Genomic DNA, 56,064 nt, shown 5'->3' on the forward strand with positions numbered 1-56,064 from the left:
CCAGGCCCTGGCGGCCTTCGCTCATGAGAATGGCTATTGGTTGCCGGACTATGTGCTGTTTCGCACCCTCGGCGAGGAGCGCCAGGCGGTCTGGTGGCAGTGGCCGGTCACGCTGCGGGATCGCAAATCCCAGGCCCTGAACCAGGCCCATACCCGGCTGGCGCCGCAGATCCAGGGGATTGTCTTCGAGCAGTTCCTGTTTTTCAGCCAATGGCAAGGGTTACGGGCCTACGCGGCGGCGCGGGGCATCAAGCTGTTTGGCGATATGCCCATCTTCGTCGCCCAGGACAGCGCCGAGGTCTGGGCGCATCCCCAGGACTTCGACCTCAATCCCGATGGCAGTCCCCGGGTCGTCGCCGGGGTCCCGCCAGACTATTTCTCCGCCACGGGTCAACGTTGGGGTAATCCCCTCTATCGTTGGGAGCGGATGGAGGCCGAGGGTTTCCGCTTCTGGCTGGACCGGGTCCGTACCCAGTTGCGCCTCTTTGACATGATCCGTATCGACCACTTTCGTGGCTTCGAGGCCTATTGGGAGATACCCGCCGAGGAGGATCACGCTATCCATGGGCGGTGGGTGAAGGCCCTGGGCGACGAACTCTTCGAACGCTTGCATCAGCGTTTTGGCAAGCTCCCCTTCATCGCCGAGGACTTGGGCTTCATTACCCCGGAGGTCGAGAATCTGCGCCGCAAGTATCGCTATCCCGGCATGAAGATCCTCCAGTTTGCCTTTTCAGGGGGCGCGGACAATCCCTATTTACCCTTCCACCATGATCGCGATTGCGTGGTCTATAGCGGTACCCACGACAACGATACGAGTCTGGGCTGGTACCTGGCCCTGACCGCCGAGGACAGTGCCCGGGTGGATGAGTTTCTGGGTTACCCCACCGAGCCCATGCCCTGGCCCCTGATCCGCGCTGCGCTCGCCTCGCGGGCCTATTTGGCCATCCTGCCCATGCAGGACCTCCTGGCCCTGGATGGCGACCATCGTATGAATGTCCCTGGCACCGCCGAGGGCAACTGGACCTGGCGCTTCTCCTGGGACTTGATTCCCACGGACCTGAGCGACAGGGTGCGGCGGATGGTCGGGATCTACGGGCGGTGAGGCCCTCCTATTTAACCCTCATTCCTGGCTCGGCCCCGGCATCCGGGGCGAGCAGGAAGATGTCCTGGCCGCCGGGCCCGGCGGCCAGGACCATGCCCTCCGAGACCCCAAAACGCATTTTGCGTGGCGCCAGGTTGGCGACCATGACCGTAAGGCGCCCCTCCAGGTCCTTGGGATCGTAGGCGGAGCGGATGCCGGCGAAGACGGCGCGGGTCTCGCCGCCCAGGTCGAGCAGAAGGCGGATCAGCTTGTCGGAGCCCGCCACTAGGCTGGCCTCCCGGATCAGGGCAATGCGCAGATCGACCTTGGCGAAGTCTGGGAACGCGATGGGATCGGCGATGGGGTCGCGGCTCAGGTGACCTTCGGTGTGGATCTCATGGGGCTTGGTCTTCTTGACATCCCGAGCGGCCAGATCCTCCTTGCTGGCATTTAGCATGGCCTCGATCTGCTTGGGATCGATCCGGGTCATGAGGGGCGTGAACTCGCCAATCTCATGGCCGAGCAGGGGTTGGGCCAGGTCCGACCAGGTCGGGGCCGGGATGCGCAGGAAGGCTGCTGCGGCCGCGGCAGTGCCGGGCAGGACCGGGCTCAGGTAGCCCATGAGCACCCGGAAGAGGTTGAGCCCCAGGGAGCAGATGGCCTGGAGCTCGCCCTCCCGGTCCGGGGCCTTGGCCACCACCCAGGGGGCCTTTTCGTCGATCCATTGGTTGGCGCGGTCGGCGAGGGCCATGATCTCGCGGGTGGCGCGGCTGAACTCGCGGCGCTCGTAGGCCTCGGCGATGGATGATCCGGCGGCGATGAAGTCGGCGAACAGGCCCGGTTCCATCAGGCTGGCCGTCAGCCGGCCCGCGAAGCGCTTGGTAATGAAGCTGGCGCAGCGGCTGCCGATGTTCACCACCTTTCCCACCAGATCCGCGTTCACCCGCAGGGTAAAGTCCTCCAGGTTGAGGTCGATATCCTCGACGTTGGGGCCCAACTTGGCGGCAAAGTAATAACGCAGGTACTCGGGGTTGAGGTGGTCGAGGTAGGTGCGGGCGCGGATGAAGGTCCCGCGGGACTTGGACATCTTTTGGCCGTCGACGGTGAGGAAGCCGTGGGCCAGGACCGCCGTGGGGGGGCGGAAGCCGGCGCCATGCAGCATGGCGGGCCAGAAGAGGGCGTGGAAATAGACTATGTCCTTGCCGATGAAGTTGTAGAGCTCGGCGGTCGAGTCCGCCCGCCAGAAGTGGTCGAAATCCAGGCCCGGGGTGCGGTCGCAAAGGTTCTTAAAGCTGGCCATGTAGCCGATGGGGGCATCCAGCCAGACATAAAAGAATTTGCCCGGGTGATCGGGGATCTCGAAGCCAAAGTAGGGGGCGTCGCGGGAGATGTCCCATTCCTGGAGCCCGGTATCGAACCACTCGTCCAGTTTGTTGGCGATCTCCTTTTGCAGGGCGCCGCCCCGGGTCCAGTCCCGGAGCATGGCCTCGAAATCACCGAGGCGGAAAAAGTAATGATCGGATTCGCGCTGCTCGGGCTTGGCACCGGAGATGGCGGAGGTGGGATTCCTGAGGTCCGCCGGGGAATAGCTGGCGCCACAGGCCTCGCAGTTGTCGCCGTACTGGTCCGCCGCCCCGCACTTGGGGCATTCGCCCTTGATGAAGCGGTCCGGCAGGAACATCCGTTCCACTGGGTCGTAGGCCTGGGTGATAGTCCGCCTGGCGATGTGACCCTGGTCCCGGTTGCGCTCGTAGATGAGGTTGGCAAAGTGGTGATTTTCCGGGGAGTGGGTGGAGTGGTAGTTGTCGAAGCCGATACGGAAGGCGGCGAAATCCGCCTGGTGCTCCAGGGCGACCCGGGCGATGAGTTCTTCCGGGGCTATGTCCTCCTGGCGGGCCCGGAGCATGATGGGGGTGCCGTGGGCGTCGTCGGCGCAGACGTAGTAGCAACGGTGACCGCGCATCTTCTGAAACCGCGCCCAGATGTCCGTCTGGATGTATTCCACCAGGTGGCCGATATGGATGGGGCCATTGGCGTAGGGGAGGGCGCTGGTGACCAGGATGTTTCTGTTGTCGTTCATGCTGCGGTTACTTTGGCTGCTGGGGGGTGGGCCGCGGGTGTCTCGTCGCCAGCGGGCGAGGCGGGACGAGGAGCGCATTATGGGGCATGAGGGGCCATTTCGGGCGCGCCCCGGGCTTGAAATTCAGATGGCAAAGACCAAATTGGCCCCAACGCACAGCCTTACTCAGCCGCTTGGCGATTCATTCCACCCTAACCCTTACATCGATCCCGAAACCCGGCCTGAAATCCGGGTCCAGCCCCGCGGGGCGTCGGGAGCGGGCCCCCCTAACGGAGTACTCCATGTCAGAAGTCACGAAAGCATCCATCGAAGCCGCCATCAAGACCTACATCGAGCCCAGCCTGGGCCGTGACCTGATCGGTGCCGCTTGCGTCAAGGGGATCGAGATCGAGGGTGGCAATGTCAAGGTCGGCGTCCTCCTCGGCTTTCCGGCCAAGGGTGTGGTCGAGGTGATCGCCGCCGCCCTGCGGGAACGGATCGCGGCGGTCCCGGGCGTCACCTCCGCCGAGGTGGCGGTAACCTGGAAGGTCGTCGCCCACTCCGTCCAGAAGTCCCTCAAGCCCATCGATAACGTCAAGAACATCATCGCCGTCGCCTCCGGCAAGGGTGGTGTGGGCAAATCCACCACCGCCGTCAACCTGGCCCTGGCCCTGTCCGCCGAGGGCGCCCGGGTCGGTATCCTGGACGCCGATATCTATGGCCCCTCCCAGCCGCGCATGCTCGGCATCTCCGGCCGGCCCGAGTCCAATGATGGTAACAGCCTGGAGCCCATGAACGCCTATCACCTCCAGGCCATGTCCATTGGTTTCCTCATCGACGAGGAGACCCCCATGATCTGGCGTGGCCCCATGGTGACCCAGGCCTTGGAGCAGTTGCTCAACGATACCAACTGGGCGGACCTCGATTATCTGGTCATAGATCTGCCGCCGGGCACCGGCGACACCCAGTTGACCCTGGCCCAGAAGGTGCCCGTCTCCGGCGCCGTCATCGTCACCACACCTCAGGATATTGCCCTGCTGGATGCCCGCAAGGGCCTCAAGATGTTCCAGAAGGTGGAGGTGCCAGTACTGGGCATCGTCGAGAACATGAGCACCCACATCTGCTCCCAGTGTGGTCACGAGGAGCACATCTTCGGGTCCGGTGGTGGCCAATCCATGGCCGACCAATATGGCATCGATCTCCTCGGCTCCCTGCCGCTGGACATCGCCATCCGCGTTGAGACTGATAGCGGTAAGCCCACGGTTGTGGCCCAGCCCGAGTCTCGTATCACCGAGATTTACCGCGAGATCGCCCGCAAGACGGCAGCCAAGCTGTCCCTCCAGGCCAAGGATTACGCCGCCAAGTTCCCGCGCATCGTGATCCAGAACAATTGATCGGTTCGGAATGGTCCCGGCGATCGAGATAGAGGCCTATTGCGACGCCCTACTGGGGTCGCGGGACTTTGATGACTACTGTCCCAATGGGCTTCAGGTCGAGGGCACCCGGCCCATTCGTCGCCTGGTCTCCGGCGTGACGGCCAGCCTGGCCCTGATCGAGGCGGCCAGCGCGGCGGAGGCGGATGCCATCCTGGTCCATCATGGCTGGTTCTGGAAGGGGGAGGCCCCCTGCCTGACCGGCCTCAGGGGCCGCCGGGCGCGGGCCCTGATGGCGTCGGGGGCCAGTCTCCTTGCCTATCACCTGCCCCTGGATGCCCATGGGGAGTTGGGTAATAACCGCCAGTTGGCCCGGTTGCTGGGTATCGCGGCCCCGGAGCCTACCGGGGCTGGCCGTGGTCTGGTATGGCGCGGCCAACTGGCCCGGCCTTTGTCGGGAGATGCCTTTGCCGAGCAGGTGGCGGTCGCTCTCGGGCGGCCGCCTTTGCATATCCCGGTACGGAACCGCCCCCTGGCATCAATTGCCTGGTGCAGCGGTGCCGCCCAGGGCTTTATCGAGGAGGCGGCGGCCCTGGGCATCGATGCCTACCTCAGCGGCGAGATCTCCGAGCAGACTACCCACCTAGCCAGGGAACTGGGCATCGATTATTTCGCCGCCGGTCATCACGCCACGGAGCGCCTGGGGGTCCAGGCCTTGGGCGCGCACCTGGCGGCTTACTTCGGCCTTGAGCACCATTTTCTGGACATCGACAACCCGGCCTGAGGGGGCCGGGACTCGGCCCCTACCCCAAAATTACCTATTACCATCCCAAGGCATACCTTGACCCATTGGGGACGATGGGTGAGAATTCCCCGTCGGTTTTCGTTGCTTCGACGGAGTGGGATTTTTGCCTTCTCGAACGGGTGCCGTTTCCATCGCGGAGGCGAACCCGCCGAGTCAACCGGGGGTTGTAATAAAAGATGAGCGCACAAGGCGTTGACAAGAACCGGCGGCGCGTATTAATCGCCGCTACTAGCGTGGTTGGGGCCGTGGGCGCTGGCTTTGTAGCCGTCCCCTTCCTCAGCTACTGGAATCCCAGCGCCAAGGCCCGCGCGGCCGGCGCTCCCGTCGAGGCGGATATTGGCAAGCTCGAGCCGGGTGCCCTGCTGCGCGTCAAGTGGCGCGGCAAGCCCGTCTGGATCGTCAGCCGTACCGAACCCATGCTGGCCAGCCTGCCCGAGCTCAATGCGTCCCTGACGGACCCGAACTCGACCGTACCCCAGCAGCCCCTCTACTGTCAGAACGAACACCGCTCCATCAAGCCCCAGTATCTCGTAGCCATCGGCATCTGCACCCACCTGGGGTGCTCACCGACCTACCGACCCGACGTCGCCCCCGATGATTTAGGTCCCAAATGGCTGGGCGGGTTTTTCTGCGCCTGCCACGGTTCCCGCTTCGACTTGGCTGGCCGGGTCTTCAAGGGTTCGCCAGCCCCTACCAATCTGGTCATTCCCAAGCATAAATTCGTGTCCGATTCCGTCATAGTGGTGGGTGAAGACGGAGGAGCCGCCTGATGAGCACTGAAACCACATCCCCGGGCTTCCTCGGCTGGGTTGACAAGCGCTTTCCCCTGACCAAGGTCTGGAACGAGCATCTTGCCCAGTACTATGCCCCCAAGAATTTCAATTTCTGGTATTTCTTTGGCTCCCTGGCCATGCTGGTGCTGGTCATCCAGCTTCTGACCGGGATCTGGCTGGCCATGAACTACAAGCCCTCGGCGACGGAGGCCTTCGCCTCCGTCGAGTACATCATGCGCGATGTCAACTGGGGCTGGCTGATCCGCTACATCCACTCCACCGGGGCCTCGGCCTTTTTCATCGTCGTTTATCTCCACATGTTCCGGGCCCTGATGTACGGCTCTTACCGTAAGCCCCGCGAGCTGCTCTGGATCCTCGGCATCGTTATCTATCTGGCCATGATGGCCACGGCCTTCTTTGGCTACCTGCTGCCCTGGGGCCAGATGTCCTATTGGGGTGCCCAGGTCATCGTCAACCTCTTCGCCGCCGTCCCCAGCGTGGGCGAGGACCTCTCGGTGTGGGTGCGGGGTGATTACGTTATCTCCGATACCACCCTCAACCGCTTCTTTGCTTTCCACTTCGTGGTGCCCTTCCTGCTGGCGGCCCTGGTCTTCATCCACATCGTGGCCCTGCACAAGGTGGGCTCCAACAACCCCGATGGCATTGAGATCAAAGAGAAAAAGGACGCGAACGGCATCCCCCTGGATGGCATTCCCTTCCACCCCTACTACACGGTCAAGGATATTGCCGGCATAGCCGTTTTTCTCGCTTTCTTCTCGGTTATCGTCTTCTTTATCCCGGACTTTTTCGGCCTCTTCCTGGAAGGTCCGAACTTCCAGCCGGCCAACCCCCTGCAGACCCCGGCGCATATCGCCCCGGTCTGGTATTTCACCCCCTTCTACGCCATGTTGCGGGCCGTGCCGCCCATGTTTGGTTCCCAGTTCCCTGGCGTCGTGGTCATGTTTGGGGCCATCATCATCATGTTCTTCCTGCCCTGGCTGGATCGCAGCCCCGTCAAGTCCATCCGCTACAAGGGCATCATCTCCAAGGTCGCCCTAGGCATCTTTGCCGTCAGTTTCGTTGTCCTGGCTTATCTGGGCATGCAGCCCTCGACGCCAATCGCGACCTTCATGGCACAGGTATTCACGGTCCTGTACTTCCTGTTTTTCCTCTTGATGCCGATTTACTCCAAGCTGGACAAAACCTTGCCGGTTCCGGAGAGGGTGACGAAATGAGAAAGCTGATTCTTGCCTCCGTCCTGTTTCTGGCCCCCCTCTTGGCGTCGGCGTCAAGCGAAGGTGTTGCTCTGCAGGCTGCCAACATCGACCTCCATGACAAAGCGTCCCTGCAACGCGGAGCCGGGCACTTCGTCAATTACTGCATGGGCTGTCACTCGCTGCAATACATGCGTTACAACCGCATGGCCGAGGATTTGGATATTGACGACACCACCCTGCGTCAGAATCTGATCTTCACCGGCGCCAAGCCCGGCGATCTCATGATCTCGTCCATGAGTCCGGAGAACGCCGCCAAGTGGTTGGATATCGCGGTGCCCGATCTGACCCTGGTCACCCGCTGGCGGTCCCCGGACTGGGTTTACAGCTATCTCAAGAGCTTCTATGCCGATCCGACCCGCCCCTATGGTGTCAATAACCTGGTGTTCCCGCAGGTCGGCATGCCGAATGTCCTGGCGGGCCTCCAGGGGGTCCAGCAGCCGAAGTTCGAGGATCACAAGAGCGCCGACGGCCAGGTCGTCCAGAGGGTCGTAGGGATCGAACATGCGGTAGGCGGCACCCTGTCGCCAGAGGAGTTCGACACCTTTGCCCGCGATCTGACGGCCTTCCTGGCCTATGCCGGCGAACCCATGAAGCTGGAGCGCCAGAAGTTGGGTATCTACGTCCTCATCTTCCTCGCCCTCTTCTTCGTCGTGGCCTACGCCCTGAAGAAGGAGTATTGGAAAGACGTCCACTGACCCGGGTACCGGGCCGGCGCTCCCAGGCGCGGGCCCCGGACCCTGAAGGGATGACCAGCCCCGCGCTCGCGGGGCTTTTTGCCGATGGACCCGGTGCTAATCCGCGACCGCCAATCCGGAATCTCGGCTATAATCAGCCCCTGTAAAAAATCGGGGCTCCGCGCGAGGGGCTTTCCTTCGTTGGAGCAAAGGACAAATATCCGTGGGTACGAACCGAAGATCCGTGATGACTCTCTTCTCAGACCCCGCTTGCCCCTTCTGCCATCGTGTCCGTATTGTCCTTGCCGAAAAGGGCATCGCGGTGGAAGTCGTTGACGTGGACGCCCAGCATCTCCCCGAGGAGGTGATGGACTTCAACCCCTACGGCACGGTGCCCACCCTTGTCGATCGCGAACTGCGGCTATGGGAATCGCGCATTATCATGGAATACCTGGATGAGCGCTTTCCTCACCCACCGCTCATGCCGGTGGACCCCATTGCCCGCGCCAATGCCCGCCTCTTTATGTACCGGGTCGATCAGGATTGGTACCAACTCATGGGCCGCATCCTCAAGGGCACCCAGGATGCGGACATCGCCCAGGCCCGCAAGGAACTGCGCGAGAGTCTCATCGTCACCTCCCCGGTCTTTGGCGCCAAGCCCTACTTCATGAGCGACGAATTTTCCCTGGTTGATTGCTGTATCGCGCCCTTGCTCTGGCGGCTGCCGATTCTGGGGGTGGAGATCCCGCCCAATGCGACGGCTATCCACCAGTACATTAAGCGCATCTTCGAACTGCCATCCTTCCGCCACAGTCTCACCGAGATCGAGCGGGAGATGCCCCACGAGCCCCCGCGCCGCTGATCCCCTCGCGAGCCGGTCCCCGCCATGACACCTAATCGTCCCTATCTGATCCGGGCCCTGTATGAGTGGATCCTGGACAACGACATGACGCCGCATCTGCTGGTGGATACCAGCCGCTCCCCCACCGTGGTGCCATCCCAGTTCGTCCAGGATGGCAAGATCGTCCTCAACGTCAGCCCCGGTGCCGTGCGCGAGCTGGTGTTAGGTAACGATCAGATCGTCTTCAACGCCCGCTTCTCGGGCCGTCCCATGGATGTCCTGGTCCCGGTCGAGGCCGTCATGGGGATCTATGCCCGCGAAAACGGTCATGGCATGCTCTTCCCCGAGGAGGAAGGGGACGCTAACCCCCCATCCCCGCCCGACAAGGGCCCCTCCGCCCCCCTGAAACCCAAGCGTGGCAAACCTACACTCCGGGTCGTCAAGTAGGCGCGGATTCAGGCCTCCCAAGTCCGCGCCGGCAGCCCGAAGCTGATCTCCTCCAGGTACAGGCCCACCAGGGTCAGATAGCCGCCCTGGCGCCCCGAGCCTTCCTCGCTGAACTCGAAACGATAGGTGCGCCGCAGCCGCAGGCCATCGGTAGTCCAGCGCAACCGCAAGCGACGCAGGGCTACCGTCTGGTCGAGAAACTGGAATTCGCGTTCCTCGCACGCCGCGCGGCAGATGCCGAGGGCTAGCTCCCGTGCCCGCAGGCTATCGAGCCAGTACCAGCCGATGAGTAGCAGGACGAAAATGGCCAGGAGGCTTTCCATAGAGGGGGGCTCGGGGCGAACCAGGGTTCGTCTTGGTGGGGCTTATTTGGCAAGGAAGTCGGCGTGGTGGACCCTGGGCGATGCCTTTATGTTCCGAGGATAACATAGGACCCCTTCAGTCGCGGTGGCGATGCCAAGGGGACGGCTTGGCGTCGAGCCTCCGGCCTGACGGATGCCTGGTCGGGGGGCCCGGCCGATTCGGGTCTGATAAACCCTCCGCTGTTTCCCGGTCCTTGGCTATCTCGGGTCCGCCCGGCAGAGGCGAGGGTGCTATCATTATTGGCGGTGTAACCTCCGGCATGATGGCTAAGACTTCATGACGTAGTTTGCCAGTCGGCATTATCCGCGGCGGGGCCCCTTGGGCCGCCAGGATTTGCCACCCACCCGCGGTCAGTCGCCCGGCGTTGCGACGGATTTTGCTTTCCCCTGTCCTTTGCCGGGTCGCCATGCCCGGAATGCTGTAGGACCACCCTAATGAATCTAATCAACGGCCTTCATTTCAGAAACCTCCGCGGGGATATCTACGGTGGCATTACCGCCGGCGTGGTGGCCCTGCCCCTGGCCCTGGCCATGGGCGTCGCCTCCGGCGCCGGACCCATCGCGGGTATGTATGGCGCCATCTTCGTGGGCTTCTTCGCCGCCCTGTTTGGCGGCACGCCCGCTCAGGTCTCGGGCCCCACGGGCCCCATGACGGTGGTCATGGCGGCGATCTTCACCCAATACACGGCGATGTTTCCAGACGATCCGGCGCGGGGCGCGGCCCTGGCCTTTACCGTGGTCATGCTGGGCGGGTTATTCCAGATTCTGTTTGGCTTCCTCAGGATCGGCAAATTCATTGAGTTGGTGCCTCACCCGGTCGTTTCGGGCTTTATGAGCGGCATCGGGGTCATTATCATCCTCTTGCAACTGCCGCCCCTGCTGGGCTACCCCACCCAGGCCGGCCCCCTGGCCTCGGCGGAGGTCTTGCCGCTGGCCTTCGACCATATCGTTTTCGACGCCGTCATCCTGGGCGCTACCTCCCTGGCCATTGTCCTGTTTCTGCCGAAGAAGATTGGACGCCTCATCCCCTCTCCCCTGGTGGCCCTCATCGTCGGGACCCTGGTTTACATGCTGTTCCTGCGTGGTGGCAATGCCTCGATTCTTGGTCAGATTCCCACCGGTTTGCCGGAGCCCCGGATGCCGACTTTCGAGTTCACCCTCTTGCCCATGATGCTCCAGTCCGCCCTGACCCTGGCGGCATTGGGGGCCATCGACTCCCTGCTGACCTCTCTGGTGGCGGACAACATCACCCGCACTTATCACAAGTCGGACCGGGAACTCATCGGCCAGGGCATCGGCAATACCATCGCGGGATTGTTCGGCGGCCTACCCGGCGCGGGTGCCACCATGCGGACCGTGGTCAATGTCAAGTCGGGCGGTCAGACTCCCCTCTCCGGCGCCTTGCATTCGGTCGTCCTGCTGGCCATCGCCCTGGGCGCTGGCGCCCTGGCGAGTAACATCCCCAATGCCGTGCTGGCGGGCATTCTCATCAAGGTCGGCATCGACATTATCGACTGGGACTATCTCAAGCACCTGCGCCATGCCCCCAAGGCTGGCGTGACCATGATGCTGGTGGTGCTGGTGATGACCGTTTTCGTCGATCTCATCATTGCCGTGGCCACGGGTATGGTCATGGCCAGCATGGTCTTCATGAAGCGCCATTCGGATCTGCAACTCCAGAGCATCAAGACCATCCGTGAGGTGGACGAGGACATCCCCTTGTCGCCGGAGGAGGCGGAAATTTTCCGGGCGGCCCAGGGCCGTATCCTCCTCGTCCATCTGGGTGGGCCCATGAGCTTTGGCGCCGCCAAGGGCATGGCGCGGCTCCTGGCCCAGTTCGACGAGTACGACAGCCTCATCCTAGAGTTGACCGACATGCCCCAGATCGACTTTACCGCCTCGCGCGCCCTCTTCGATATGGTGACGGACGCCAAGTCCATGGGGCGCGAGGTCTTTCTGGTCGGCACCCGCAAACCCGTCCAGGAGATGTTGACCAGGCAGGGCATCATCGCCGAGGTGCCCGCGGGCCATCGGGTCGAGAGGCGTCTGGTCGCCCTCCAGGAGGCCCAGCGCTTGTTGCGGGCGAAGCAGGCCTAGACCTGGGCATGAGTATCGAAGCCGAAATTGCCTCCTCCCTGACGACCAATATCACCAGCGTCCAGCCGATTCTGGACCGCTACGGGCTGTGGGCCCTGTTCGTCAGTTGCTTGGTGGAGGGCTTTGGTATTCCGCTCCCGGGCGAGACCCTGCTGATTGCCTGCGCCCTGAGTGCCGCGTCTGGCAACCTGGATCTCGCCAGCGTGCTCACGGTGGCCTGGGTGGGAACCCAACTGGGGGACATCATTGGCTTCCTCATTGGGGGGTGGGGCCTCAAGCGGTTGCTCAGGTCGGGGGCGGTTCAGGATCAGAAATTACGCAAGGCGGAGGCCCTCTTTTCCCGCTGGGGCATTGGCCTCCTCATGGTCGGCCGTTTCCTGGATGGTATTCGCCAAACCAGTAACATGGCCGCCGGTGTCCTGGAGATGCCCTGGTGGCGTTTTCTGCTCGGCACCCTGGTTGGCACTAGCCTGTGGGTGGGCACCTTCGGTCTGGGCGCCTATCTGCTGGAAGAGGATTTCCATGCCATTGTCGCCTTCCTGGAGCCCCTCGGGCCCTATGGACTGGCGATAACCGCCATCCTCCTGCTTGGCCTGATCTTCTATCTGATCAGGCGTGGGCGGCCGCAAGGGGCGGGGAAGTCATGAGACCTTGCGCCCCGCGCGGGGGAAACGACTTTTAGCTTGACGCCCGGAATTCCGCTTACTAAGATGCCCTCTTATAATGGCTACGTAGCTCAGCTGGTTAGAGCGCAGCACTCATAATGCTGATGTCGCTAGTTCGAATCTAGCCGTAGCCACCAAAACACGAGACAAATAAGCCCCTTAATAGGGGCTTTTTTATATCTGTCCTCAAGGCATCGCCTGGTCTTCCCCTCATCAAAATCAGGGCCTTATCCCCTGGCTCACTCAAAACCCCCTGCGCGGGCGCCGAGCCAGGAATCCAGGGCCTCATCATCTGGAGTGCCTGCCGTGGTTCGATCGAATCCCAGACTTGTCACTTGGCTTACCGGAGCGTTTGGGCTCTGGTCCATGGTAGGCCAGGCCAGCGCCACGGTTTTCTGCGTCAACAGCGCGGTCACCTTGCAAAACGAACTCCTCGGGGCCGCCGCTAACGGTCAGGACGACGAGATCCGGATCGTTCAGGGGGTCTATTCCGGCAACTTCGTCTATTCCAGTGGCGAGGCCAAGGCGATAGCGCTGCTGGGCGGCTACACGGAAGGCTGCGCCAGCCGTGCCCTTGACCCGACCAATACCATCCTGGACGGCCAAGGGACCGGCAGGGTGCTGGCGCTGTTGGCGCCGGATGTGGCGGCGGAGTTCACCCTCGAGGGCCTTACCCTGATGAATGGCAAAGCCACTGCCGCGTCGGTCGATAATGGCGGTGGCCTACTGGCGAATGCCGGTACGGAGGGTCTGGTCACCGTCCGGCAGAGTCAGATTCTTAATAATACCGGAGCGGATGGGGGTGGCGCTTATCTGCGGGCGGGCATCCTCTCGCTCACCGGCAACCGCATTCATGATAACGAATCCCGCCAGGGTCATTATGGCGGCGGTGGCGCTATTGTTTTTGGCAGCGCGGATCTTAGCCATAACCGTATTCAGGGCAATAGCTCCACCCTTTGCGGTGGCGGCGTCCTGCTTTTTGCCAGCCATGCCATCTTGACCGAGAACCTCATTGAGGATAATTCCAGTTCGCGGGGTGGGGGCGTTTGCGCCTATAACCATTTCTCTATCACCCGACTGAACCACAACCGTATTAATAATAATCGTGCGAGCGAAGGTGGAGGCATTGCCCTTTATGCCCCCGATGGCGGTGCCGCCCTGCTGGTGGCCAACCAACTCCAGGGCAACAGCGCCGCCTCCCAGGGAGGCGGTGTTTGGGTTAGGGGCAGGCATCTTGACGTCACTTTTATTAACAACCGCTTGTTGGGAAATAGCGCCCCTGAAGGTGGGGGGCTTTACGGAAGGATGGCCGATGCCGGGACGATGCTCATTAACAATACCCTGAGTGATAATGAGTCACAGGCTGGCGGTGGGCTAAGTCTTTATCTCGAAGGACCGGAGACCGCGACAAGGGCCCAACTTTATAACAATCTCTTCTGGCATAACCAGGCGCAGGCTAACCACGGCGAGGATTTCAGGATCTTTAATAGCACGGCCTCGCAAGTCACCCTGTTAGCCAACAACTTTAATTGGACACCCACGACGGGATTCTGGGTCAATTCGCCGGTTTATATTGACGCGAGCAATCTGAATACCCTGGACCCGCAATTTGTTGATGCCGTGAGTGGGGACCTGCGCCTGCGGGCTGTTTCGCCCCTGATCGATGCCGGCTATCCCGTAACGCCCAATCTCCCCGCATTTGACCTCGGTGGCAAGCCCCGGGTGATGGCTGGTGGGGTCAATGTCGGAGCCTACGAGTCAGAGGGAAATGACCCGAGCCCCATCTTGACCCTGATACAGACGGGCAGCGGCAGTGGTCGTGTGACGAGCGACCCCGAGGGTATTGACTGCGTCGAGGGTAAGGGGGATTGCACCCAGGCTTACCCGATGGGCCAGGTGGTGACCCTCACCGCAACCCCGGCCGCTTCCTCTCGCTTCGAGGGATGGTCCGGGGCCTGTACGGGGGCCGATCCCACTTGTGAAGTCACCCTGGGGGCGATCCAGGGCGTCGGGGCCACCTTCTCGTCAACCCAACCCCTGTTGGACACTAGCCGGTCCGGTACGGGTAGTGACACCCTGACACCCCCGGAACCCCTGGTGGTGTTCTCGGACAGCTTTGAGAGCACCGATTTCACCGGACGCTGGGTCCAGGATGGTCAGCATGACTGGTTTGTTTCCCCTCGGCGAGCCACGGCCGGTAGCCGCTCGGCGGGGATTGATGGCCCCACTCGGGATGCGCAACTGACCTCTATCGAGATCAACCCTCAAGATGCCAGCATCGCCACCCTTAAATTCGATTGGTTCATCGCCAGCAGCCTGGACTCGGGCGAATACCTGGCCTTCGATGTCTCTATCAATGGGGGCGGCACCTGGACCGAAATGGCGAGATTGAGCGGAAGCAGCAGTGCCAGTCCTACCGGGAACCTTTGGCATGGGGCCCAGATCGGACTGACGGGCCTGGTGGCCAGCGACAGATTGCGCCTGCGGTTTCGTGGGAACCTCTCAGCCTGGGACGAGGACGCGAATGTCGATAACCTCAGTGTGACCGTCCAGTAGCGCTTGTGAAGGGGTATAGTCCGGCGTGGTTTGGCCACCCACCTTGGTACGGATCGCAACGTAGCTAATGAACAACAGAAGTCGGATTTCCCCCCTAACCCTCTCGGCCATGATGTTGCTGGTGTTGTCCGGCCTGGTGCCTCTTCCCGACAGCCTCCCCACCGCGGAAGCGGCCCAGAAAAGACCGCGCGTGGGCCTGGTGCTGGGCGGGGGTGGTGCGCGCGGCCTGTCGCATGTCGGGGTATTGAAGGTGCTGGAGGAGTTGCGGGTGCCGATCGACTGCATCGCGGGCACCAGCATGGGCTCCATCATCGGGGGTCTCTATGCCTCGGGCATGACCCCCGAGAAGATGGACGAGACCTTGGGCGGGATCAATTGGCCCCAGGTGTTTACCGATGGCCCCCCGCGCGCCGATCTACCCTTCCGCGCCAAGCAGGAACAGCGGGTCTTGCTGACGAACAAGGGGGTGGGCATCAAGGATGGCAGGCTGCAGTTGCCCCTGGGTTTGTTGCAGGGTCAAAACCTCTCGCTGCTGTTGGAGGAGCTGACCCTGCCCGCGGCCGATGTCCGGGATTTCGATGATCTCAAGGTGCCTTACCGGGCCGTCGCCACCGATCTGGCCACCGGCAAGGCCGTGGTGCTGGACTCGGGTGGATTATCCCGGGCCATGCGCGCCAGCATGTCCATCCCAAGTGCCCTGGTGCCGGTCCAAATGGATGGCAAGTTGCTGGCCGATGGTGGCATGGCGGATAACGTGCCGGTGGACGTGGCGCGCAAACTGTGCAAACCCGATGTCATCATCGCGGTGGATGTGGGCGCGCCTCTGGTCGCAACCCAGGACCTGACCTCGGTGCTGTCGATCACCGAGCAACTCGCGGGCTTTTTGACCGTCCGCAATACCGAGGTCCAACTCGCTACCCTGGGACCCCGGGATATTCTGATCAAACCGGATCTCAAGGATATTTCCAGTATCGATTTTGAAAAATTCGCGGAGGCGGTCGCGGTGGGTTATGCCGCGGCCAAGGCCCAGTTGACTCCTCTGAGCCGGCTCTCCCTGGCGCCCGAGGCCTTTGAGGCCTTTCTGGCCGCCCGGCCGGACCTGCCTGAGAAGAATCATCCCGTCATCGACTTCATTCGTATCGAGAACGAGACCCGCTTGTCGGACCAGGTCATCGAACAGCAAATCGGTCTCAAGCCGGGAGACCACCTCGACCCGGAACAGCTCAATCGTGATCTCAATGTGATCTATGGCATGGGCGACTTTCAGGAGGTCGACTATTCCTTGGTCAGGGAAAACGGCAAGACCGGCCTGGTGGTCGAGACCAAAAAGAAATATATCGGTGACAATAGAGCCAATTGCAAAATTGCCGGTAGCGGTGGGGCCGAAGAGAGAGAAGGGGCGAGAACGGCTGTTTCTTGCCCCTTGCAGGGTCCGTCAGGTCATATTCCACTATATCAGCATGGTGTTATTCGATTTCCAGGCCATCGGGAGACCCCGCCGAAGGGCGTTTGCCACTTCGTCGGGAGGCGTGGCGGCTAATTGAGCAGGCGCAAGAGCTGCTCGGCGGCAATCACCAGGATACCGAACATCAAATGGGTGTAGACCTTGGGGCGCCGCACGCGCACATGGCGTCCACCGTGGTTGTCCTTCAACAGGCTGTTGACCCGCTCTGCCTGGCTGCGGGCCTGGTAGCGCTCCGCTTCATGCGGCGCAAATTCGATCTTCTCCCCCCGTCGGGCATTGTGGTCGATCAACGGTACGTGCCCCTCTTGGCGGGACACCGCACGGATGACCCCACTGCAATAGGCAGAGTCGGCCAGATCGTAGCGGTAGGTGACCCGCTCACCGGTCACGCGCATCAGCGGGATCGCCGCTTGGCTGTCATGCAGTGAGGCCGAGGTCAGAATCGCCGTCACCGGGATGTCGCCGTCCGCGGTGTCGATAGGCAATTTGTAGCCAGTCCAGGTCTCCTTGAAGCCCTTACTGTTCTTCTTGCTGCCCACGTCGCAGGCGGTGGGTAGCTGCGCCAGGCTCTCCGCCGCGCTTTGGCCCACCTGCTGCTCAATGACGGTCAGCTCCTTGGGTCGCTGCTCCCCCTGGCGCGGGCGCCCGCGTTTCTTGGCCGACGCGGGCACCGGTTCGGATACGACCGCCGCCGCCTTGGGGACGGGCTTCTCCCGCGCCTCGATCTCGGTCGAATCCCGGGCGATGTGCCCAATGATCTGGTCGCCCAACTGGGCGCGGATCAGCGCCTCGTGGACCCGCGCCGGCAACGCCCAGGCGGTGAATTCCGCAAAGACGCGCGAGAAGCGCGAGGCATCAGGGATGGCGTGACACCGCTCGAAGCCGCAAATCCGCCGCAGCGCCCGATCCACCTTGAGGCGGTCAATCAGGGCCTCAGTGGTCGGCAGGTCCAGCACCGCCTTGGCAACGAAGGCCCGTGCCAAGGCCACCCGATCCTGCGGCGGACGCCCGACGAACCCGCGACTGGAGGGGATGAAGCAATCGATCTCCGTGAACTCCAGTACCCGGATCACCTTCTCCAGCGCCGGACTCAGCGCCAAGCGGTCCTCCTGCCGCAGAAAGGGACACAGTCCGTGCTGAAGGTGGTTCCAGAATTGCGATAGGCGGGACTTCTGACCTTTACACATACTTGAGTCCATTCCTTTCTCACGAAGTATCCTCCGGCGGCGGCCGCAAATACCCCGGCGGATACTCATCGCGCCAGCTCGCCCGCTCCTCCGGGCGATAGATCAGATACCTCTCGATCGCCACGTCCAGCTTCTGCAAGCCATGCCACAGCACCTCCGTCCCCGGGTGGCCATCGCGCGCGCCATACCAGCGCACCCGCTCCTGGGCCTCGGCCAGGGTGGTGGTGGCGACGTTGGTCAGCAACAGCCAGTCCACCCCGTCGACCCCCGGGGGCGGGGCCGCTTCGCGCAGCAACACCGCCCACAGCGCCAGCGGGCTTTCTTTAAGATTCCCGGGCGGTTTGAGCGTCACCGGCCCACAGCGCAGCGCCAGCTCCGCGGTGCGCGCCGCTTGCGCGCCGCGGCGCGGCAGTACCAGGGCGAGGCGCCCCGCCACCTCCAGACCGCCCAGGTGGTCCCACAACGGGGTCAGCCCCTCAGCGCTCATCACCTGGCGCTGCCGGCCGCGGTTGGCCCGCACCAGCAGGCGCGGGCTGGCGGGATCACGCGCCAGGGCGAAGAGTTCGAACAGGTCGGCCTCGCGGTCACCGATACTCACCAGGGTGGTGTGCGGCACCTGGGGGCGATCGCCTGCAGGGGTGCGGTAGGCTGCCAGCCACTTGCCGCTTTCCCGCACCTCGGGTTCCCGGCGGGTCTGATGTTGGTCGGGGTCACGCGCCCAGCACGCGGCGCTCACCACCCCAAGGGCACGCCCTCGGGGGTGAAGGCGTGGCTGTTATGCAGCACCAGGCCGACGGGGCCGCCGTCGGTCTTGTTCCCGATCGGCCCCAGCCCCGCCGTATCGGGATGGCCGGTGTAGTTGAGCGAGGTCGTGTCCTGGGGCACCAGCACCAGGGGCTGGGCGCCCATCCGGGCGATCACCGCCTCCCGGTGGGCGCCGAGTATGACGTGCATGTTGATCCGCGGGTTGCCAAAGAAACGATAGGCCGCGACCGTCCGGGCGCGGTCGGCGCAGCGGCGGGTGAGACTCCGGGACTGGACGTCGCCCCAGAAGTCCGCGGCCAGATGATACAGGCGGTGTTTGAGACGGGCATCCCAGACTTTGAGGCCACCAAATTCTTCCTCGGTCCAGTCGGCCGGCGTACTGGGGCGCTCGGCGGGCAGCCGTGCGGGCCCCTGGCGCAGCCGCTGGCGGGCATCATCCGCCAGGGGCGCACCCACAGGGCCTTCGGTACGCCGTCCCGGCGGCCGGCGCTGTGGCCGATGCATTCCCAGCCGGCGGCGGCGTAGCAGGTGCCGGCATAGTCGGGATGGACGAAGGTCTCCAGCAGCAGGGGCCGCACGCCATAGCGGGCTTCCCAGTCCGCCGGCAAACGGCGGGCCAGCTGGCCCAAGAGATGGGAGGCCAGGTGGGGTACGCGTACCCCAGGCAAGATCAGGAAGCGGGCATTGGCGACGACCCGGGCGAGGTTACCGCGGCGGGTGGCCTCGTTCCAGCCGATCCAGTGGTCGCGATCCTGGAGGGCAAAGCTGGCCGCTTGGCAGGCGGCGGCGCCCAGGTCGCCGTGGGCGGAGCGGAAGAGGTAGCGCAGTTGGGCGCCGCACAGGGGTTTATCGCCCAGGGGTGCTGGACCATGAGTTGGTGGTAGGTGTCGCGTTCCGCGGCGGTGTCCACCACCACGAGGTCGATGGGACCCAGGGCGGCCAGGTCGCCCGTTACTTCAGCCACCGGCAGCGGCGCTGGCGCCACCGTGGCGGGTGCCGGGCGGGGGCCGGCGGGAAAGGGTGTCGCCACGGGCAGCGTCACGGCGCCGCGCCGGTGGAGCTCGGCCAGCGCGCGGCGGGCGCTGCCCAGGCAGCGTTGGCCCTGGGCATTGGTCCAGTTCAGCCAGTCACACACCCGTTCCGCCAGGGCGCGGCGGCTGAGGGCGGCTCCTGACCGACGGTGGCCATGATGCGCTCGCGTAGGGGGGTGTCAAACCATTGGCCACAGACTCTCATGGCCGGGGAGCGTAGCGGCCGGGCGGCGCGGAGTCAAGTGTGTGTAGGGATCAGGCGGGACTTGCAGGTAGTATTCATGTCGGGTATCGAAATGAATCGTTGCTAACCGTTTCATTTTAGCAGCCTTTCGCTGGCGATACCCGCTCTTCCTCCCTCTTTTGCTATCCCTGCGGGACGAAAAATCCCTGCAACGCGCGATTTTGCAATTGGCTTAATAACCTGAATTTCGGTCTATTTCTGGGCGCCAACCTGAAGGGCGACTCGATGTTCAACATCAGCGCCGCCTACACCATGTCACAAATCAATTCCCTGGGCGTGGAATGGCGCACCTTTATGCAAATAGGCAACGACAGTGCCTTTCTGACCGATTTCTACCAACCCCTTGATGCGGGTCAGCAATACTTTCTCGATCCCTACCTGAGCTACAAGCAGTACAACCTCACCCTGGAGAGCGATTTCCAGGAGTTGATTACGGGCCTTCGGGTGCGCGAGTTCCAGTTCGGTCTGGACGTCGGCCGCAATCTTGACCGTTGGGGGCGGGCGGTCATGGGCCTGTATTACAACGGGGGGAACAATGGCCGTCGTCTTGGCATCGTCTCCCCCTATGAGGGCGACTTCAACAACAGCGGTTTTTCCTTGCGTCTGGAGGCGGATACCTTGGACAGTATCAATTTCCCGACCAAGGGCTATATGGCCAATGTGCGCCTGCGTGGCGCCATGACCCTGCTCGGCGCCGACTCGGACTATCAAACCTTGCTCGTGGAGGGGCACAAGCCCTGGACCTGGGGCAAATCCACCCTGATTCCCCGCCTGTACCTGGGCACCACCCTGTCCGGCGATCCCGGTCTCGAAGACCTGTTCCTGCTGGGCGGTTTCCTCAATCTTTCGGGTTATCAACTGGGAGACATTACCGGGCAGAACGTCGCCTTTGGGGAACTCATTTACATGTATCGGCTGGATAGTGCCTCTTCGGCCTTTGCCATCCCGCTCTACGCCGGCGGTTCGCTGGAGGTAGGCACTGTCTGGGAGTCGCTGGACCGTATTGAGGCCGAAGCCATCATCCCCGCGGGCAGCCTGTTCCTGGGTGCCGATACCCCCCTGGGACCCTTCTATCTGGGCGCCGGCTTCTCCAAGGACAGCCATGCGTCCCTGTACTTGATGCTGGGTAAATTCTTCTGATGGTGGACGGCCAGGACCGCAACCCGAGGTAGGGCAGGGGGCCCCGCGGAGACCGGCCCCCCGCGGCGTCCCCAGCCGGCCCGGGCCCTAAGCGAATTCCACCAGCAGGTCCTTGGCATTGACGTTCTCGCCATGGCGGGCGTGGATGGCGTGGATAACGCCCTCCCGCTCGGCGGTGAGCATGGTCTCCATCTTCATGGCCTCGATGGAGATGAGGGGATCGCCCTTGGCTACCTTCTGACCGACATGGATGGCCAGGGTGACGATGGTGCCGGGCATGGGGGCCCCAACGTGCCGGGGGTTGCCTTCCTCGGCCTGGGGCTTGGCCTTGAGGTTGGCGAGACCCGCCTTGGGGACCCGCACCACCCGGGATTGACCGTTCAGTTCGAAGAAGACCTTGGCCACCCCCGCGCCGTCTGGGCTCGCCATGCCCTGTTCAGAGATGATGAGGTTCTTGCCGCGCTCGAGTTCCACGCTGATCTCCTCGCCCCCTTGCAGACCGTAAAAGAAGGCGGGGGTGGGGAGCACGGAGACGTCGCCGTAATGACTGCGGTGGGCCGCGTACTCCTTGAAGACCTTGGGATACATGAGATGGGAGGCTAGATCGGTATCATGGACCTGGCGTCCGGTGGCGGCCTGGGCCTCGGCCCGGGCGGCCTCCAGGTCCACCGCCGGTAGCCAGTCCCCGGCCCGGCCGACGAGAGGCGGCTCGTTCTTCAGGACCTTCCGCTGCAAGGCCGGAGGAAAGCCATCCGGCGGGTACCCCAGCTCGCCCCGCATGAGGGAGATGACCGAGTCCGGGAAGGCGATCTCGCGGGCCGGGTCCGCGACTTCCGCGGGCGTCAGGCCGTTAGCGACCATGAAGAGGGCCAGGTCACCCACCACCTTCGAGGTGGGGGTGACCTTGACGATGTCGCCAAAGAGGCGATTGACGTCCACATAGGCCTGGGAGACCTCGCCCCAGCGGTGATCCAGCCCCATGGCGCGAGCCTGCTCGCGCAGGTTGGTGTACTGGCCGCCGGGCATCTCGTGGCGATAGACGTCGGCGGTGCCGGAGCGGATGTCGGCCTCGAAGGGGGCATAGTAGCGGCGCACCCCCTCCCAGTAGTGGGAGAGTCCCCGCAGGGCGTCCAGGTCCAGGCCCGGGTCCCGGTCGCTACCGGCCAGGGCGGCGGCGATGGCGCCCAGGTTGGGCTGGGAGGTGAGCCCGCTCAGGGCGTCCAGGGCGCCATCGACGGCGTCGCAGCCGGCCTCGACGGCGGCCAGGACCGAGGCGGCGGCGATGCCGCTGGTGTCGTGGGTGTGGAAGTGGATCGGCAGGCCGATCTCCTGCTTGAGGGCCAGCACCAGCTCCCGGGCGGCGCGGGGCTTGCAAACGCCGGCCATGTCCTTGATGCCCAGGATGTGGGCGCCGGCCTTTTCGAGTTGTTTCGCGAGATTCACGTAGTACTTGAGGTTGTACTTGGGCCGCGCCGGATCGAGCAGGTCACCCGTATAGCAGATAGCCGCCTCGCAGAGGGCACCGGTCTCGATGACGGCATCCATGGCCACCCGCATATTGTCCACCCAGTTCAGGGAGTCGAAGACGCGGAAGACATCAACGCCCTCCCGGGCGGCCTGCTGGACGAAGTAGCGCACCACGTTGTCGGCATAATTGGTGTAGCCGACGGCGTTGGAGGCGCGCAGCAGCATCTGGAACAGGATGTTGGGCACGGCGGCGCGCAGGCGGGCCAGGCGTTCCCAGGGGTCCTCCTTCAAGAAGCGCAGGGCGACGTCAAAGGTGGCGCCGCCCCAGCATTCCAGAGAGAAGAGCTCCGGCACCAGGCGTGCGTAGTGGGGGGCGATCTCGGTCAGGTCATGGGTGCGCATGCGCGTGGCGAAGAGGGACTGGTGGGCGTCGCGCATGGAGGTGTCGGTGAGGAGGACGCGCTGTTCATTCCGCATCCAGGTGGCGAAGGCGGTCGCGCCCAACGCCTGGAGCCGGTCCCGGGAGCCGGGGGCCGGGTCCCGGGTGAGATCGCAGGGGGGCTTGAGCGGCGGGGCCATGGGCAGGGCGGGCAGGGCACGGCCCTTCATCTCCGGGTTGCCGTTGACCCGAATATCGCCGAGAAAACGCAGCAGGCGGTTGGCGCGGTCGCGGCGCTTGCGGAACTTGAACAGCTCCGGCGTTTCGTCGATGAAGCGGGTGGTGCACTGCCCCGACAGGAAGAGGGGGTGGTTGATGACGTTTTCCAGGAAGGGCAGGTTGGAGGCCAGCCCCCGCACCCGGAACTCGCGCAGGGCGCGGTCCATGCGCCGCGCCGCCTCCTCAGGGCTATGGCCCCAGGCGGTGACCTTGACCAGGAGGGAATCGTAATAGGGGGTGATGACGGCCCCGGAATAGGCGGTGCCGCCATCGAGGCGGATACCAAAGCCCGCTGGGCTGCGATAGGCGTTGATGCGGCCATAATCCGGGGTGAAGCCGTTCTCCGGGTCCTCGGTGGTGATGCGGCACTGGAGGGCATGGCCATTGAGGCGCACACCCTCCTGTCGGGGCACGTGGGACTCATCGTCGCCCAGGCACGCGCCCTCGGTGATGGCGATCTGCGCCTTGACGATATCCACGCCGGTTACCAGTTCGGTGACGGTGTGTTCGACCTGGATGCGCGGATTGACCTCGATGAAATAGAAGTTGTCGTCGTCCGCGTCCACCAGGAATTCCACGGTGCCGGCGTGACTGTAGTGGGCCGCCCGCGCCAGCCGCAGGGCCGCCTCGCAGAGTTCGACGCGACGCGCCTCGTTCAGATAGGGCGCGGGGGCACGCTCCACGACTTTTTGGTTCCGGCGCTGCACCGAACAGTCGCGCTCGAAGAGATGGACGAGTTGGCCCTGGGTGTCGCCCAGGATCTGGACCTCCACATGCCGCGCCCGCCGCACCAGCTTTTCCAGATAGACCTCGTCGTTACCGAAGGCCGCCAGGGCCTCGCGCCGGGCGATGTCCATGGCCGGGCCCAGGTCGGCCGCGGTGGGTATGACGCGCATACCGCGCCCGCCGCCGCCCCAACTGGCCTTGAGCATCAGGGGATAGCCAACGGTTGCCGCCAGGGCCAGTGCCCCCTCCAGATCCCGGGGCAGGGCGCCCGTCGCCGGCACCACGGGCACCCCGGCCCGTGCCGCCAGCTCCCGCGCCGAGACCTTATTGCCCAGCAACCGCATGACCTCGGGTCTGGGGCCGATGAAGGCGATACCAGCGGTGGCGCAGGCCTCGGCGAAATCGGGATTCTCGGAGAGGAAGCCATAACCGGGGTGGATGGCATCGACTTGGTTCTCGCGGGCGATGCGGATGATGTCGGCGATATCCAGGTAGGCCGCGATGGGTTTCTGGCCGGCGCCCACCAAATAGGCCTCGTCGGCCTTGAAGCGGTGCAGGGCAAAGCGATCTTCGTTGGAAAAAATGGCGACGGTACGGATACCCATCTCGCTGGCCGCGCGCAGGACGCGGATGGCGATTTCACTGCGGTTGGCGACAAGCAGACGGCGAATCTTTTTCATGGCTTTGGGGTCTAACTAGGTGGAAAGATGAGGAGGCCGGAATGATGGCTTAACTGTGCCATGGTTGTCCGCCTGGCGCCATGGATTTTGGCGGAGATTCTCGCAGCATTTTGCTCGTCTATTGCGCTTTTCGGGCTATTAACGCACAATCATATGGTCTGTCAACCCCTCATTTGTACCCTAGCACCATGGTAAACCCGATACCCTCCCGTTGGCACAAGCCATTGCTTCATCTTGCCCTTTTCATCGCAAGCATTTACCTCTATGCCTTGCTCATGGAGGTGTGGGGCGGGTTTAGTGCCCATCTGCTGTATTTGCAGTGGCCGGAGTTCATCCTTGTCCTCTACTTCTACGGTTTGGTCTACAGCCTGCTCAAGCCTTCCGCTTGGCGCCCTTGGCTGGCGGGCGTGCCTATTTTCCTCGTCTATCTGGTGCATGACATCTTTTATCTGGTTTACGGCAAGGTCTTTCGCTTTATCAATGTGGCGGAGGTGCCCGAGCTCCTCCAGATACTGCCGCCGGCTTATGCCGTCCTGCTGGTGATAGGCTTTCTTACCCCATTTGCCTTCATCCTGGCGCGCATCGATTACCATCGGCCCGGGCGCATCCTGCTGGCGCTCTTGCCGCTGGTGATGGTCGTGACCCTCATCAAGGCGACGCCGGCCGCTTTTGCCACGGGATTTAAATCCGTGGCCCACGAGATCGTCAAGTATTCCGATGGTAAGAGTGTGGAGAGCAACGGCCGGCTGGCCATGTTGCTGTTCCGGGAGGCGGAGCGGGAAGGGACGCTGGCCATGATCGAGCCCTATCTGAATCGTCCAGGTTTTGACAAGGCCTTCGCGGGGGAGGTGGAGGGTATTCGGCCTTACCTCCAGCCACGTAACGTGCATTTGATTGTTCTGGAGAGCTTTCTTGATCCGCGCCTCTTCCGCGACCTCAAGTTATCGGGTGATCCCGTGCATCCGGACTTTGCCGCCCTCTTTGGCGACAAACTGGGCTTGTCAGTTTCGCCCGTGTTTGGCGGCGCGACCTCGCAGGCTGAGTTTGAAGTCTTGTGTGGCGTACCGGCCATGGAGCGGCTGTCCAGCGTCGAGTTCAACACCTTCACGGGGGCCCAGGCCCATTGTCTGCCTGGCCTGCTGGCCGAACTGGGCTATCGCGCCATCGCCAGCAATGCCTATAAACCCAATTTCTTCAACACCCAACCGGCCTATAAGGGTATGGGTTTCGCCGAGCAGCAATTCCCCGTGGAGTTCTTCACCCTGGAACCCACCTACCTCAAGTTCGGAGATCCCGGCGAGGAGGAATATCTTTTTGACGGCGATCTCTTTCCCCAGAACCTGGAGTTAGTGCGTCGGCATCTGGATGAGCATCCCGATCAACCGCTGTTTAACTATTTGCTGACCATTTATGGCCATACGCCGCACAATCTGAATGAGGACAAGCGGCCTATCCTCATTAAATCGGAATCGAACAACCCGGATGATCAGATCGAGCGGGTCGTCAATCAGTTTTACTACCGCACCCAGGCCATTGCCCGTTATGTGAAGGAATTGATCGCTCTCGATCCCAATAGCCTGATCGTCCTGGTATCCGATCACGTGCCCCCTTTGCAGTTTGGGCCCATCACCTATAAGGCCTTAGCCTACATGGATAATCAAGAGGGTAACTATTTCTATAATCGCCTGGTGATTATAGAGCAGGGTAAGCCGGTGACCTACGACCCCATGCGCCACTTCGATCTGCCCAAGATGATCTTGAACAACCTGACCCAGGGTCATTACTGCGCCACCGGCGATTGCGAATATCTCGTCAAGACCAAGCCACCCCTCGATACCTATTTCGACAAATACCTGGCCTTGATGGCCCATGCGTCCGAGTAGATGAGAGCCGCGGGCGCGGAAGGGGAGAACCAGGCTGTCGGCCTCTTTGGGTTGGCCTTGGCCTGCCTGCGGGAGCGGGATCCTGACCAGAAGGTCGAGCTGACGCGGCGAGCCGCGGCGGACTGGGGGGCCGGTCAGCTTGCGCTGGCCGACCCCATGCCACTGGAGGACCTCGATGAACCAGGCCGTCCCGAGCGACCCGAGTTGGTGCCGCCCCGGGCCCTGGCGCAGCGTTCAGCCCAAGCGGGTAAGGGCGGAGGCAAGGGTCGCGCCGCCCTGATCCATGCCGTGGCCCATATCGAATTCAACGCCATCAATCTGGCCTGGGACGCCGTTTACCGATTTCGTGGCCTGCCCCGCGCCTATTACGACGATTGGGTGGGGGTGGCGGACGAGGAGGCCCGGCATTTTGGCCTCATGCGTGACCGCCTGAGGACCTTGGGCCATGACTATGGGGATTTCCCCGCCCATGATGGCCTCTGGTCCATGGCGATGCGCACGGCGGTTGATCCGCTGGCGCGGATGGCCCTGATCCCCCGGGTGCTGGAGGCGCGGGGCCTGGACGTGACCCCGAACATGATCACCCGCTTCCGGGATGCCGGGGATGGCGAGACAGCGGACTGTCTGGCGATCATCCTGCGTGACGAGGTTGGCCATGTGGCGGCGGGGACGCGCTGGTTCCACTTCCTCTGCGCGGAGCGCGGGCTGGAACCCGAGAGCGAGTTTTTTGAACTGCTGGCTTGCTATTTGGGTGGCGGGATGCGGGGTCCCCTCAACTTGGCGGACCGCCGCCGCGCGGGCTTCGCCGAGGGCGAACTGGATCGCTTGCAGGCTCTCTGCCACAAAGCCGTACCCGCCGGGACCTGAGCCTTGCCTTCCTGGGGCGGCCTCACGGCGCCTGGCCTCCTCCGGTTTTTCTCGACCGCGACCCGCGACTTTGCGGCTGACCCTACTCCGGAAGAATGGCCTCCCGCCGCCAGCCCGCCGCCGAGACACTCAAGACCTCGCCCCGCTCGGGATGCCAGTCCGCCAGGACCTGGCGTATCGCGGTGTGGCCGTCGAGGTCGAAGGCGTGTTTCCCGGGTCTGTGGGTATGGCCATGGATCAGGTGCCAGGAGCCATGGCGGCGCAGGGCGGTCTTAACGGCCTCCTGATTCACGTCCATGATGGCCAGGGGCTTGCGGGCGATCGCCTGGCCACTCTTGCGGCGGTAATTGGTCGCCATGGCGCGTCGCTTATCCAGTCGTTTCAACAAAAAGAGCCACCTGACGACGGGGTTGCGTATGAGGCGGCGGAATTTCTGGTAGGCCAGGTCATCGGTGCACAGGAGGTCCCCATGCATCAGCAGGGTCGGGGTCCCCAGCAGATCCACCCGGCTTGGCTCCCGTAACAGACTACAACCGGTCTCCTGGCTAAAGCGCTTGCCGAGCAGAAAATCCCGGTTGCCGGAAATAATGGCGCAGCGGGTGCCGCTCTCGGTGAGGTCGCGCAGGGCCTGGCGGAGGGCGGGGTAGGGCGCTTGATCGTCATCGTCGCCAATCCAGGCATCGAAGAGATCGCCGAGGATGTAGAGTGCCTCGGCCTGCCGCGCCCGCTGGCGCAGAAAGCCAAGGAAGAGTTCGACAGTAGCCGGCTGCTCTGGCGCCAGGTGGAGGTCCGAGATGAACAGGAATTCCGGCGGGGAGGAGGGCATGCGCCTAGTCGCTAATGCTTGATCGCTGCCGCCGGGCGCTCCCCACGGGGCCCGCTTAGGCCACGACCTCGGCTTTCTCGATAACGACATCCTCGACGGGGACATCCTGGTGGCCCTGGCGGTTACCCGTCTTGACCCCCTTGATCTTGTTGACCACCTCCAGGCCCTCGGTCACCTTGCCGAAGACGCAATAGCCCCAGCCATCCTGGCCCGGATAGTCGAGAAAGGCGTTGTCGGCCACGTTGATGAAGAACTGGGAACTGGCGGAGTGCGGGTCCGAGGTGCGCGCCATGGCCAGGGTGCCCGTCTTATTCTTGAGGCCGTTCTTGGCCTCGTTCGGGATGGGGGCGCGGGAACGCTTCTCGGCGAGGCGGCTGTCCATGCCGCCGCCCTGGATCATGAAGCCATTGATAACGCGATGGAAGATAGTCCCGTCGTAATGGCCATCCCGGACGTACTGCTCGAAATTGGCTGCGGTGCCCGGCGCCTTTTCAAAGTCAAGTTCAATGGTGATGTCGCCGTGATTGGTCGTGAGTTTGATCATGCAAGAGTCTCGGAGCGAGGTAAGTGAAATGCCTGCGCGAGTGGCGCGGGCCATGGCGAGTGGCGGTGGGGTGATATCCATCGGGCCGACTTGACGGGTGGGATAGGGCCCGCGACCTGGGTTCAGCCGCCCACGCGGCTGGCCTTTTCGATGATGACGGTCTCCTGGGGTACGTCCTGGGGGAACTGGCCCTTGGCCCCGGTGGGCAGGCCGCCGATGGCGTCAACGACCGCCATGCCCTCCGTGACCCGCCCGAAGACGGTGTATCCCCAGCCGCGGGGGGTCTTGGCGGTATGGTTCAGGAAGGCGTTATCCTTGAGATTGATGAAGAATTGGGCGGTGGCCGAGTTAGGGTCGCTGGTGCGGGCCATGGCCAGGGTGCCGCGCTCGTTCTTGAGGCCGTTGTCCGCCTCGATCGCCACCGAGGGCCGGGTGTCCTTTTGTTTCATATCCTGGCCAAAGCCACCACCCTGGATCATAAAGTCCTTGATAACGCGATGGAAGACGGTACCGTTGTAGAAGCCGCTGTCCACATAGGCGAGGAAATTCTCGACCGACTTGGGGGCCTGGTCGGGATAGAGTTCCAGGACAATGACCCCCTTGTTGGTTTGTAGGCTGACCTTGGGGTTCCCCGCCAGGGCGGTGCCCGCGAGGATGAGCGACAGCAGGGCGAGGGCAACGAGCGTGAATCTCCGCATTATGGAGCTCCTTAAAGTGCAGGGGACGGGGATAAAAGATGGCATATTACGGGTTCGGTCCCGATCGGAAAACCCCCGCATCTCATCTTCGCGGTCCCGCAAGATCACCCGAGAGGGGATTGGCGCGGTTTTCGCCCAAGGGACTGCTTTGCTACTATCCCCTGAATTCCCAAGATCCCGGTCCCAAATCCATGCTTCAGATCCATAACAGCCTGACCCGCCATAAAGCGGATTTCGTCCCCCTGGAACCCGGCAAGGTCCGCCTCTATGTGTGCGGCATGACGGTCTATGACCTCTGCCACCTGGGGCACGCACGGGTCATGGTGGTGTTCGATGTCGTCTATCGCTATCTGCGGCACCTGGGTTATGAGGTGACCTATGTGCGCAACATCACGGACATCGACGATAAAATCATCAACCGCGCCAACGAGCGCGGCGAGGCCTTTGCCGACCTGACGGCGCGCTTCATCCTGGCCATGCAGGAGGACGCCGCGGCCTTGGGCGTCCTGCCACCCACAGCGGAACCCCGGGCGACCGCCCACATCGCCGAGATCCTCGCCATGATCCAGGTCCTGATCGCCAAGGGCCATGCCTACGCGGCGGACAATGGCGATGTCTATTACGCCGTCGCCAGCTTTCCGGGCTATGGCCGCCTCTCCGGCAAGGACCCGGCGGAGTTGCGCGCCGGCAGCCGGGTGGAGCCGGACGAGGCCAAGCGCGATCCTTTGGACTTCGCCCTCTGGAAGGCCGCCAAGCCCGGCGAGCCGGCCTGGGCCTCGCCCTGGGGTCCGGGCCGGCCCGGCTGGCATATCGAATGCTCCGCCATGTCCACCTGCTGCCTGGGCAATCACTTCGACATCCATGGCGGCGGTGCCGATCTCCAGTTCCCCCACCACGAGAACGAGATCGCCCAGTCCGAGGGCGCGACCGGTGAACCCTTTGTCAACGTCTGGATGCACAACGGTTTCGTCAGGATCAACGAGGAAAAGATGTCCAAGTCCCTGGGCAACTTCTTTACCGTCCGCGAGATCCTGGCGCGCTACCGCCCCGAGGAGGTGCGCTACTTCATCCTCACCAGCCAGTACCGTAGCCCCCTCAACTATGACGAGGAGCATCTGGAGCAGGCCCGGGGGGCACTGACGCGCTTCTATACGGCCCTGCGTGGCCTGCCCAGCGCCCCGCCTGCGGGGGGCGAGGCCCTCGAGGCGCGCTTCGGGGCCGCCATGGACGATGACTTCAATACCCCCGAGGCCCTGGCCGCCCTCTTCGACCTGGCGCGGGAGATCAATCGCGCCCGGAGCGAGGACCTGGCCCTGGCCGCGGGCCTGGCTGCCCAACTTCGGGCCCTGGGCGGTGTGCTCGGTATCCTCCAGGATGATCCCGAGGCCTATCTGCGCGGCGGCCCCGGGGTGGGCGGCCTAAGCGATGCCGACATCGAGGACCTCATCCGCCGGCGCGCCGAGGCCCGCCAGGCCCGCGCCTGGGCCGAGGCCGATCGGCTGCGGGATGAAATCCAGGCGGCGGGCATCCTGCTGGAGGACGGACCGGGCGGCACCAACTGGCGGCGGGGCTGATGGCCAGGGATTAGCGGTAGATCTTCTCCCGCAGCAGGTCCTCGATTTCGATTTCGGCCGTGCCGAGCCGGTGTCCGGAGACATTGATGACATCATCGATGCGGCCCATGAGCCGGACGTAGCCGTCCTCGTCCACCCGGGCACTGTCGCCGGTGGTGTAAACACCGTGGAACTTCTTGCGTCCGGTTTCGAGATGACGGTCGAGGCAGTTGTAGGCGGCATTCAGTTCCCCGCCGTGGAACCACTGATGCTCCCCGTTGGCGAAGTCCTGCTCCAGGACCTTTTCCCACTTGCGGAACCAGGATAACTCCTCCGCCCGCTCGGCCCAGAAAGCCTCGGGATCCGCGACGCTGTCGCGATACAGGGCTTGGTAGGCCTCCAGGCGGCCAATCCGCGCCTTGGCGACAAATTCCCGTGGGGGCGGGAAGACGCGGCGTTCCGCCAGGCTGGAGGCAATCGCCGCCCGGTCGGGCATATCCTGAAGGCGATGGCGGACGAGGTTATGTCCATCCCGGCGCTCATAGTGGCAGACATCCGCCATCATCCGCACCAGCCGGATACCCAGGCAGAGATTCTCAAGCTTGGTCGGCCGACAGCTCCGGTGGGCTCAGGTCCTCCGCCTCGAAGGGATTGAAGGCCAGCCCATCATCGCTCATGGCCAGATGCAGCTCTCGCTGGTTCCCCGCTTCATGGAGACAAATCCATGGAGAAAACGTGATCCTGGCCGTCATCCCAGGCCTAGGCCAGCAAATTGATGGCCAGTTCCTTCGCCGCCAGGTTCGCGGCATAGAGGGTGCGATGATGAAGCCCATGGGCCTTGCCGAATTCCGCGAGGCCATTGGCGAGCTTTTCCAGCTCCCCAACCTGATTGAGGAGGTCCAGATGGAGGGTTTCAGCCATGTCGGTACCTCACCCTTGCGCAAGCGCATGGAGGCGCGCCGCCTGCAAGGTGTTTTCCAGCAGGCTGGCGATGGTCATGGGCCCGACACCACCGGGCACCGGCGTTATCCAGGAGGCCTGTTCGGCGACGGCGGCGAAATCCACGTCACCCACCAAGGTTCCCGCATCGGTGCGATTGATGCCCACGTCGATGACGATGGCGCCTTCCTTGACCCAGTCCCCCTGGACGAAGTGGGGGCGGCCCACGGCGGCGACCACCAGATCGGCGGCACTGATCTTGCCTGGCAGATCCCGGGTGCGACTGTGGCAGACGCTGATGGTGCAGCGGGCCGCCAGTAACTCCAACGCCATGGGCCGGCCCACGATATTCGACTGGCCGATGATGATGGCGTCCAGGCCCTCCAGCTTACGACCGGTCCGCTCCAGCAACGTCATGACGCCCTTGGGCGTACAGGGGCGCAGCAGCGGCATGCGCAGAGCCAGGCGGCCCACGTTGTAGGGATGAAAGCCGTCCACATCCTTGGTCGGCAGGATGCGTTCGATGACCTGTTCCTCATCGATGTGGCCGGGCAAGGGCAGTTGGACCAGGATGCCGTCGATGGCCTCGCGGGCGTTCAAGGCGTCGATGAGGGCCAGGAGATCCGCCTCGGGGACGTCGGCGTCCAGCAGGTGCATCTCGGAATGAAAGCCCACCTCGGCGCAGGCCGCGCTCTTGTTGCGCACATAGACCCGGGAGGCCGGATTGTCCCCGACCAGCACCACCGCCAGGCCCGGCTGGCGTCCGCCCGCCGCGACCAGGGCATTGACCTGCTCCTTCATGCCAGCGCGGATGTCCGCCGCAATGGCCTTGCCGTCGAGAATCCGGGCGCTCATGGGTATCATTCCTGGAGTGAATCAAGTAAAGAGACAAAATCATAGCATCTGGCCGGGCCATGCAAGCGGCGCGGTCCAAATTTGGCCGCTGGCCAATTGACGCAATGGGGGTATCCGCGTATTATGCCGCCTCTTCGGTTTCCGGACTATGTCCGAAAGCGGGGTATAGCGCAGCCTGGTAGCGCGCCTGCTTTGGGAGCAGGATGTCGGGGGTTCAAATCCCTCTACCCCGACCATCTTCCCAAGCGATATGAAAAGCCCCGGTAGCTCAGGCGGATAGAGCAACGGCCTTCTAAGCCGTGGGTCGGGGGTTCGAGTCCCTCCCGGGGCGCCAAACAGGTGTCCGCGAGTGGAGACGGATCTGGTCAGCTTGGAGGCAGATTTACGCTGGTGGACGTAGCTCAGTTGGTAGAGCTCAGGATTGTGGCTCCTGCGGTCGTGGGTTCGATTCCCATCGTCCACCCCAATGTGCTAGCATAATTTGACATCGGGCCGTTAGCTCAGCTGGTAGAGCAGTGGACTCTTAATCCATTGGTCGAAGGTTCGAATCCTTCACGGCCCACCAAATAAATCAAAAGCCTAGAGCGATTCCATCGAGTCGCCTAGGCTTTTTTATTTCCAATTTGGAAATAAGCGTCACCGAATAGGCACCATTTGCCGGGGTTTCCTGAGGTAGTGGCGCGCGGTTACCGCCCAGGTCGAGTGGCCGAGCTGGGTCGTTGCGTTGCCGCCCTGCGCCTCAAAAATCTTACGCATGTTTGGCGCGGAGGTCGCGGACCAAGAAGCGCTCGTGACCGGTTGCGGCCCAGGCCGGTACGGATTTCACCACCGCCCGCGCCTGGGTGACCTTCGCGCCGGGCCAGCCCACCAAGACGCTGACCATCGGCGTTAAGGGCGACACGACGCGGGAAGGCAACGAGGTCTTTTTCGTGAACCTCAAGCAGGCCACGGGCGCCAACCTGGCTGATGCCCAGGGCCAAGGGACGATCCTCAATGACGATGGCCTGGTCCTGACCCTCGCGGATGTTGCCCTGACCGAGGGCCACAGCGGCATCAAAAATGCCCTTGTTCAAGGTCAGCCTGGCGCGCGCCAGTGGCGCCGCCGTGACGGTGCAGTTCGCCACCGCCAACGGCATCACCCAGGCCGGGCGTGATTACCTCGCCACGGGCGGCGTGCTGACCTACCCGGCCGGCCAGTGGGTGCGGACGGTGAGCATAGCGGTGCGGGGGGAGCGGGTTAGGGAGGGGAATGAAACCTTCTTTGTCAACCTGATGGACCCCGCCGGGGCCACGCTGTTGGATGGACAGGGGCAGGTCGAGTAACGGACTGAAAGTCCGTATACGCGTCGACTGCACGACGCGTCGCTGAGGTCAACCCGAAACAGGCCAACCACCGACTCATGCGGCATTGGGCGGCCGATGACCAGCACCGCATGCGGGAGTGGGCCGATAAGCGGCGAGGATTAAGATTATTCACTTCCCCCGGAACCGGCGCCGAAGCTGACGACGGTGCGCGGGTCGACGGCGCGGACCATGGCCTGGCCCTCGCCGGTATCGGTTCGGATGAGATTCACGGTCAGCAGTGGCTTCGCGCCGGCGAGCTGGCTAATGCGTGTGGACAGCTCAACCGGCTCTCCGGCGCCCGGCAGGGAGAACACTTCGCCATCCAGCGTCGCGGTCACTCGGCGACAATGGGGCCCTTGGTGCCAGCATCAAAATCGTTCCAGACATCCTCGCCGACCAGACGGCGGTCGCCCTGGATCGTATAGGTGATTTTCCCGGTGCGGAACACGAGCCCGCCATCGCTGCGCTTGGCCTTGACCTTCTTGCCGTTCACCCAGACGCCCTCCTTGTTGTCGATGCGGATGGTCGCGACGGTCGCGCCGCTGGTGCTCTTGGCGACCCATTGCCCGGCGTAGGGGTTCTGCGCCTTGGCGGGCGCCTTGTTGGCAGACGCCTCGTTGACGAAGCCGGCCTTGGCGTTCTGCGCCTTGCTCTTATGAATGTCGCAGCCCTGCGCTTCGGTCACCTGGGTGCAGCCGGACCGTTCAAGTTGTTGGGCATACTTCGCATTGATCGCATGGGCGGATGTGCTGGCCAAGGCGGCGATGGCCAGGGCGACCACTAGTCTAATTTTCATGGGATTGACCTTTATTCAATGGTTGGGGTGCTTGTGCATAGCTCTAACCGCCACGCTCGCGGCCTTGCGGCGGGGACGCGGCCCGCGGCAAACGCCGACCAAGATCCCGACGGCCCTGCGGCTCTCGCCGGTGTTTGCTGTTAGGTTGCCATCGGTGATCTTGCCATTATTTAAATGGACCGGGCCGCGATTCCGCCCCGGATACCGGAGTCTTTGATGATGTTAATTCTCCAAATGATGAAAATTGAGTCCATCAGTCTGTTCGCGGCGCTTTTTCTCGTGGCTTGTCTGGCGGAGGCCGGACCCACCCTGGACGCGCCAGAGGCTTATAAGCAGGTTAAAGCAGGAACCATCACCCTGATCGACATCAGAACCCCCCAGGAGTGGCGACAAACCAGGGTCGCCGTGGGGGCAGTGCCGATCGAAATGGGCAACCCTAAGGCACCCCAGGCCTTTATCGATGCGGTTCTGGCCCAGGTTCAGGGCGATCGTAATGCGCCCATTGCCCTGATCTGCCGCACGGGTAACCGCACGACCTACATGCAGAAGGTGATGGAAGAACAGGGGTTTACCCGCGTTTATAACGTCAAGGAAGGCATGGTCGGCAGCTCGGCGGGTCCTGGCTGGATCAAACGGGGTTTACCCATAGAACCCTGTAAGCGGTGCTGAGACAGCCCCCTGGTTGCCGAGGTCCTCATCGCTAAGCGCCTGACGGCCGCTAGGAGTCTGTCCGACTTATCGGGCCTCAACCCGGGTACAATTAGGGTCGGGGTTCGCGCGGACGAGCGTGTGCAGCATGGCAGTCAACTTTTTGGGGGTAGATCGGGACACGCCGGACCTGTTCCCGGCGACCGTGCAGGAGTACCTGCCCGAAGACCATCTGGCGCGGTTCGTGGTCGAGATCGTTGATCAGCTCGACCTCAGTCACCTGGTTGGCGCCTACGCCGGCACTGGCTCGCGGCCCTACCACCCGGCGATGCGGGTGGCGTTGTTGTTTTACGGCTACGCCACCGGCGTGTTCTCCAGCCGCAAGCTGGCACAGGCGACGTACGACTCGATCGCGTTTCGCTACCTCTGCGCCAACACCCACCCCGACCACCGCACCATTGCCGACTTCCGCAAACGCTTCCTCGACGAGCTGGCGGCGCTGTTCACTCAAGTGCTGCTCATCGCTCAGGCGATGGGGTTGGTCAAACTCGGCACGGTCAGTCTGGACGGCACCAAGATGAAAGCCAACGCCAGTAAGCACCAGGCGTTGAGCTGGAAGCATGCCAACCGCCTGGAGGAACAGCTCAAGGGCGAGGTCAATGAGCTGATGCGCCTCGCCGAGCAGGCCGACAACCCACCGCTGCCGGAGCAGCTCGATATCCCGCTGGAGCTGAAGCGGCGCGCGCAACGCCTGGCCGTCATCGTCACGGCTAAGGAAGAAATCGAGGCCCGTGCGCAAGCGCTTCGCGGCCGAGCAAGCCGAGTACGAGCGCAAGCTCGCCGCGCGCTAAGCGCGGGCCGAGCGCACCGGCAAGCCGCCGGGCGGCAAGCCGCCCAAGGCGCCTGAGCCGGGCCCCGGGCCCAAGGTTCAGGTCAGCCTCACCGATGTCGAGTCGCGCATCATGCCTACCGCCGGCGGCGGCTTCGAGCAGGCCTACCACGCCCAGGCCGGCGTCGATACCGAGACGCATCTGATCGTCGCGCCGCACGTCACCGATCACCCCAACGACCAGCAGGAGGTCGCCCCGGCCCTGGAGCGTCTCGCGGCCCTGCCCGAGGTCCTCGGCACGGTCGAAGCCCTGCTCGCCGACACCGGCTATCACAGCGAAGCGAACCTCAATCACGGCGCGACCGCCGGCATCGACCCCTATATCCCCCAAGGGCGCCAGCGGCACAACCCGCCCCTGGCCGAGCGGCTCGCCGACGACCCGCCCGCCCCCGAGAGTCAGATGACACCGGCCGAGGCCAATGCCCATCGGCTGCGCACCCGCGCCGGCAAGGCCCGCTACGCTCAGCGCAAGGCCACGGTCGAGACCGTCTTCTTCATCATCAAGCAGGTGCAGGGCTTCCGCCAATTCCTGCTGCGCGGCCTCGCGGCGGTGCAGGGCGAGTGGGCGTTGGTGTGTCTGGGATGGAACCTGAAGCGCCTTTTTGCGCTTAAAGGATAGGAAAAGCGGCAAGATAACTCATTGTTATGGAAAAAAGGCCCATTTTCGCGCTTGTGAGCCCCATCAAGCCTGTCATTTTTACCACAAACGGCCGCAGGCGCTGGATTCGAACCTTAAGTCGGACAGGCTCCTAGGGTGTCCCTTTGCTCGCGATTGCGACATACTCCCCCGTGAACGCCTCAGGACCGAGTCGACCGCCGGGCCCGAGCGTGGCACGGTATCTGGGCGGCCCGTCGCGCGGCGGGCCGGTGTCAGTCAGACTCACCCTGGGGAGATAAGCTCAATGGCCGCAACGCCAGCATCCGCCCAGCCCGCCGCCGTCGGACTCACCCTGGCCCAAGAGTGCCTGCTCTCCCTGCGCCTGGCCCTCGGCTGTGAACCCCGTTGCGGAACAGCCCCGGGCCGAGACCGCGACCGCTCGGTGGCCGACGAGGCCCGCGCCATGGGGGGGCTCGCCCCGGCAGGCTGAGGTACCCCCGACCCGGCCGAGCCCCTTACCATGATTGATCCAGCGACCAGCCGTTTTCAGGGTATGAACCAGCCGCATCTGACGGCGGCGCTACTGCTGGCCATGTTCACCCTGGGGGCGCTGTTCACCGGGTGGACGGTGGTGCAGGCCGACCGCGCGCTGCGCACCGACCTGCTGCAGCGGCTGCGGGTAGCGGTACAGGCGGTCAATGTTGAGCACCTCAAGCGCTCACCGGCACGCCGGCGGACCTGGAAAGCCGCGAATATCTGCGCCTCAAGGAACAACTGGCCGCCATTTGCGCCGCCAGCCCGCAATGCCGGTTTGTCTATCTGATGGGTCGCAAGGCGGAGGGTACGGTGTTTTTCTTCGTGGACAGTGAGCCGGCCGGCTCGGAGAGCTATTCCCCCCCCGGGCAGAGCTATGACGAAGTTTCGGCGGTGGCTCACCGCGTGTTCGTGGACCGGGTCGAGGCCGTCGAAGGGCCGGTCACCGACCGGTGGGGCACCTGGGTCTCGGGTTTGATCCCGATCACCGATACGGCGACGGCGCTCTCCGGCCTGGTCACCCCGGACGACGCTCAGGCCCTGGTGCGCAAGGCCGTGGCCTTCTACCGGCAGCAGGGCCGCGAGCGTTTTCTCCAGGAGGCTAACGACCCGCAGGGCGAGTTTCGCCGGAAAGCCTCTACGTCTTCGCCTACGACCAGGGCATGACCTTGCAGGCCCATCCGGTGAAACCGGAACGGGTGGGCCAGAACCTGCGCGACCAACAGGACGGGTCCGGGGGCAACTCTTTCCGCAAGGAGATACAAGACATCGCTTTGACCAAGGGCCGCGGTTGGGTCGATTACCCATACGAGAATCCGGCGACCCAGAAGATCCAGCCCAAGACCACCTATGTCGAGCGGGTGGATGATCTGATTATCTGCGCCAGGGCCTACGGGCAGCGGCGATTTGCTCGCCGTGCTGGGCATGGACATCGATGCCCGCGACTGGCAATGGGAGGTCGCCGCCAGAATAGCCCTGCCCGTGGGCTTGATGCTGATCATTTTCATCGGTGTGATGGTCGCGCTGTCGGCTACCCGGCGCGTCGCCGCCACGCCCAAGCCGGTCCTGGCGCAACCGCTGCCGCCCCTGGCGATCATGGTGGTGGTGTTGATGGCGGGGCGGGGGCGCTCCTCTGGCGCCAGCATCAGCAACAACTGACCGCGGCCATCGTCAACCGTGCCGCCGAGGTGGCCCACGATCTGCGGATTAGCCTGAACCAGCAGGCCTCCGGCCTGGCCATGGTTACCCAGCTGCTTGCCGTCAATAACGCGGTGCAGCAGGCCCTGCGCGCGGGTGATGCGGACCGCCTCCTGGCCGACTGGCAGCCCCTGTTCGAGACGCTGCACCGGGAGAACCACCTGACGCGTTTCTCCTTCTTCGCCGCCAACCGCGTCTGCCTCCTGCGGATTCACCAGCCGGAGAAACATGGCGACCGGATCGAGCGCTTCACGACGCGGGAAGCCGAACGCACCGGCAAGACCACCTCCGGCATCGAGTTGAGCCCGCTGGGCACCTTCACCCTGCGGGTGGTGCAGCCCGTCTACGCCGACGGGGCGCTGGTCGGCTATGTGGAACTGGGCAAGGAGATCGAGGACGTGCTGCAGGCGATCACCACCGAATCCGGCGCCCATCTGGGCCGTGGTGATCCGCAAGGCGCAGCTCGTCCGCCAAACCTGGGAAGAGGGTATGCGGATGCTCGGGCGGGAGGCCCACTGGGACCAACTGCCCGGGAACGTCGTGAGCTACGCCTCCCTCGGCCGCCTGCCCGAGGCCCTCGCCTCCCGGGCGGATGATGTTACCGAGGACCCGGCCCACCCAGACCAACCTGCCCGGGAGATCGCCTGCGACGGGAAGGACTGGCTGGTCTCCTCCACCCCCTTGCGGGACGCCGCCGGCACCGGGATCGGCGAGCTGCTGATCGCGCAAGACGTCGCGACCGCCGAGGCGGCCTTCGCGCGCCTCTTGACGCTGGTCGGCACGGGCGGTGCGGTGCTGCTGACGCTCTTGCTGGGCTTCATCTATGTCCTGCTGCGCCATACCGACGCGGGCATCCGCGCCCAGGAGACGGCCTTGCGCGAGACCAACCTGGATCTCGAGCAAGCCACGGCCCGGGCCAACGCAATGGCGGCGCGGGCCGAGCGGGCCAGCGCCGCCAAGAGCGAGTTCCTGGGCCATATGAGCTTATGAGATCCGGACCCTGATGAATGGCGTCATCGGCATGACCGGACTGTTGCTGGATACGGCGTTAAACGCGGAGCAGCGGCGCTACGCGGAGATTGTCCGCACCAGCGGTGAATCCCTGCTGAGCCTGATCAATGCCATCCTCGACTTCTCCAAGATTGAGGCCGGCAAGCTCGACCTGGAGAGGCTGGACTTCGATCTGTCCAATTTATTGGAAGATTTCGCCGCCCACTTGGCCTTGCGGGCTCACGAGAAGGGGCTGGAGATGCGCTGCGCCGCTGATCCGGGGGTGCCCACGCTGCTGCGCGGTGATCCGGGACGGCTGCGCCAGATCCTCAACAACCTGGCGGGTAATGCCGTCAAGTTCACCCCGGCCGGCGAGGTGGCGATCCGCGTCTCGCTGCTGGAAGAGGATGAAGCGCAGGTCGTGCTGCGCTTCTCGGTGCGCGACACGGGCATCGGCATCCCCGCCGACAAGATCGGCCTGCTCTTCGACAAGTTTAGCCAGGTGGATGCCTCGACCACGCGCCAGTACGGCGGTACCGGGCTGGGCCTGGCCATCTCCAGACAACTGGCCAGGCTGATGGGTGGCGAGGCCGGCGTCACCAGTGCGGAGGGCACCGGCTCGGAGTTCTGGTTTACCGTCCGCCTCGGCAAACAGACGGGGCCCACTTTGGCCAGTATGCCGCCCGCCGCATTGCGGGGGTGCGGGTGCTGATCGTGGAGGATAACGCCACCCACCGCAACATGCTGACCACCCGACTGACCGCGTGGGGCATGCGCCGCTGGAGGCGGCAGATGGCCCCGGCGCGCTCCAGGCCCTCAATCGGGCGCTGGACGAGCAGGACCCCTGCCAATAGCCGTGATCGACATGCAGATGCCGGGCATGGATGGCGAAAGCCTGGGCCGAATGATTCAGTCCGATCAGCGGCTGGCCGCCACCCGGATGGTGATGCTGACGTCCTGGGGCCGGCGGGAAGACGCCGGACACTGCCATGAGATCGGTTGTGCGGCCTATCTGACCAGCCGATTCGGCATCAGGAGCTCAGGTCGCGCTGGCCTGGCGCTGACGCATCACCCGGAGGTGGCGCCCACGCCACCTCCCAGCGCCACCCACCCACCGGGCGGTGAGACCTCGCACCGGTTCGCGGGCCGCAAGGCGCGCATTCTGCTGGCCGAGGACAACATCACCAACCAGATGGTGGCCTTGGGCATCCTGAAGCAAATGGGTCTGCGGGCGGATGCCGTGGCCAACGGGGCGGAAGCGCTCCAGGCCCTGGAACTGCTGCCCTATGACCTGGTGCTGATGGACGTGCAGATGCCGGTGATGGATGGGATCGAGGCCACGCAACAAATCCGGCGTGATGAATTCATCAGGTGGCAGGCTCAATGCGGCAACCTGCAGGGCGCGGCGGCCGAGGCCGGCCGGGTTCCTGCCTCCTTCACCCTGCCGATTATCGCCATGACCGCCCACGCCCTCCAGGGCGACCGTGAGCGCTGCCTGGAGGCGGGCATGAATGACTACGTGACCAAGCCGGTGGCGCGGCAGGCGCTGGCGGCAGCACTCGGCCAATGGCTGCCCCATGACACGGAGGAACGCACCCTCGTGACGGATGACGGCGGCCCCGGCAGTGATGCGGTCAGCGGCCCGGCAACCTAAGTATTCGACCGTGCCGGTATGAGGGGCCAGGGGTGGCCCGGTTCCAGTGATGTGGAGGCGATAAGCCGGAATGCGCTCATGAGGGGGCTCGGACAGGAGCTAAGTGACGACGTGCAAAATTCGGGGAGGGCCATCGCCAGTTAAGCTATTATGCCGGCATCCCTCTGATAGGTAGGCATAAGCCATGATTTTCATGGATTAATCCTCCCGCTTCATCAACCCCTTATATGTCGGGAAGCAAGCGATGCTGAAGTATTTTATGGGTATGGTTAGCCTGTTGGCGGTCAGCGGATTTTCGTTTCTGGCGGCGGATACCCAAACACCCCCTTCGCTTCAAAAGTCGTGCAAATTCGATATCGTTAAATTCTGCCCCAAGACCTTGGGGCAGAGGACAAAATCCTGGCGTGCCTCAAGGCTCTTGACAAGGATGAATTATCGCTCGATTGCCGAACCCTCCTGCAAAGCCCGGAAGAATCCTATCAGGCCTGTGAGGCCGATTTTGCAAAATTCTGCGCCAAAGTACAGCCCGGCCTAGGCCGAGTCATCGATTGCCTGGATGACCACAAGCAGAAATTGTCGAAAGGTTGCCGAAGCGTTGTGGAACTCGCGTTACAGAATCCGGGGGGAGATATCAACTGAATCATTGCTTGTGGGGTCTAGCCACCCACTGATCCTCGGTTCGTGATTTGCCGCTTTTTCGCCTTAACATCCATAATCATCTCTTTAGTAAGTCTAAATTATGTCCGCAAAACCCCTGCTTGGTCCCTGTGATTCTTATCAGCTTGAGCCCTTTGCCTATGAGTGGGCCTGGGCCATGGCGCGCGCTCAGGAGAATAACAATTGGGCACCGGAAGAGATCGCTGTCGCCCCCGATGTGGCGGACTACAAGAATCCCGCCGTGGATCCGAAGTTCAAGCACCTGTTCGAATCCGTCATGGCGCAGCTCACCACCTTCGATATCGAGCGGGGAGACGATGCGGCGGAGACCTTTTTGTCCGTTTTTCAGCCCGCCGAAATCCGCCACTTTTTCAAGCGGCTGGTCTGGGAAGAAGGCTTGCATACCCGCAGCTACCGCTATGTCATCGAGAATCTGGGCATCCCGCTGTCCATCTACGATACCTGGAAGACCGTGCCGGCCATGAAGGAACGGGTGGAGATGGCCCAGAAGCTCTCCGAACCGGTTCTCCAAACCATCAAACGGCAGATCGAAGGCCGGCCCTACCACGAGATGTCCATTGCGGAAAAGCAGGCCCTGCTGCGCTCGCTGGTCTTCTGGTTTTTGATTTTCGAGGGCGTCTGGTTCTGGGTGTCGCTCCTCGGCCCGATTCAGCAGTTGTCCCGACTCGGCTTCTTCAAGGGTGGTGCCGAGCAGTTCAGCTACATTGCCCGCGATGAGTCCAACCATATCGGCTTTGGCGTCGCCCTGATTCGGGAATTCATGGCGCAGTACCCGGAGGCCCTCACCGATGAGTTGCTGGCCGACATCGACCGTGACACCCGCCGTGCCATCGAACTGGAACAGGGCTACATCAGCTACTGCTTCAAGGATGGCCCCATCCTCGGCTATTCCATTCCGGACCATGTCGCGACCACCAAGTTCTTCGCCAACATGCGTCTCGGCTCCGTCGGACTGCCCCAGCCCTTTGCAGATGCCTATCACGCCTTTCCCTGGATGAGCGAACAGATGGAGCTCAAGAAGGAGAAGAACTTTTTCGAGACGCGGGTCACGGAATACCAGGCGGGCGGGGCCCTGTCCTTCGATGACCAGGAAGAGGGGAGCCTGACCGAGCAACAGAACCCCTACGCGGCCTGCTTTACGGCTAGTCCGGCGGTCGAGGCTCCTCCCGCCGCTGCCCAAGTGGAGGAGAGGCCGATGGTGGAGGAACTGTTTCCCGAAGAGGATCCCTACTTCGGCCGGCATCAGCAACCGGAGTGGGATGATCCCCTGGCGGGATTGAAAAGGTAGAAGGGCGGGCACCAGCCGGAGGCTGTCAGGCCGATCTGACCGGGGCTTAAGTAAGGGATAGCCCCCGGATCACCATCTCTAGGGCCGTCTTGAGGGCGGCCTGCAGGCTGCCCGGGTCGGCTCGACCCGTGCCAGCCAGGTCCAGGGCCGTGCCGTGATCGACGGAGACGCGCACGATCGGCAGGCCCAGGGTGACATTCACGGCGCAGCCGAATCCCAAATGTTTGAGGACGGGCAGGCCCTGGTCGTGGTACATGGCCAGGACGGCATCGGCCTGGGCCAGGTGGTCCGGCACAAAGGCGGTATCGGCGGCCAGGGGACCGACCAGGTCCAGGCCCTCGGCCCTGAGTCGCGCGAGCAGGGGGGCTATGATCTCGATCTCCTCCCGGCCCAGGTGGCCGCCCTCCCCGGCGTGAGGGTTGAGGCCACAGACCAGCAGGCGCGGCCGGGCGATGCCGAAGCGTTGGCGCAGATCGCGGTCCAGAATGCGGATAACCCGCTCCAGTCCCTCCGGGGTGATGTGATCCGCGATCTGGCGCAGGGGCAGATGGGTGGTAGCCAGGGCGACTCTCAGGCCCGGCGCCGCCAGCATCATCACCGGATCGGCCCCACAGCGTGCCGCCAGGAACTCCGTGTGACCGCTGAAGGGAAAGCCGGCGTCATTGATGACACCCTTGTGCACCGGGCCCGTGACCAGGGCATCGAATTCGCCGGTCAGGCAGCCGTCGCAGGCACGCTCCAGGCAGTCCAGGATATAGGTCGCGTTGGCGGTATCAAGGCGGCCGGGCTGGCTGTGGTGGCGCAAGGCCAGGGGTAGCATCTGAAGGATCCCGGCCCGCTGGGGCAGGCGGGGGGCGCTTGGATCGTAAAGGACCAGCTCCAGACCCAGGCCCAGTCGCTGGGCGCGGTCCCGCAGCAGGTCGGGATCGGCAATGACGACCCATTGGGCGGGAAAGTCCGCCTGGGCTACCTGGGCGCAGAGTTCAGGTCCTATGCCAGCGGGCTCGCCCGGCGTGATGACGATCCTGGGAAGGGTGGGGTTAGCCAAGCCCTAACCCTGTTCCGCCGCCTTGGCGAGACGATCCTCGATGTAGGCCTCGTCGCGCAGCTTGCGCAGCCATTGCTTGACGGCCTCGTCCGCCTTACGTTCCCGCAGCTTCTGCTTGGCCTTGAGCTGCATCAACTCCTCGGTGGTGTCCTGGCTGCGGCGCTCGTTGACCTGGACGATGTGCCAGCCAAAGCTGGACTTGAAGGGCTGGCTGATCTGGTTGGGGGCGAGTTCGTTCATGGTGGCCTCGAATTGGGGGACGGTGTCGCCGGGGCTCAACCAGCCAAGGTCGCCGCCCTTGAGGGCCGACCCGGTGTCGTCCGAGTTGGCGCGGGCCAGGTTGGCGAAGTCATCCCCGCCCACCAGGCGCATGCGCAGTTGCTCCAGGCGGATGCGGGCATCGTCGTCGGACACCACCTCGTTGGTGCGGATGAGGATGTGACGCGCCTTGGTCTGGCTGATGACCGCCGGGCCACTGCCCTTGATGTCGCTGACCTGGATGATATGGAAGCCGCTGGGGCTACGCAGGGGGTTGCTGACCTCGCCCTTGGCCAGGCTCCGGGACACCTCCTGGGCCAGCGAGGGGACATCGGCCATGGCGAACCAGCCGAGGTCGCCACCCTCCTGGGTCTGCTGGCCTTGGGATTCGGCGCGGGCCACCTGGCCAAAATCCGCCCCGGCCCGGAGCTTGGCGACAATCGCCTGGGCCTTCTTCTTCGCCTGCTCCTGTTCCTCGCCACTCGCCGTCTCCGGCACGGCCACCAGGATGTGGGAGAGGCGGACATCCGTCCGTTCGATCAGGCTGTCCGACTCGCGGGCGAGGAAGCGCTTGATCTCGGGTTCGGTGACGGTGATGTTCTTGATGACCTCCCGGGCCTGCAGTTGGCTCATGATCATCTGGGAGCGGGTGTCCTCGCGGAAGTCCTCGAAGCGGATGCCGCTGGCCCCCAGGGCGGTCTGCAACTCCTCAAGCGTCAGATTGTTACGCTGGGCGATGCCCTCCATGGCCTGGGTGAGGGCCCCATCCTCGACCTTGATGCCGACTCGCTGGGCCTCCTGCATTTGCAGGCGCTTCTCGATCATGCGCTCCAGGACCTTGTGCTCCAGTTCGGCGCGGGCGGGCATCTCCGCCCCCTTTTCGCGCATTTCGGGCAGGGCCAGGACGATCTCCCGTTCCAGTTCGCTGCGCACGATGACGTCCTTGTTGACCACGGCGACGATGGAATCCAATTCCTCGAGGCTGGCCGCCTGGGCGAGGGGGGGGGCGATCACAAGGGACAACAGGAGCAGGGGCGCGCCCGCCAGAGCCGGCCAACGCCAGGCCTTCCAGAGGCTTACGCCCCCCTTATTCCTCGGTGTAGCCATAGATACCACGCTCCAGAAATTGGTCGATTTTGTCGCCGAATTTGGCTAGTCCGGCTAGCTCCAACTGGAGCATGACGCTGGTCTCGCCATCGGTGCCCGGCTGATTGTTGATGTGACGGCCCAGCACGTTGACTCTCCAGCAGCACTTGCCGTAGGAAACGCCGGCGAAGGTCTCGTTCACCTTTTCGTTATACAGGGAATAATACCAGCGTCCGACGAGTTTCAACTGGGGATTGATGGGCCAGCTCGCCGATAAATCCAGATCCCGGTAACGGGTAGCCTCCGTCTCACCGACATCGTAGCGATAGGCGAGATTGAGCAGGTGCTTTTCCGGGGATTGGTAGCGGAGTTCGACGATGAGCGTTTCGAGCGCATCCTCCTCGTCATCCGGTTGGGGGTCCCAGCGCAGGGTGGTGCGGCCGGTGAGATCCCGCATCAGGCGTGCCGCGACCTCGCCGACCAGGGCGGTGGCCTGCTGACGCTCCTCGGGGATGTCCGAGAGCCAGACCCGGGGGTTCTCGAAATAGACCGGCTTGCCGAGGCTGGCGCGTAGCAGTTCTCGCCCGGTGTTGGTCTGAAGGAGACGGGTACTCAGGCCCAGGGTGAGCTGGTTGGCGTCACCCACGCGGTCATAGCCGGCGAAGCGGTTGGGCAGAAAGAGGGTGCCATAGCTGAAGCTCATGTCCGTGGTATCGAAGACCGGGATGTCGGTCTGATCCTTGTAGGGGGTGTAGAGGTAAAAGGCCCGTGGCTCCAGGGTCTGCAGGACCGACTGGCCCAGCCAACTCGTCTGGCGCTCGAAGACGAGTTGGCCGTCGAGGTTGAAACTGGGGATGGCGTAGGAGGGATCGCTGGGGTCGCCGATCCCGGTATTCTGGAGGCCATAGGCACCGCCCCAGAAGTTCAGGCGCGGGATCAGGTGGCCGTAGGTGCGGCGCACCGGCCAGGCGATGCTGGGCTGGAGGGTGGCGCGGCCGCCATGAACCTTGATGTCATGGTCAAAGTAGTTGTATTGGCTGGGGAGTTTGAGTTCGAGACCCGAATCATGGCGCCAGGGCGCCAGGTTCAATTCCAGTTGGGGTAGCCGGGCGTAGGGATATTCACTGGGCGGGATGGTGATATCGACGTTCTGAAACTGCTGGACCATCAGCCGGGCGTTCCAGCCCTGACCCTGGTAGTTGAGATCGCCCCGGCGTTCAATGTTGCGCAGGCTGGTCAGCTCCAGGCTGTTGCCGAAATCCTCCAGGTACTGCTTGTCCGTGACATCCTGAAAGCGCAGCGAGGAGGTCCAGCCCGGGCCATAGTTGCCCTGATGGATGATGCGCAGGGCGCCCCGTGCCTCGTTATTGTATTCCTGGTCGCTGGCGATACCCTCGGCATAGAAATCAAGGGACTGGATGGGCGAGAGGTAGCGGAATTCCCCCCCAAGCAGCAAGCCGCGTTTGCTCATGTAGGTGGGTGTCAGGGTCGCGTCCATGTTGGGCGCGATATTGAAGTAATAGGGGGTGACGACCTGGATACCCGAACTGCTGGAGTTGCCGATGATGGGGGTGAGAAAGCCGCTCTTGCGCCGGTCGTCGATTGGGAAGGAGAGGTAGGGGGAATACAGCACGGGCACGCCCATCACCCGTAGCTTGGCGTCCCGCGCGACGCCCCGGCCCTCGACCTGATCGATATCCAACCGCGATGCCGCCAGATCCCAGTCGCGCCGGCCCGGGGGGCAGGAGGTGAAGACGATGTCCTCGTAATGGGTCTTGCCCTGTTCCAGCAATTGCGCGCTCTGGGCGTCGCCCCGGGCATTCAGGGGGCCGGCGAAGCGGTAGCGGGGCTGGGTGATCTGGCCCTGATTGGTCTTGAGATTGAGGGTCCCACGATTGCCCAGGATGCGCACCCCGGGCTGGGCCAGGAAGAGGTCACCCTCGGCCGTGACTTCCTCCGTCCCGACGCCGTAGCTCATGGCCTGGGCCCGGATCTGGCGGCTCCCTTGTTGCAGGTCGATATTGCCTTCCAGCTTGAGGAGTTGGCTGTTGCGGTCGTATCCCAGGTCATCTGCCTCGATGGAGACGGGTTCCTCGTTCCCGGGGGGCGGGGGCAGGGTGGCGGGCCCGAGCCGCGCGGGGCGCAGACCGCAATAGTCCCAGTCGAGTCCGGCCTCCAGGGGGTCTCCGTCCTCGGCCAATACCGACATCACTGCCAACATCAGGCAGCAGAGGGTGGCAAGACGAAGGCGGGGGAGGGGCTTGGTCGTGGCGTTAGGTGTCACTGGCCGTTGGCAGCGGGCATCCGCGAGGATGGAATTCGAGGACCCATTCTAACGGCTTCATCACCAAGGCGGGAATTCTTGTTTGGCCGCGGTGGCGGGCTTGCCGCAAAATACCTGCCTAACCCCTTGCCTGGAGATGGCCATGCCGGAACGGCGCGCCCTGTTGGAGAATTGGTTGAGGTCGGTCCTGGACCGCGATGAAGTCGTCTTGGCACCAGCCTCCGGCGACGCCAGCTTCCGGCGTTATTGGCGCCTGGGCCATGAGGGTACCAGCTATATCGCCATGGATGCCCCGCCGGGCCAGGAGGACACGGGCCGCTTCGTGCGCCTGTCCCGCGCCTGGCGCGACCTGGGTCTCCGGACGCCGGAGATCTATTGGGAGAACTCCCAACAGGGCTTCCTGCTGCTGGAGGACTTTGGCAGCCGCCTCTATCTGGACCACCTGGATGGCGAACGCGTCGATCGGCTTTATGGTGATGCCCTAGGCGCCCTGGCCATTATCCAGGCCTGTGCTACCACGGTGGGGCTGCCCCAGTATGATGACGCCTTCCTGCGCCGGGAGATGGCTCTCTTCAGGGATTGGCTGGTGGAACGGTATCTGGGTCTGGCCCTCACCGTCCAGGAAGAGGCCGATCTCGAGGTAGCCCTGGCCTTCCTCGCCGCCAGCGCCCTGGAGCAACCCCGGGTCTGCGTCCATCGCGATTTCCACTCCCGCAATCTCATGATCACGGCCTCGCCCTCGCCGGGCATCCTGGATTTTCAGGATGCAGTCGCAGGCCCTGTGACCTACGATCTAGTCTCTCTACTGCGGGATTGCTACATCGCCTGGCCCCGCGCACGGGTCGAGGAGTGGGCCTGGGGTTATTTCGGCCTGGCGGTCCAGTCCGGCATCCTGCGCCAGGAACAGGAGGCCGACTTTCTGCGCTGGTTTGACTTGATGGGCGTTCAGCGCCACCTCAAGGCCAGCGGCATCTTCGCTCGGCTGAATAATCGGGATGGTAAACCCGGTTATCTCGCGGACATCCCCCGCACCCTGGGCTATATCCTGGAGGTGGCCCCGGCCTATACACCCCTGCGGGGCCTGGCGGACCTGATTCAGGGGCGGGTCCTGCCCCGGCTAGCCGAGATTGCCAGCCGTGCCCCAGCCACATAAAGCAGGATGCCGATGCCATCCGCCCCCAGGTCCCATAAGGAAAATTCGCGATAGGGCAGAAAATACTGGACGGCCTCGATGAAGAGGCCGAAAGACAGGACGCTTACCCACTTGCGCCAACCGCGACCGGGGGATGGACCCGGATAGGCACGGTCCGCGAGCCCGGCGAGGACGAAGAAGGCCATGATATGGTTGATCTTGTCATGACCCGTCCCGGGGGCCGATGCCAGCGGGGCAAAGGCCAGAAAGGAAATGATGGCCAGGTAGGCCAGAAGACCCAGGCGAAAAATCAATCGCCAGTCTGTCGATCTCATCAATATTTCCATCCCGACGCGGGTAGGCTTCCTGGAGCCACGTCCTAACGCGCTCGTGGCTTGACCGTCCGAAATTTGGCGATGCCCCAAACCTATATGATACGGCCATCATCTCCGCACAGCGGCTGCCATTTGAGCTACGCGTGTCAGACCTCGTGCCCACACCAGACGCAATAGTTGCTCCGACGATGGGTTCGAAAGACCCTCTGCGAGGCGGTGGATGTTGTAACCCGCGAGGCTGTATGACTTAAAGTCAGCGTTTTGTTACGCTTTGTGTAACATTCCGACGACCGGAGCGTCCATGCAGCCGATCAAGCAGTTGAGCCGTGTGCTCATGAGCCTCACAGACCCTGGGCAGGCCCTGTTTTCGCTGACCGACCTGCGGGCCGCCTTGCCCGAGCATACCGCCGGGGCCTTTCGGGCGGTGGTGACGCGCGCGGAAAAGGAAGGGCTGCTCAAGCGTTTATGCCGTGGCCTCTATCGCTACCCCGCCGCCGGTCAGGATGATGGCCTGCTGCTCTACCAAGCCGCCGCTCGCCTGCGCGCCGGGGCGTTCAATTACATCAGCCTGGAGTCCGCCCTCAGCGACGCGGGCCTGATCTCGCAGATCCCGATGAACCGGGTCACCCTCATGTCCTCCGGGCGCAGCACGACCCTCTCCTGTGGCCGCTATGGGACCCTCGAATTCGTCCATACCAAGAAAGGTCCCGACGAGTTGGCCGATCAACTGGTCTATGACCCGCGTTGCCATCTCTGGCGCGCCTCCGTCGCCCTGGCCCTGCGGGACATGAAGGCGGCACGACGCGATCTGGATCTGGTGAAGGATGAGGTGGCCGATGACGCTCTTTGATCGTCTGGTGGACGAGGCGCTGCGGGCACAAACCGATCTGGCACCGCTGCGGCCCGTGGTGGAAAAGGAACTGCTCCATCATGACATCCTGCGGGAGTTGGCCGAAGCCGGTCTGCTCCACAGGCTCACCTTCATCGGCGGCACCTGTCTGCGGGCTTGTTATGGCTCCCATCGCCTCAGCGAGGATCTGGATTTCACCGGCGGAGTGGACTTTGACCGGGCAACCCTCGGCGGTCTGGGTCCCCTGCTCGTTGAACGATTAGCCGCGAAATATGGCCTGGCGGTGAGCGTGAGCGAACCCTTGCGCGAGGCAGGCCTGGTGGATACCTGGAAAATGCGGGTGATCACCCGCCCCGAGCGCCGCGACTTGCCCGCCCAGCGCATCAATATCGATATTCGCGCCGTGCCCAGTCACGATCCCCGCCCTCTGCTCCTGCGCAATCCCTATGGCGTGGACCTGGGGACCGGCGGGCTCATCCTTCAGGCCGAGAGTCGTGAGGAGATCCTGGCCGACAAGCTCTTGGCCCTGGCCCTCCGGCCGAATCGGCTAAAGTATCGGGACCTGTGGGATATCGGCTGGCTGGTGCAACAGGGAATCCAGCCACCCCTGGGGCTCATCCCCGTCAAGATCGCCGATCACCGTTGGACCCTGAGCGAGTTTCAACAGCGACTGGTCGAGCGTAAGCGGCAGTTGTTGCAGGACGAGGACCTTCGCAAGGGGTTCAGCTTGGAGATCAGCCGCTTTTTACCCCCGAACCGGGTCGTCGAGACGGTCGGCAACCCGGCCTTTTGGGTTTGGCTCACCCATCTCATCGCGGATCTGTGCGCCCAGGCCGAGCGTTCCTTGTCGGGGGAGACCGCACCAGCCACCTTTCTCATGTGAGCCCTTGGCGGAAGTCGACCTTCCCCGCTGAGGCCATGTTGCGCCCTGCTGTCACAGGTCGCCGTTTCCGGGCATGAGGCCCCTTATCCCCGTTCGCGCGCTATGGCCCGGTGGCCGATGTCACGCCGACAATAGGCATCTTGCCAATGGATCTGGTCAAGGGCTTGATAGGCGCGGGCCTGGGCCTGGCTAACGGTCTCGCCTAGGGCGGTGACGCAGAGGATGCGGCCACCGCTGGTGACCGTCTCGTCGCCCCGGCGCGTGGTCCCGGCATGGAAGACCTTGGTGTCCGGCACCTGAGCCGCGGCTTCTAGCCCGCTGATCACCCGGCCTTTTTCGTAGGCATCCGGATAGCCGCCCGCGGCCATGACCACACCCAGGGCCGCCCGGGGATCCCAATCCGCTCGCATCTCATCCAGTCGTCCGGCCAGGGCGGCGAGACAAAGCTCGACCAGGTCGGATTTTAGCCGCATCAGGATGGGCTGGGTCTCTGGATCCCCGAAACGGCAGTTGTATTCCAGTACTTTGGGGGTGCCGTCGGCGGCAATCATGAGGCCGGCGTAGAGGAAGCCGCTATAGGGTAGCCCCTCCGCCGCCATGCCCGCCACGGTTGGATACATCACCTCGGCCATGATGCGCTCGTGCAAGGCGGGGGTGACCACCGGGGCCGGGGAATAGGCCCCCATGCCGCCCGTGTTGGGGCCCTGGTCGCCGTCGTCCCGGGCCTTGTGGTCCTGGGAGCTGGCCATGGGCAGGATCTGGCCCTGGCTGACCATGGCGATGAAGCTGACCTCCTCGCCCTCCAGGAATTCCTCGATGACGACCCGGTTGCCGGCGCTGCCAAAGCGGCCACCGGCCAGCATGTCGCGGACGGCCGCCTCGGCGGTGGCGAGGTCCTGCGCCAGGATGACGCCCTTGCCCGCGGCGAGCCCATCGGCCTTGACGACGATGGGGGCGCCGACCTGGCGCAGGTAGGCCAGGGCGGGTTCGAGCTCGCTGAAACTGCCGTAGGCCGCGGTGGGGATACCCTGACGCTGGAGAAAGTCCTTGGTGAAGGACTTGGAGCCCTCCAGTTGCGCCGCCCCCTGGGTGGGGCCGAAGCAGGGCAGTCCCGCCGCCTGGAAGCGGTCCACCAAGCCCGCCACCAAGGGGGCCTCGGGACCGACGATAGTGAGGCCGATGGCTTGGGCGCTGGCGAAGGCGACCAGGGTATCCAGGTCGTCGGCGGCGATGTTGAGGTTCTGGACGCCCGGTTCCTGGGCGGTACCGCCATTGCCGGGGGCAACGAAGACCGTCCCGACCCGGGGCGACTGGGCCGCCTTCCAGGCCAGGGCATGTTCGCGGCCACCGCCGCCGATGATGAGGATATTCATGACAGGGACTCCCGTGCGGATGACCGCCAGCGCCCTGGCGGCGAGGGCGATGGCGCTCAGGCGAAGGTGACGACGCCTCTCTGGCTGGCGCGGATGAAGGCCAGGATCTGATCGGTCTCGGGGGCCGGATAATCGCCCTCCGCCCGCGCCAGGGCCTCCTTCAAGGGCAGGCCCGAGCGGAAGAGGAGGCGATAAACCGCCTTGATGAGGCTGCGCTGGACCTGGGTGAAGCCGTTGCGCCTCAGCCCCACCGCGTTGAGCCCGACGATGCGGGCGCGGTGGCCGTCGGCGGTGACGAAGGGCGGCACGTCCTGGGCCACGCCGCTGACCCCGGCGACCATGGCGTAGGCGCCGATGCGGCAGAACTGGTGGACCGCCACATTCCCCGAGAGAAAGACATGATGATCCAACTCTACATGTCCGGCGATGCTCGCCGCGTTGACGAGGATGTTGTGGTCGCCGACCAGGGAGTCATGGCCCAGATGGCAAAAGGCCATGAAATAGTTGTGATGGCCGATACGGGTGCCATGATCGGTCTTGATGCCCTGGCTGACGTTCACGCACTCGTGAAAATGATTGAAGTTCCCGATGGTCAAAGGCTTGGCTTTATCGGGATGGTAGCCCAGATCCTGGGCGGCCGAGCCCAGGGAGGCGCCATGGCAGACGTGGTTGCCCTGGCCAAGGCGGGTGCCGCCATAAATCCGCGCATGACTCTCGATGACACAGTCCGGGCCGACGACGGCCCCGGCCTCGATGATGGAGAAGGGGCCAATGTGGGCGGTTTCATGAACCTCGGCTCCATCCTCCAGGATGGCGGTAGGGTGGATACTCAATGCCGGAAGTGCCGCATGCCCGTGAAGACCATGGCCATGCCGTGCTCGTTGGCGGCGGCTATGGTCTCCTCGTCCCGCAGGGAGCCGCCGGGCTGGATAACGGCGGTGATACCCGCCGCCGCCGCCTGGTCGATACCGTCCCGGAAGGGGAAAAAGGCGTCGGAGGCCATGACCGCGCCCCTGACCACGAGCCCCGCCTGTTCCGCCTTGATGACGGCGATGCGGGCCGAGTTGACGCGGCTCATCTGGCCGGCGCCGACGCCGATGGTCATGCCATCGCGGCCATAGACGATGGCGTTTGACTTGACGAACTTGGCCACGCGCCAGGTAAAGAGGAGGTCCGTCAGCTCCTGCTCGCTGGGCGCGCGCTGGGTGACGGTGGTCAGGCCCGCATAGAGATCCAGGTCCGCATCCTGGACCAGGAGGCCACCGTGGACCCGCTTGAAGTCCAGGCGCGGGCTGGCCTCGCCCATCCAGGGCCGGCAGGCCAGGACGCGCACGTTCTTCTTGGCGGCCAGGACGGCACGGGCCTCCGCTGAGACGCTCGGAGCTATGATGACCTCGACAAACTGGCGCGCGGCGATGGCACTGGCGGTCGCCTCGTCCAGTTCGCCGTTGACGGCGATGATGCCACCGAAGGCGGATTCCGGGTCCGTGGCAAAGGCGCGTTCGTAGGCGGCCATTAGATTTTCGCCCAAGGCGACGCCACAGGGATTGGCATGCTTGACGATGACGCAGGCCGGACTCTCGTCGAACTGCTTGACGCACTCCAGGGCCGCGTCGGTGTCGGCGATATTGTTATATGAGAGTTCCTTGCCCTGGATCTGGGTCGCGGTGGCGACGCTGGTGGCAGCGAAGCCGGCCTCGGTGAAGAAGGCGGCGCCCTGATGGGGGTTTTCACCGTAACGCATGGCCTGCTTGCGCTGGAACTGCAGGCTCAGGGTGCGGGGGTAGGGCAGGGGTTCGCCAGCTTCCAGTCGCCGGCCCAGATAGTTGGCGATGGCGCCGTCGTAGCGGGCCGTGTGCTCGAAGACCTTGACCGCCAGGTCGAAGCGGGTGGCGTCGGTGACGGCGCCGCCCTGCTCGGCCATTTCCGTCAGGACTCGGTCGTAGTCCGCGGCATTGACCACCACGGTTACGGCGGCGTGGTTCTTGGCGGCGGCGCGCAGCAGCGTCGGTCCGCCGATGTCGATGTTCTCGATGGCGGTTGCCAAGTCGCAGCCGGGTTTGGCCACGGTCTGCTCGAAGGGGTAGAGGTTGACGACTACCAGGTCGATGGGCTGGATACCGTTATCCCGCATGACCTGGTCGTCAAGGCCGCGGCGACCCAGGATGCCGCCATGGACGAGGGGGTGGAGGGTCTTGACCCGGCCCGCCATCATCTCCGGGAAGCCGGTGTAGTCGGAGACCTCGATGACCGGTATCTCCTGTTCCGTCAGCAGGCTGGCGGTGCCGCCGGTGGACAGGATCTCGATCCCGCGGGCCGCCAGGGCGCGGGCGAAATCGACCAGACCGGTCTTGTCGGAAACGCTTATGAGGGCGCGGCGAATGGGTTGCATCTGGGTCCGCTCCAGTAGGAGTCAAAAGAGGTTAGGCGCCGGCGAGGGGCGGCGCACGGGGTTAAATGAGCGATGGGTCAAGGGTCCGGGCCCTGTTCGGAAGAGGTGGGAAGCCTTGGAATCGGGGGCTATGACCATCAAAAAACGCCAGGCCATCGGTGCCGATCGGTCCTGGCGAGTCTAGGCGCCAGCGCCGTTCTGAAAATAGGCGAGCTTTTTGCGCAGGGTGGTGCGGCTCATGCCCAACACGGCGCAGGCGCGGCTCTGGTTGCCCTGGGTGAAGTCCAGCACCTCCTCGATCAGGGGGCGCTCGATCTCGCGCAGGACCAGGTTTTGCAGGTCACCGGGCGGCTGGTCACCGATGTGGTGCAGGTAAAAGCGCACGGCGCTGCGCACACAGTCGCACAGGGGCTCGGAACGATCGATCCGCTGGACGGGAAAGGCGTCCAGGCTCACACAGGAGTGTTGTGCCAACAGGCTGTTCATGCCGCATGATACCCCCTTTGCTTGTCCTCATCGAAGTAGGCCTCGATCAGGATTTGTTGTTCTTGCAAGGTATTGACCCGATTAAATTCCGACCGGAATCCACTGGCATCGCGCCGGGCTCGGGTGTACCAACCCACGTGTTTGCGGGCAATACAACTGCCGGCCCTGTCGCCATAAAAGCTATGGAGGGCATGCAGATGCGCGATTAAGGTGGCCCGGATCCAGTCCGGCGAGGGGCTGGGTAAGTGGGTGCCCGTCGCCAGGTGGTGGGCAATCTCCCGGAAAATCCAGGGGCGGCCCTGGGCCGCCCGTCCGATCATGATAGCATCGGCGCCCGTGAAATCCAGCACGAAACGGGCCCGCTCGGGGGAGTCGATATCCCCATTCGCAATGAGGGGGATGGGTACTGCCCGCCGGATGGCGCGCAGGGTCTCGAATTCCGCCTGGCCGGCAAAGCCGCAGGTGCGGGTGCGGCCATGCACGGCCAGGGCGGCGATGCCGCTCTCCCAGGCGATGCGGGCGATGGTTAGGGCATTGCGCTCCTCCGGTGACCAGCCCGTGCGGATCTTGAGGGTGACGGGGGCGGGCACGGCGGCGACCACGGCCGCCAGGATGCGACCCACCAGGCGCTCGTCCCGGAGCAGGGCGGAACCGGCGGCCCTGCGGCACACCTGCTTGGCCGGGCAGCCCATGTTGATGTCGATGATATCGGCGCCGAGATCGAGATTGATGCGGGCGGCCTCGGCCATGAGCGCCGGTTCGTTGCCCAGGATCTGGGCCGCG

Annotated in this window: 54 protein-coding genes, 5 tRNA genes and 2 pseudogenes (2 of these 61 only partly in view); 37 read left to right on the forward strand and 24 right to left on the reverse strand. The window is 63.8% G+C overall.

The annotated features are described in order from the left end of the window. On the forward strand, window positions 1-1,102 hold the 3' portion of the coding sequence (gene malQ, locus IPN92_10920; GenBank protein ID MBK8638760.1) for a 4-alpha-glucanotransferase. It extends 374 nt beyond the left edge of the window; 1,102 of the gene's 1,476 nt are visible here — the last part of the coding sequence; its start codon lies off the left edge, out of view; its stop codon occupies window positions 1,100-1,102. Between the two features lie 7 nt (window positions 1,103-1,109). Here the strand turns inward: malQ and metG are convergent, their stop codons facing one another. Then, a complete protein-coding gene (gene metG, locus IPN92_10925; protein ID MBK8638761.1) occupies window positions 1,110-3,161 on the reverse strand; it encodes a methionine--tRNA ligase in 2,052 nt (683 codons plus the stop codon). A 281-nt stretch (window positions 3,162-3,442) separates the two neighbouring features. Between metG and apbC the strand changes: the two genes are divergently transcribed. The 7 genes from apbC to IPN92_10960 all read left to right on the forward strand — a co-directional run bounded on the left by apbC (window position 3,443) and on the right by IPN92_10960 (window position 9,330). Then, a complete protein-coding gene (apbC, locus tag IPN92_10930; GenBank protein MBK8638762.1) occupies window positions 3,443-4,534 on the forward strand; it encodes an iron-sulfur cluster carrier protein ApbC in 1,092 nt (363 codons plus the stop codon). Window positions 4,535-4,544: 10 nt separating this feature from the next. Beyond that, window positions 4,545-5,297: a Nif3-like dinuclear metal center hexameric protein gene (locus IPN92_10935; GenBank protein MBK8638763.1), complete on the forward strand. Its 753-nt coding sequence runs from the start codon at window positions 4,545-4,547 to the stop codon at window positions 5,295-5,297. A 197-nt stretch (window positions 5,298-5,494) separates the two neighbouring features. Beyond that, window positions 5,495-6,088, forward strand: a complete 594-nt coding sequence (gene petA / locus IPN92_10940) for a ubiquinol-cytochrome c reductase iron-sulfur subunit (GenBank protein ID MBK8638764.1) — start codon at window positions 5,495-5,497, stop codon at window positions 6,086-6,088. Beyond that, window positions 6,088-7,326 (forward strand): cytochrome b N-terminal domain-containing protein, encoded by a 1,239-nt coding sequence (locus tag IPN92_10945; GenBank protein MBK8638765.1) that lies wholly within the window; start codon window positions 6,088-6,090, stop codon window positions 7,324-7,326. Before petA ends, IPN92_10945 begins: the two co-directional genes overlap by 1 nt. Next, window positions 7,323-8,063 carry a cytochrome c1 gene (locus IPN92_10950; protein MBK8638766.1) on the forward strand — a complete coding sequence of 247 codons (741 nt, stop codon included), beginning with the start codon at window positions 7,323-7,325 and terminating at the stop codon, window positions 8,061-8,063. Before IPN92_10945 ends, IPN92_10950 begins: the two co-directional genes overlap by 4 nt. Window positions 8,064-8,259: 196 nt before the next feature. Then, window positions 8,260-8,904 carry a stringent starvation protein A gene (sspA, locus tag IPN92_10955; protein ID MBK8638767.1) on the forward strand — a complete coding sequence of 215 codons (645 nt, stop codon included), beginning with the start codon at window positions 8,260-8,262 and terminating at the stop codon, window positions 8,902-8,904. 24 nt (window positions 8,905-8,928) lie between these two features. Further along, window positions 8,929-9,330: a ClpXP protease specificity-enhancing factor gene (locus tag IPN92_10960; protein MBK8638768.1), complete on the forward strand. Its 402-nt coding sequence runs from the start codon at window positions 8,929-8,931 to the stop codon at window positions 9,328-9,330. Window positions 9,331-9,338: 8 nt separating this feature from the next. On the opposite strand, the gene IPN92_10965 is transcribed toward IPN92_10960, so the two are convergent. Then, window positions 9,339-9,653, reverse strand: a complete 315-nt coding sequence (locus IPN92_10965) for a DUF3301 domain-containing protein (GenBank protein ID MBK8638769.1) — start codon at window positions 9,651-9,653, stop codon at window positions 9,339-9,341. Window positions 9,654-10,127: 474 nt separating this feature from the next. Here IPN92_10965 and IPN92_10970 point away from each other — a divergent pair, with 474 nt between their 5' ends. The 5 genes from IPN92_10970 to IPN92_10990 all read left to right on the forward strand — a co-directional run bounded on the left by IPN92_10970 (window position 10,128) and on the right by IPN92_10990 (window position 16,550). Then, window positions 10,128-11,789 (forward strand): SulP family inorganic anion transporter, encoded by a 1,662-nt coding sequence (locus IPN92_10970; GenBank protein ID MBK8638770.1) that lies wholly within the window; start codon window positions 10,128-10,130, stop codon window positions 11,787-11,789. Window positions 11,790-11,797: 8 nt separating this feature from the next. Next, entirely contained in the window at window positions 11,798-12,436 is a 639-nt protein-coding gene (locus IPN92_10975; protein ID MBK8638771.1) for a DedA family protein, read from the forward strand. 78 nt (window positions 12,437-12,514) lie between these two features. Further along, a tRNA-Met gene (locus IPN92_10980) sits at window positions 12,515-12,591 on the forward strand. A gap of 229 nt (window positions 12,592-12,820) precedes the next feature. Then, a complete protein-coding gene (locus IPN92_10985) occupies window positions 12,821-15,010 on the forward strand; it encodes a hypothetical protein (GenBank protein MBK8638772.1) in 2,190 nt (729 codons plus the stop codon). Between the two features lie 67 nt (window positions 15,011-15,077). After that, window positions 15,078-16,550: a patatin-like phospholipase family protein gene (locus IPN92_10990; protein ID MBK8638773.1), complete on the forward strand. Its 1,473-nt coding sequence runs from the start codon at window positions 15,078-15,080 to the stop codon at window positions 16,548-16,550. Here IPN92_10990 and IPN92_10995 read toward each other — a convergent pair. The 4 genes and pseudogenes from IPN92_10995 to IPN92_11010 form a co-directional block, all read right to left on the reverse strand. Continuing rightward, on the reverse strand, window positions 16,547-17,662 hold the full coding sequence (locus tag IPN92_10995; protein ID MBK8638774.1) for a transposase: 1,116 nt from the start codon (window positions 17,660-17,662) through the stop codon (window positions 16,547-16,549). The genes IPN92_10990 and IPN92_10995 overlap by 4 nt on opposite strands. A 19-nt stretch (window positions 17,663-17,681) precedes the next feature. Then, entirely contained in the window at window positions 17,682-18,401 is a 720-nt protein-coding gene (locus tag IPN92_11000; protein MBK8638775.1) for a hypothetical protein, read from the reverse strand. Next, window positions 18,395-18,883: a hypothetical protein gene (locus IPN92_11005; protein MBK8638776.1), complete on the reverse strand. Its 489-nt coding sequence runs from the start codon at window positions 18,881-18,883 to the stop codon at window positions 18,395-18,397. Before IPN92_11005 ends, IPN92_11000 begins: the two co-directional genes overlap by 7 nt. 17 nt (window positions 18,884-18,900) lie before the next feature. Further along, window positions 18,901-19,284: pseudogene (locus IPN92_11010) on the reverse strand (DUF4338 domain-containing protein). Window positions 19,285-19,927: 643 nt separating this feature from the next. On the opposite strand from IPN92_11010, the gene IPN92_11015 reads away from it, so the two are divergent. Then, window positions 19,928-20,842, forward strand: coding sequence for a BamA/TamA family outer membrane protein (locus IPN92_11015; GenBank protein MBK8638777.1), 915 nt, complete (start codon window positions 19,928-19,930; stop codon window positions 20,840-20,842). Window positions 20,843-20,929: 87 nt separating this feature from the next. Here IPN92_11015 and IPN92_11020 read toward each other — a convergent pair whose 3' ends face one another. Further along, a complete protein-coding gene (locus IPN92_11020; protein ID MBK8638778.1) occupies window positions 20,930-24,373 on the reverse strand; it encodes a pyruvate carboxylase in 3,444 nt (1,147 codons plus the stop codon). Window positions 24,374-24,597: 224 nt separating this feature from the next. On the opposite strand from IPN92_11020, the gene IPN92_11025 reads away from it, so the two are divergent. Beyond that, the gene (locus tag IPN92_11025; protein MBK8638779.1) at window positions 24,598-26,256 is read left to right on the forward strand and encodes an LTA synthase family protein; all 1,659 of its coding nucleotides are present in this window, start codon (window positions 24,598-24,600) and stop codon (window positions 26,254-26,256) included. Then, on the forward strand, window positions 26,257-27,123 hold the full coding sequence (locus tag IPN92_11030; protein ID MBK8638780.1) for a ferritin-like domain-containing protein: 867 nt from the start codon (window positions 26,257-26,259) through the stop codon (window positions 27,121-27,123). An 82-nt stretch (window positions 27,124-27,205) separates the two neighbouring features. On the opposite strand, the gene IPN92_11035 is transcribed toward IPN92_11030, so the two are convergent. The 3 genes from IPN92_11035 to IPN92_11045 form a co-directional block, all read right to left on the reverse strand. Further along, window positions 27,206-27,949, reverse strand: a complete 744-nt coding sequence (locus tag IPN92_11035) for a UDP-2,3-diacylglucosamine diphosphatase (GenBank protein MBK8638781.1) — start codon at window positions 27,947-27,949, stop codon at window positions 27,206-27,208. Between the two features lie 55 nt (window positions 27,950-28,004). After that, window positions 28,005-28,493, reverse strand: coding sequence for a peptidyl-prolyl cis-trans isomerase (locus IPN92_11040; GenBank protein ID MBK8638782.1), 489 nt, complete (start codon window positions 28,491-28,493; stop codon window positions 28,005-28,007). A gap of 122 nt (window positions 28,494-28,615) precedes the next feature. After that, entirely contained in the window at window positions 28,616-29,191 is a 576-nt protein-coding gene (locus tag IPN92_11045) for a peptidyl-prolyl cis-trans isomerase (GenBank protein ID MBK8638783.1), read from the reverse strand. 191 nt (window positions 29,192-29,382) lie between these two features. Between IPN92_11045 and IPN92_11050 the strand changes: the two genes are divergently transcribed. Further along, window positions 29,383-30,765: a cysteine--tRNA ligase gene (locus IPN92_11050; GenBank protein MBK8638784.1), complete on the forward strand. Its 1,383-nt coding sequence runs from the start codon at window positions 29,383-29,385 to the stop codon at window positions 30,763-30,765. Between the two features lie 10 nt (window positions 30,766-30,775). Here IPN92_11050 and IPN92_11055 read toward each other — a convergent pair whose 3' ends face one another. The 3 genes from IPN92_11055 to folD form a co-directional block, all read right to left on the reverse strand. Continuing rightward, window positions 30,776-31,309, reverse strand: coding sequence for a hypothetical protein (locus IPN92_11055; GenBank protein ID MBK8638785.1), 534 nt, complete (start codon window positions 31,307-31,309; stop codon window positions 30,776-30,778). A gap of 194 nt (window positions 31,310-31,503) precedes the next feature. Further along, a complete protein-coding gene (locus IPN92_11060; GenBank protein ID MBK8638786.1) occupies window positions 31,504-31,665 on the reverse strand; it encodes a hypothetical protein in 162 nt (53 codons plus the stop codon). A 9-nt stretch (window positions 31,666-31,674) separates the two neighbouring features. Next, window positions 31,675-32,538: a bifunctional methylenetetrahydrofolate dehydrogenase/methenyltetrahydrofolate cyclohydrolase FolD gene (folD, locus tag IPN92_11065; GenBank protein ID MBK8638787.1), complete on the reverse strand. Its 864-nt coding sequence runs from the start codon at window positions 32,536-32,538 to the stop codon at window positions 31,675-31,677. A gap of 159 nt (window positions 32,539-32,697) precedes the next feature. Between folD and IPN92_11070 the strand changes: the two genes are divergently transcribed. From IPN92_11070 to IPN92_11095, 6 genes are all read left to right on the forward strand, one after another. Then, window positions 32,698-32,774, forward strand: a tRNA-Pro gene (locus tag IPN92_11070). A 21-nt stretch (window positions 32,775-32,795) separates the two neighbouring features. Then, window positions 32,796-32,872 (forward strand) — tRNA-Arg (locus tag IPN92_11075). A 56-nt stretch (window positions 32,873-32,928) separates the two neighbouring features. After that, window positions 32,929-33,004, forward strand: a tRNA-His gene (locus tag IPN92_11080). A gap of 23 nt (window positions 33,005-33,027) precedes the next feature. After that, window positions 33,028-33,103 (forward strand) — tRNA-Lys (locus IPN92_11085). Between the two features lie 277 nt (window positions 33,104-33,380). Beyond that, entirely contained in the window at window positions 33,381-33,692 is a 312-nt protein-coding gene (locus IPN92_11090; GenBank protein ID MBK8638788.1) for a hypothetical protein, read from the forward strand. Next, on the forward strand, window positions 33,643-33,861 hold the full coding sequence (locus IPN92_11095; GenBank protein MBK8638789.1) for a hypothetical protein: 219 nt from the start codon (window positions 33,643-33,645) through the stop codon (window positions 33,859-33,861). Before IPN92_11090 ends, IPN92_11095 begins: the two co-directional genes overlap by 50 nt. Before the next feature lie 146 nt (window positions 33,862-34,007). On the opposite strand, the gene IPN92_11100 is transcribed toward IPN92_11095, so the two are convergent. Then, window positions 34,008-34,220, reverse strand: coding sequence for a hypothetical protein (locus IPN92_11100; protein MBK8638790.1), 213 nt, complete (start codon window positions 34,218-34,220; stop codon window positions 34,008-34,010). After that, entirely contained in the window at window positions 34,217-34,678 is a 462-nt protein-coding gene (locus IPN92_11105; protein ID MBK8638791.1) for a hypothetical protein, read from the reverse strand. Before IPN92_11105 ends, IPN92_11100 begins: the two co-directional genes overlap by 4 nt. A gap of 219 nt (window positions 34,679-34,897) precedes the next feature. Between IPN92_11105 and IPN92_11110 the strand changes: the two genes are divergently transcribed. The 11 genes and pseudogenes from IPN92_11110 (at window position 34,898) to IPN92_11160 (ending at window position 43,154) form a co-directional block, all read left to right on the forward strand. After that, window positions 34,898-35,347 (forward strand): rhodanese-like domain-containing protein, encoded by a 450-nt coding sequence (locus IPN92_11110; GenBank protein ID MBK8638792.1) that lies wholly within the window; start codon window positions 34,898-34,900, stop codon window positions 35,345-35,347. Between the two features lie 127 nt (window positions 35,348-35,474). Then, window positions 35,475-36,834, forward strand: a pseudogene (locus tag IPN92_11115) (IS1182 family transposase). Between the two features lie 283 nt (window positions 36,835-37,117). Further along, entirely contained in the window at window positions 37,118-37,303 is a 186-nt protein-coding gene (locus IPN92_11120) for a hypothetical protein (protein ID MBK8638793.1), read from the forward strand. Between the two features lie 30 nt (window positions 37,304-37,333). Then, window positions 37,334-37,636 (forward strand): hypothetical protein, encoded by a 303-nt coding sequence (locus IPN92_11125; GenBank protein MBK8638794.1) that lies wholly within the window; start codon window positions 37,334-37,336, stop codon window positions 37,634-37,636. Next, window positions 37,636-38,013 carry a hypothetical protein gene (locus IPN92_11130; protein MBK8638795.1) on the forward strand — a complete coding sequence of 126 codons (378 nt, stop codon included), beginning with the start codon at window positions 37,636-37,638 and terminating at the stop codon, window positions 38,011-38,013. The genes IPN92_11125 and IPN92_11130 overlap by 1 nt, the downstream gene beginning before the upstream one ends. Beyond that, complete coding sequence (locus tag IPN92_11135) at window positions 38,010-39,140, forward strand: cache domain-containing protein (protein MBK8638796.1); 1,131 nt, start codon at window positions 38,010-38,012, stop codon at window positions 39,138-39,140. The genes IPN92_11130 and IPN92_11135 overlap by 4 nt, the downstream gene beginning before the upstream one ends. Next, window positions 39,085-39,534, forward strand: a complete 450-nt coding sequence (locus tag IPN92_11140; protein ID MBK8638797.1) for a hypothetical protein — start codon at window positions 39,085-39,087, stop codon at window positions 39,532-39,534. Before IPN92_11135 ends, IPN92_11140 begins: the two co-directional genes overlap by 56 nt. A gap of 13 nt (window positions 39,535-39,547) precedes the next feature. Next, the gene (locus IPN92_11145; GenBank protein ID MBK8638798.1) at window positions 39,548-40,246 is read left to right on the forward strand and encodes a hypothetical protein; all 699 of its coding nucleotides are present in this window, start codon (window positions 39,548-39,550) and stop codon (window positions 40,244-40,246) included. A 234-nt stretch (window positions 40,247-40,480) separates the two neighbouring features. Next, entirely contained in the window at window positions 40,481-41,188 is a 708-nt protein-coding gene (locus IPN92_11150; GenBank protein MBK8638799.1) for a response regulator, read from the forward strand. 363 nt (window positions 41,189-41,551) lie between these two features. Continuing rightward, complete coding sequence (locus IPN92_11155; protein ID MBK8638800.1) at window positions 41,552-41,827, forward strand: cysteine rich repeat-containing protein; 276 nt, start codon at window positions 41,552-41,554, stop codon at window positions 41,825-41,827. A 100-nt stretch (window positions 41,828-41,927) separates the two neighbouring features. Further along, window positions 41,928-43,154: a ribonucleotide-diphosphate reductase subunit beta gene (locus IPN92_11160; protein MBK8638801.1), complete on the forward strand. Its 1,227-nt coding sequence runs from the start codon at window positions 41,928-41,930 to the stop codon at window positions 43,152-43,154. 46 nt (window positions 43,155-43,200) lie between these two features. Here the strand turns inward: IPN92_11160 and pdxA are convergent, their stop codons facing one another. From pdxA to lptD, 3 genes are read right to left on the reverse strand one after another with little or no spacing between them, the layout of a single operon-like run. Then, on the reverse strand, window positions 43,201-44,202 hold the full coding sequence (gene pdxA / locus IPN92_11165) for a 4-hydroxythreonine-4-phosphate dehydrogenase PdxA (protein ID MBK8638802.1): 1,002 nt from the start codon (window positions 44,200-44,202) through the stop codon (window positions 43,201-43,203). A 3-nt stretch (window positions 44,203-44,205) separates the two neighbouring features. Then, entirely contained in the window at window positions 44,206-45,567 is a 1,362-nt protein-coding gene (locus IPN92_11170; protein MBK8638803.1) for a peptidylprolyl isomerase, read from the reverse strand. After that, complete coding sequence (lptD, locus tag IPN92_11175) at window positions 45,548-47,755, reverse strand: LPS assembly protein LptD (GenBank protein ID MBK8638804.1); 2,208 nt, start codon at window positions 47,753-47,755, stop codon at window positions 45,548-45,550. The genes IPN92_11170 and lptD overlap by 20 nt, the downstream gene beginning before the upstream one ends. A 217-nt stretch (window positions 47,756-47,972) precedes the next feature. On the opposite strand from lptD, the gene IPN92_11180 reads away from it, so the two are divergent. Then, a complete protein-coding gene (locus IPN92_11180; protein MBK8638805.1) occupies window positions 47,973-48,983 on the forward strand; it encodes a phosphotransferase in 1,011 nt (336 codons plus the stop codon). On the opposite strand, the gene vanZ is transcribed toward IPN92_11180, so the two are convergent. After that, window positions 48,926-49,297 (reverse strand): VanZ family protein, encoded by a 372-nt coding sequence (gene vanZ / locus IPN92_11185; GenBank protein MBK8638806.1) that lies wholly within the window; start codon window positions 49,295-49,297, stop codon window positions 48,926-48,928. The genes IPN92_11180 and vanZ overlap by 58 nt on opposite strands. Window positions 49,298-49,598: 301 nt before the next feature. Between vanZ and IPN92_11190 the strand changes: the two genes are divergently transcribed. Together IPN92_11190 and IPN92_11195 are read left to right on the forward strand one after the other, a co-directional pair. After that, entirely contained in the window at window positions 49,599-50,147 is a 549-nt protein-coding gene (locus tag IPN92_11190; protein ID MBK8638807.1) for a hypothetical protein, read from the forward strand. Further along, window positions 50,134-51,030, forward strand: a complete 897-nt coding sequence (locus IPN92_11195) for a nucleotidyl transferase AbiEii/AbiGii toxin family protein (GenBank protein ID MBK8638808.1) — start codon at window positions 50,134-50,136, stop codon at window positions 51,028-51,030. Before IPN92_11190 ends, IPN92_11195 begins: the two co-directional genes overlap by 14 nt. A gap of 83 nt (window positions 51,031-51,113) precedes the next feature. Here the strand turns inward: IPN92_11195 and purD are convergent, their stop codons facing one another. From purD to dusB, 5 genes are all read right to left on the reverse strand, one after another. After that, window positions 51,114-52,403 (reverse strand): phosphoribosylamine--glycine ligase, encoded by a 1,290-nt coding sequence (gene purD / locus IPN92_11200; GenBank protein MBK8638809.1) that lies wholly within the window; start codon window positions 52,401-52,403, stop codon window positions 51,114-51,116. A gap of 56 nt (window positions 52,404-52,459) precedes the next feature. Beyond that, a complete protein-coding gene (lpxA, locus tag IPN92_11205; protein MBK8638810.1) occupies window positions 52,460-53,236 on the reverse strand; it encodes an acyl-ACP--UDP-N-acetylglucosamine O-acyltransferase in 777 nt (258 codons plus the stop codon). Further along, a complete protein-coding gene (gene purH, locus IPN92_11210; protein MBK8638811.1) occupies window positions 53,233-54,795 on the reverse strand; it encodes a bifunctional phosphoribosylaminoimidazolecarboxamide formyltransferase/IMP cyclohydrolase in 1,563 nt (520 codons plus the stop codon). Before purH ends, lpxA begins: the two co-directional genes overlap by 4 nt. Window positions 54,796-54,975: 180 nt before the next feature. Continuing rightward, window positions 54,976-55,281, reverse strand: coding sequence for a Fis family transcriptional regulator (locus IPN92_11215; protein ID MBK8638812.1), 306 nt, complete (start codon window positions 55,279-55,281; stop codon window positions 54,976-54,978). After that, window positions 55,278-56,064 carry the 3' portion of a tRNA dihydrouridine synthase DusB gene (gene dusB, locus IPN92_11220; protein ID MBK8638813.1) on the reverse strand. The gene runs 206 nt beyond the window's last position, so the window shows 787 of its 993 coding nt (coding positions 207-993); its start codon lies beyond the right edge, outside the window; it ends in the stop codon at window positions 55,278-55,280. Before dusB ends, IPN92_11215 begins: the two co-directional genes overlap by 4 nt.

This window comes from Chromatiaceae bacterium (assembly GCA_016714645.1).
Taxonomy (GTDB): Bacteria; Pseudomonadota; Gammaproteobacteria; order Chromatiales; family Chromatiaceae; genus M0108.

What these genes read in the sequence shown, in the direction of transcription:
- metG (MBK8638761.1), bottom strand. Translation starts at nt 3,161, where the DNA reads ATGAACGACAACAGAAACATCCTGGTCACCAGCGCCCTCCCCTACGCC.
- apbC (MBK8638762.1), top strand. Translation starts at nt 3,443, where the DNA reads ATGTCAGAAGTCACGAAAGCATCCATCGAAGCCGCCATCAAGACCTAC.
- IPN92_10935 (MBK8638763.1), top strand. Translation starts at nt 4,545, where the DNA reads ATGGTCCCGGCGATCGAGATAGAGGCCTATTGCGACGCCCTACTGGGG.
- petA (MBK8638764.1), top strand. Translation starts at nt 5,495, where the DNA reads ATGAGCGCACAAGGCGTTGACAAGAACCGGCGGCGCGTATTAATCGCC.
- IPN92_10945 (MBK8638765.1), top strand. Translation starts at nt 6,088, where the DNA reads ATGAGCACTGAAACCACATCCCCGGGCTTCCTCGGCTGGGTTGACAAG.
- IPN92_10950 (MBK8638766.1), top strand. Translation starts at nt 7,323, where the DNA reads ATGAGAAAGCTGATTCTTGCCTCCGTCCTGTTTCTGGCCCCCCTCTTG.
- IPN92_10960 (MBK8638768.1), top strand. Translation starts at nt 8,929, where the DNA reads ATGACACCTAATCGTCCCTATCTGATCCGGGCCCTGTATGAGTGGATC.
- IPN92_10965 (MBK8638769.1), bottom strand. Translation starts at nt 9,653, where the DNA reads ATGGAAAGCCTCCTGGCCATTTTCGTCCTGCTACTCATCGGCTGGTAC.
- IPN92_10970 (MBK8638770.1), top strand. Translation starts at nt 10,128, where the DNA reads ATGAATCTAATCAACGGCCTTCATTTCAGAAACCTCCGCGGGGATATC.
- IPN92_10975 (MBK8638771.1), top strand. Translation starts at nt 11,798, where the DNA reads ATGAGTATCGAAGCCGAAATTGCCTCCTCCCTGACGACCAATATCACC.
- IPN92_10985 (MBK8638772.1), top strand. Translation starts at nt 12,821, where the DNA reads ATGGTAGGCCAGGCCAGCGCCACGGTTTTCTGCGTCAACAGCGCGGTC.
- IPN92_10990 (MBK8638773.1), top strand. Translation starts at nt 15,078, where the DNA reads ATGAACAACAGAAGTCGGATTTCCCCCCTAACCCTCTCGGCCATGATG.
- IPN92_10995 (MBK8638774.1), bottom strand. Translation starts at nt 17,662, where the DNA reads ATGTGTAAAGGTCAGAAGTCCCGCCTATCGCAATTCTGGAACCACCTT.
- IPN92_11015 (MBK8638777.1), top strand. Translation starts at nt 19,928, where the DNA reads ATGTTCAACATCAGCGCCGCCTACACCATGTCACAAATCAATTCCCTG.
- IPN92_11020 (MBK8638778.1), bottom strand. Translation starts at nt 24,373, where the DNA reads ATGAAAAAGATTCGCCGTCTGCTTGTCGCCAACCGCAGTGAAATCGCC.
- IPN92_11030 (MBK8638780.1), top strand. Translation starts at nt 26,257, where the DNA reads ATGAGAGCCGCGGGCGCGGAAGGGGAGAACCAGGCTGTCGGCCTCTTT.
- IPN92_11035 (MBK8638781.1), bottom strand. Translation starts at nt 27,949, where the DNA reads ATGCCCTCCTCCCCGCCGGAATTCCTGTTCATCTCGGACCTCCACCTG.
- IPN92_11040 (MBK8638782.1), bottom strand. Translation starts at nt 28,493, where the DNA reads ATGATCAAACTCACGACCAATCACGGCGACATCACCATTGAACTTGAC.
- IPN92_11045 (MBK8638783.1), bottom strand. Translation starts at nt 29,191, where the DNA reads ATGCGGAGATTCACGCTCGTTGCCCTCGCCCTGCTGTCGCTCATCCTC.
- IPN92_11050 (MBK8638784.1), top strand. Translation starts at nt 29,383, where the DNA reads ATGCTTCAGATCCATAACAGCCTGACCCGCCATAAAGCGGATTTCGTC.
- IPN92_11055 (MBK8638785.1), bottom strand. Translation starts at nt 31,309, where the DNA reads ATGATGGCGGATGTCTGCCACTATGAGCGCCGGGATGGACATAACCTC.
- IPN92_11060 (MBK8638786.1), bottom strand. Translation starts at nt 31,665, where the DNA reads ATGGCTGAAACCCTCCATCTGGACCTCCTCAATCAGGTTGGGGAGCTG.
- folD (MBK8638787.1), bottom strand. Translation starts at nt 32,538, where the DNA reads ATGAGCGCCCGGATTCTCGACGGCAAGGCCATTGCGGCGGACATCCGC.
- IPN92_11105 (MBK8638791.1), bottom strand. Translation starts at nt 34,678, where the DNA reads ATGAAAATTAGACTAGTGGTCGCCCTGGCCATCGCCGCCTTGGCCAGC.
- IPN92_11110 (MBK8638792.1), top strand. Translation starts at nt 34,898, where the DNA reads ATGTTAATTCTCCAAATGATGAAAATTGAGTCCATCAGTCTGTTCGCG.
- IPN92_11120 (MBK8638793.1), top strand. Translation starts at nt 37,118, where the DNA reads ATGGCCGCAACGCCAGCATCCGCCCAGCCCGCCGCCGTCGGACTCACC.
- IPN92_11125 (MBK8638794.1), top strand. Translation starts at nt 37,334, where the DNA reads ATGATTGATCCAGCGACCAGCCGTTTTCAGGGTATGAACCAGCCGCAT.
- IPN92_11130 (MBK8638795.1), top strand. Translation starts at nt 37,636, where the DNA reads ATGGGTCGCAAGGCGGAGGGTACGGTGTTTTTCTTCGTGGACAGTGAG.
- IPN92_11135 (MBK8638796.1), top strand. Translation starts at nt 38,010, where the DNA reads ATGACCTTGCAGGCCCATCCGGTGAAACCGGAACGGGTGGGCCAGAAC.
- IPN92_11145 (MBK8638798.1), top strand. Translation starts at nt 39,548, where the DNA reads ATGAATGGCGTCATCGGCATGACCGGACTGTTGCTGGATACGGCGTTA.
- IPN92_11150 (MBK8638799.1), top strand. Translation starts at nt 40,481, where the DNA reads ATGCTGACGTCCTGGGGCCGGCGGGAAGACGCCGGACACTGCCATGAG.
- IPN92_11160 (MBK8638801.1), top strand. Translation starts at nt 41,928, where the DNA reads ATGTCCGCAAAACCCCTGCTTGGTCCCTGTGATTCTTATCAGCTTGAG.
- IPN92_11170 (MBK8638803.1), bottom strand. Translation starts at nt 45,567, where the DNA reads ATGGCTACACCGAGGAATAAGGGGGGCGTAAGCCTCTGGAAGGCCTGG.
- lptD (MBK8638804.1), bottom strand. Translation starts at nt 47,755, where the DNA reads ATGTCGGTATTGGCCGAGGACGGAGACCCCCTGGAGGCCGGACTCGAC.
- IPN92_11180 (MBK8638805.1), top strand. Translation starts at nt 47,973, where the DNA reads ATGCCGGAACGGCGCGCCCTGTTGGAGAATTGGTTGAGGTCGGTCCTG.
- vanZ (MBK8638806.1), bottom strand. Translation starts at nt 49,297, where the DNA reads ATGAGATCGACAGACTGGCGATTGATTTTTCGCCTGGGTCTTCTGGCC.
- IPN92_11190 (MBK8638807.1), top strand. Translation starts at nt 49,599, where the DNA reads ATGCAGCCGATCAAGCAGTTGAGCCGTGTGCTCATGAGCCTCACAGAC.
- IPN92_11195 (MBK8638808.1), top strand. Translation starts at nt 50,134, where the DNA reads ATGACGCTCTTTGATCGTCTGGTGGACGAGGCGCTGCGGGCACAAACC.
- purD (MBK8638809.1), bottom strand. Translation starts at nt 52,403, where the DNA reads ATGAATATCCTCATCATCGGCGGCGGTGGCCGCGAACATGCCCTGGCC.
- purH (MBK8638811.1), bottom strand. Translation starts at nt 54,795, where the DNA reads ATGCAACCCATTCGCCGCGCCCTCATAAGCGTTTCCGACAAGACCGGT.
- IPN92_11215 (MBK8638812.1), bottom strand. Translation starts at nt 55,281, where the DNA reads ATGAACAGCCTGTTGGCACAACACTCCTGTGTGAGCCTGGACGCCTTT.